Origin of the sequence: Pseudoalteromonas sp. SR45-1 (assembly GCF_014163655.1) — a bacterium.
In the GTDB taxonomy this organism is placed as follows: domain Bacteria; phylum Pseudomonadota; class Gammaproteobacteria; order Enterobacterales; family Alteromonadaceae; genus Pseudoalteromonas; species Pseudoalteromonas distincta.
Window position 1 is genome coordinate 57,672 of record NZ_JACJDR010000011.1, and the last position, 57,671, is coordinate 115,342.

The 57,671-nt window shown below is 38.6% G+C and carries 50 protein-coding genes (2 of these 50 cut by a window edge); 22 read left to right on the forward strand and 28 right to left on the reverse strand.

Annotated elements, in window-relative coordinates; all coding sequences use genetic code 11:
* From H5089_RS12510 to H5089_RS12520, 3 genes are all read right to left on the reverse strand, one after another.
* On the reverse strand, positions 1–467 hold the 5' portion of the coding sequence (locus H5089_RS12510; protein ID WP_182695170.1) for a nucleotidyltransferase family protein. The gene continues 127 nt to the left of window position 1, outside the view; only the first 467 of its 594 coding nucleotides appear in the window; its start codon is at positions 465–467; the stop codon falls past the left edge of the window.
* Positions 461–1,489: an XdhC family protein gene (locus H5089_RS12515; RefSeq protein WP_182712318.1), complete on the reverse strand. Its 1,029-nt coding sequence runs from the start codon at positions 1,487–1,489 to the stop codon at positions 461–463. Before H5089_RS12515 ends, H5089_RS12510 begins: the two co-directional genes overlap by 7 nt.
* 84 nt (positions 1,490–1,573) lie before the next feature.
* Positions 1,574–2,437, reverse strand: a complete 864-nt coding sequence (locus H5089_RS12520; RefSeq protein WP_182712319.1) for a DUF6279 family lipoprotein — start codon at positions 2,435–2,437, stop codon at positions 1,574–1,576.
* Positions 2,438–3,217: 780 nt separating this feature from the next.
* On the opposite strand from H5089_RS12520, the gene H5089_RS12525 reads away from it, so the two are divergent.
* A complete protein-coding gene (locus H5089_RS12525; RefSeq protein WP_182712320.1) occupies positions 3,218–3,943 on the forward strand; it encodes a tetratricopeptide repeat protein in 726 nt (241 codons plus the stop codon).
* A 136-nt stretch (positions 3,944–4,079) separates the two neighbouring features.
* On the opposite strand, the gene H5089_RS12530 is transcribed toward H5089_RS12525, so the two are convergent.
* The 12 genes from H5089_RS12530 to dnaK form a co-directional block, all read right to left on the reverse strand.
* Positions 4,080–5,474, reverse strand: a complete 1,395-nt coding sequence (locus tag H5089_RS12530; RefSeq protein ID WP_182712368.1) for a coniferyl aldehyde dehydrogenase — start codon at positions 5,472–5,474, stop codon at positions 4,080–4,082.
* A gap of 214 nt (positions 5,475–5,688) precedes the next feature.
* Positions 5,689–7,164: an SLC13 family permease gene (locus H5089_RS12535; protein WP_182695174.1), complete on the reverse strand. Its 1,476-nt coding sequence runs from the start codon at positions 7,162–7,164 to the stop codon at positions 5,689–5,691.
* A 9-nt stretch (positions 7,165–7,173) separates the two neighbouring features.
* Positions 7,174–8,130, reverse strand: coding sequence for a porin (locus H5089_RS12540; protein ID WP_182693761.1), 957 nt, complete (start codon positions 8,128–8,130; stop codon positions 7,174–7,176).
* 176 nt (positions 8,131–8,306) lie between these two features.
* On the reverse strand, positions 8,307–9,671 hold the full coding sequence (locus tag H5089_RS12545) for a sigma-54 dependent transcriptional regulator (RefSeq protein ID WP_182712321.1): 1,365 nt from the start codon (positions 9,669–9,671) through the stop codon (positions 8,307–8,309).
* Positions 9,664–11,394, reverse strand: a complete 1,731-nt coding sequence (locus H5089_RS12550; RefSeq protein ID WP_182712322.1) for an ATP-binding protein — start codon at positions 11,392–11,394, stop codon at positions 9,664–9,666. The genes H5089_RS12545 and H5089_RS12550 overlap by 8 nt, the downstream gene beginning before the upstream one ends.
* Positions 11,395–11,584: 190 nt before the next feature.
* The gene (locus tag H5089_RS12555; RefSeq protein ID WP_024595558.1) at positions 11,585–11,848 is read right to left on the reverse strand and encodes a hypothetical protein; all 264 of its coding nucleotides are present in this window, start codon (positions 11,846–11,848) and stop codon (positions 11,585–11,587) included.
* A 161-nt stretch (positions 11,849–12,009) separates the two neighbouring features.
* Positions 12,010–12,261, reverse strand: a complete 252-nt coding sequence (locus tag H5089_RS12560) for a hypothetical protein (protein WP_182712323.1) — start codon at positions 12,259–12,261, stop codon at positions 12,010–12,012.
* A 305-nt stretch (positions 12,262–12,566) separates the two neighbouring features.
* Complete coding sequence (locus tag H5089_RS12565; protein ID WP_182712324.1) at positions 12,567–12,935, reverse strand: response regulator; 369 nt, start codon at positions 12,933–12,935, stop codon at positions 12,567–12,569.
* Positions 12,936–13,027: 92 nt separating this feature from the next.
* The gene (locus H5089_RS12570) at positions 13,028–13,432 is read right to left on the reverse strand and encodes a DUF1761 domain-containing protein (protein WP_024595561.1); all 405 of its coding nucleotides are present in this window, start codon (positions 13,430–13,432) and stop codon (positions 13,028–13,030) included.
* Positions 13,433–13,582: 150 nt separating this feature from the next.
* A complete protein-coding gene (ybaK, locus tag H5089_RS12575) occupies positions 13,583–14,044 on the reverse strand; it encodes a Cys-tRNA(Pro) deacylase (RefSeq protein WP_182712325.1) in 462 nt (153 codons plus the stop codon).
* Positions 14,045–14,139: 95 nt separating this feature from the next.
* Entirely contained in the window at positions 14,140–15,279 is a 1,140-nt protein-coding gene (gene dnaJ, locus H5089_RS12580) for a molecular chaperone DnaJ (protein ID WP_002959065.1), read from the reverse strand.
* 202 nt (positions 15,280–15,481) lie between these two features.
* Entirely contained in the window at positions 15,482–17,398 is a 1,917-nt protein-coding gene (gene dnaK / locus H5089_RS12585; protein WP_182712326.1) for a molecular chaperone DnaK, read from the reverse strand.
* 241 nt (positions 17,399–17,639) lie between these two features.
* On the opposite strand from dnaK, the gene H5089_RS12590 reads away from it, so the two are divergent.
* Entirely contained in the window at positions 17,640–18,455 is an 816-nt protein-coding gene (locus H5089_RS12590) for a thioesterase family protein (protein WP_182712327.1), read from the forward strand.
* Here the strand turns inward: H5089_RS12590 and H5089_RS12595 are convergent.
* Positions 18,444–19,190, reverse strand: coding sequence for an ABC transporter substrate-binding protein (locus H5089_RS12595; protein WP_182712328.1), 747 nt, complete (start codon positions 19,188–19,190; stop codon positions 18,444–18,446). The genes H5089_RS12590 and H5089_RS12595 overlap by 12 nt on opposite strands.
* A 164-nt stretch (positions 19,191–19,354) precedes the next feature.
* On the opposite strand from H5089_RS12595, the gene H5089_RS12600 reads away from it, so the two are divergent.
* The 3 genes from H5089_RS12600 to H5089_RS12610 are packed head-to-tail and all read left to right on the forward strand — an operon-like array spanning position 19,355 to position 22,781.
* Complete coding sequence (locus tag H5089_RS12600) at positions 19,355–20,521, forward strand: paraquat-inducible protein A (RefSeq protein ID WP_024595565.1); 1,167 nt, start codon at positions 19,355–19,357, stop codon at positions 20,519–20,521.
* Positions 20,518–22,173 (forward strand): intermembrane transport protein PqiB, encoded by a 1,656-nt coding sequence (gene pqiB, locus H5089_RS12605; protein WP_182695179.1) that lies wholly within the window; start codon positions 20,518–20,520, stop codon positions 22,171–22,173. Before H5089_RS12600 ends, pqiB begins: the two co-directional genes overlap by 4 nt.
* Positions 22,173–22,781: a PqiC family protein gene (locus H5089_RS12610; RefSeq protein ID WP_182712329.1), complete on the forward strand. Its 609-nt coding sequence runs from the start codon at positions 22,173–22,175 to the stop codon at positions 22,779–22,781. Before pqiB ends, H5089_RS12610 begins: the two co-directional genes overlap by 1 nt.
* Here the strand turns inward: H5089_RS12610 and H5089_RS12615 are convergent.
* The gene (locus H5089_RS12615; RefSeq protein WP_310735809.1) at positions 22,778–23,119 is read right to left on the reverse strand and encodes a GNAT family N-acetyltransferase; all 342 of its coding nucleotides are present in this window, start codon (positions 23,117–23,119) and stop codon (positions 22,778–22,780) included. The two genes, H5089_RS12610 and H5089_RS12615, sit on opposite strands and share 4 nt — an antisense overlap.
* Positions 23,120–23,320: 201 nt before the next feature.
* Positions 23,321–23,548: a hypothetical protein gene (locus H5089_RS12620; protein WP_370626123.1), complete on the reverse strand. Its 228-nt coding sequence runs from the start codon at positions 23,546–23,548 to the stop codon at positions 23,321–23,323.
* Between the two features lie 323 nt (positions 23,549–23,871).
* Between H5089_RS12620 and H5089_RS12625 the strand changes: the two genes are divergently transcribed.
* Positions 23,872–25,254, forward strand: coding sequence for a Na+/H+ antiporter NhaC family protein (locus tag H5089_RS12625; RefSeq protein ID WP_024604188.1), 1,383 nt, complete (start codon positions 23,872–23,874; stop codon positions 25,252–25,254).
* Between the two features lie 69 nt (positions 25,255–25,323).
* On the opposite strand, the gene H5089_RS12630 is transcribed toward H5089_RS12625, so the two are convergent.
* Positions 25,324–28,206: an insulinase family protein gene (locus H5089_RS12630; protein WP_182712330.1), complete on the reverse strand. Its 2,883-nt coding sequence runs from the start codon at positions 28,204–28,206 to the stop codon at positions 25,324–25,326.
* 236 nt (positions 28,207–28,442) lie between these two features.
* Here H5089_RS12630 and H5089_RS12635 point away from each other — a divergent pair, with 236 nt between their 5' ends.
* A complete protein-coding gene (locus H5089_RS12635; RefSeq protein ID WP_149603619.1) occupies positions 28,443–28,859 on the forward strand; it encodes an MAPEG family protein in 417 nt (138 codons plus the stop codon).
* 67 nt (positions 28,860–28,926) lie between these two features.
* On the opposite strand, the gene H5089_RS12640 is transcribed toward H5089_RS12635, so the two are convergent.
* Positions 28,927–29,667 (reverse strand): peptidylprolyl isomerase, encoded by a 741-nt coding sequence (locus H5089_RS12640; RefSeq protein WP_182712331.1) that lies wholly within the window; start codon positions 29,665–29,667, stop codon positions 28,927–28,929.
* Between the two features lie 250 nt (positions 29,668–29,917).
* On the opposite strand from H5089_RS12640, the gene H5089_RS12645 reads away from it, so the two are divergent.
* Both H5089_RS12645 and ushA read left to right on the forward strand, forming a co-directional pair.
* On the forward strand, positions 29,918–30,103 hold the full coding sequence (locus H5089_RS12645; protein WP_024594581.1) for a hypothetical protein: 186 nt from the start codon (positions 29,918–29,920) through the stop codon (positions 30,101–30,103).
* 87 nt (positions 30,104–30,190) lie between these two features.
* A complete protein-coding gene (gene ushA, locus H5089_RS12650) occupies positions 30,191–31,822 on the forward strand; it encodes a bifunctional UDP-sugar hydrolase/5'-nucleotidase UshA (RefSeq protein WP_182712332.1) in 1,632 nt (543 codons plus the stop codon).
* Between the two features lie 29 nt (positions 31,823–31,851).
* Here ushA and H5089_RS12655 read toward each other — a convergent pair whose 3' ends face one another.
* Positions 31,852–32,796: a hypothetical protein gene (locus H5089_RS12655; protein ID WP_024594579.1), complete on the reverse strand. Its 945-nt coding sequence runs from the start codon at positions 32,794–32,796 to the stop codon at positions 31,852–31,854.
* Complete coding sequence (locus H5089_RS12660) at positions 32,789–33,655, reverse strand: hypothetical protein (RefSeq protein WP_182712369.1); 867 nt, start codon at positions 33,653–33,655, stop codon at positions 32,789–32,791. The genes H5089_RS12655 and H5089_RS12660 overlap by 8 nt, the downstream gene beginning before the upstream one ends.
* A gap of 251 nt (positions 33,656–33,906) precedes the next feature.
* Between H5089_RS12660 and H5089_RS12665 the strand changes: the two genes are divergently transcribed.
* The 3 genes from H5089_RS12665 (at position 33,907) to H5089_RS12675 (ending at position 41,491) form a co-directional block, all read left to right on the forward strand.
* Positions 33,907–34,761, forward strand: a complete 855-nt coding sequence (locus H5089_RS12665) for a S1/P1 nuclease (protein ID WP_024594577.1) — start codon at positions 33,907–33,909, stop codon at positions 34,759–34,761.
* Between the two features lie 43 nt (positions 34,762–34,804).
* Positions 34,805–38,011 (forward strand): TonB-dependent receptor, encoded by a 3,207-nt coding sequence (locus H5089_RS12670; protein ID WP_182712333.1) that lies wholly within the window; start codon positions 34,805–34,807, stop codon positions 38,009–38,011.
* Positions 38,012–38,347: 336 nt separating this feature from the next.
* Positions 38,348–41,491 (forward strand): TonB-dependent receptor, encoded by a 3,144-nt coding sequence (locus H5089_RS12675; RefSeq protein ID WP_182712334.1) that lies wholly within the window; start codon positions 38,348–38,350, stop codon positions 41,489–41,491.
* A 52-nt stretch (positions 41,492–41,543) separates the two neighbouring features.
* On the opposite strand, the gene H5089_RS12680 is transcribed toward H5089_RS12675, so the two are convergent.
* Complete coding sequence (locus tag H5089_RS12680; protein WP_024591817.1) at positions 41,544–41,975, reverse strand: MarR family winged helix-turn-helix transcriptional regulator; 432 nt, start codon at positions 41,973–41,975, stop codon at positions 41,544–41,546.
* A 151-nt stretch (positions 41,976–42,126) separates the two neighbouring features.
* Between H5089_RS12680 and hmgA the strand changes: the two genes are divergently transcribed.
* Positions 42,127–43,428: a homogentisate 1,2-dioxygenase gene (gene hmgA, locus H5089_RS12685; protein WP_182712335.1), complete on the forward strand. Its 1,302-nt coding sequence runs from the start codon at positions 42,127–42,129 to the stop codon at positions 43,426–43,428.
* 2 nt (positions 43,429–43,430) lie between these two features.
* Positions 43,431–44,060 carry a maleylacetoacetate isomerase gene (maiA, locus tag H5089_RS12690; protein ID WP_154902901.1) on the forward strand — a complete coding sequence of 210 codons (630 nt, stop codon included), beginning with the start codon at positions 43,431–43,433 and terminating at the stop codon, positions 44,058–44,060.
* An 11-nt stretch (positions 44,061–44,071) separates the two neighbouring features.
* Here maiA and H5089_RS12695 read toward each other — a convergent pair whose 3' ends face one another.
* On the reverse strand, positions 44,072–44,305 hold the full coding sequence (locus H5089_RS12695) for a TIGR02647 family protein (RefSeq protein ID WP_007375551.1): 234 nt from the start codon (positions 44,303–44,305) through the stop codon (positions 44,072–44,074).
* A 126-nt stretch (positions 44,306–44,431) separates the two neighbouring features.
* Here H5089_RS12695 and H5089_RS12700 point away from each other — a divergent pair, with 126 nt between their 5' ends.
* Together H5089_RS12700 and H5089_RS12705 are read left to right on the forward strand one after the other, a co-directional pair.
* The gene (locus tag H5089_RS12700; RefSeq protein ID WP_002959040.1) at positions 44,432–44,734 is read left to right on the forward strand and encodes a DUF1496 domain-containing protein; all 303 of its coding nucleotides are present in this window, start codon (positions 44,432–44,434) and stop codon (positions 44,732–44,734) included.
* Positions 44,735–44,788: 54 nt separating this feature from the next.
* On the forward strand, positions 44,789–45,097 hold the full coding sequence (locus H5089_RS12705) for a VF530 family DNA-binding protein (protein ID WP_024591820.1): 309 nt from the start codon (positions 44,789–44,791) through the stop codon (positions 45,095–45,097).
* Positions 45,098–45,148: 51 nt separating this feature from the next.
* On the opposite strand, the gene H5089_RS12710 is transcribed toward H5089_RS12705, so the two are convergent.
* Positions 45,149–46,768, reverse strand: a complete 1,620-nt coding sequence (locus tag H5089_RS12710; protein ID WP_024591821.1) for a diacylglycerol kinase family protein — start codon at positions 46,766–46,768, stop codon at positions 45,149–45,151.
* 349 nt (positions 46,769–47,117) lie between these two features.
* On the opposite strand from H5089_RS12710, the gene H5089_RS12715 reads away from it, so the two are divergent.
* From H5089_RS12715 to H5089_RS12740, 6 genes are all read left to right on the forward strand, one after another.
* On the forward strand, positions 47,118–47,642 hold the full coding sequence (locus H5089_RS12715) for a sigma-70 family RNA polymerase sigma factor (protein WP_154902902.1): 525 nt from the start codon (positions 47,118–47,120) through the stop codon (positions 47,640–47,642).
* Entirely contained in the window at positions 47,639–48,322 is a 684-nt protein-coding gene (locus tag H5089_RS12720) for an anti-sigma factor domain-containing protein (protein ID WP_154902903.1), read from the forward strand. Before H5089_RS12715 ends, H5089_RS12720 begins: the two co-directional genes overlap by 4 nt.
* Before the next feature lie 158 nt (positions 48,323–48,480).
* On the forward strand, positions 48,481–50,073 hold the full coding sequence (locus H5089_RS12725; protein WP_182712336.1) for a DUF4331 domain-containing protein: 1,593 nt from the start codon (positions 48,481–48,483) through the stop codon (positions 50,071–50,073).
* An 11-nt stretch (positions 50,074–50,084) separates the two neighbouring features.
* Positions 50,085–50,594 carry an Ig-like domain-containing protein gene (locus tag H5089_RS12730; RefSeq protein WP_024600513.1) on the forward strand — a complete coding sequence of 170 codons (510 nt, stop codon included), beginning with the start codon at positions 50,085–50,087 and terminating at the stop codon, positions 50,592–50,594.
* 54 nt (positions 50,595–50,648) lie between these two features.
* Complete coding sequence (locus H5089_RS12735) at positions 50,649–51,674, forward strand: hypothetical protein (RefSeq protein ID WP_182712337.1); 1,026 nt, start codon at positions 50,649–50,651, stop codon at positions 51,672–51,674.
* Positions 51,671–52,783, forward strand: coding sequence for a HupE/UreJ family protein (locus H5089_RS12740; RefSeq protein WP_154902906.1), 1,113 nt, complete (start codon positions 51,671–51,673; stop codon positions 52,781–52,783). The genes H5089_RS12735 and H5089_RS12740 overlap by 4 nt, the downstream gene beginning before the upstream one ends.
* Positions 52,784–52,849: 66 nt before the next feature.
* Here H5089_RS12740 and H5089_RS12745 read toward each other — a convergent pair whose 3' ends face one another.
* The 3 genes from H5089_RS12745 to H5089_RS12755 all read right to left on the reverse strand — a co-directional run.
* Entirely contained in the window at positions 52,850–53,476 is a 627-nt protein-coding gene (locus H5089_RS12745) for a TetR/AcrR family transcriptional regulator (RefSeq protein WP_182712338.1), read from the reverse strand.
* A 96-nt stretch (positions 53,477–53,572) separates the two neighbouring features.
* Positions 53,573–54,991 carry an efflux transporter outer membrane subunit gene (locus tag H5089_RS12750; RefSeq protein WP_182712339.1) on the reverse strand — a complete coding sequence of 473 codons (1,419 nt, stop codon included), beginning with the start codon at positions 54,989–54,991 and terminating at the stop codon, positions 53,573–53,575.
* Positions 54,988–57,671, reverse strand: the 3' portion of a protein-coding gene (locus tag H5089_RS12755; protein WP_182712340.1) for an efflux RND transporter permease subunit. 451 nt of this gene lie beyond the right edge of the window; 2,684 of the gene's 3,135 nt are visible here — the last part of the coding sequence; the start codon falls outside the window, past its right edge; it ends in the stop codon at positions 54,988–54,990. The genes H5089_RS12750 and H5089_RS12755 overlap by 4 nt, the downstream gene beginning before the upstream one ends.

The window sequence follows — 57,671 nt, forward strand, 5'->3', positions numbered from 1 at the left end:
GAAGTTAAGCTTGCAAGCTGAGATAAATCAACCGCTGGGAATATAGCGGGTACACCTAAACGCTCGCCATAGTTTGCGCACCAGCGCGATGGATTACGTTTAAAACCAGTAACTAGCTCACTTAAGTGCGCTACTTTTAGCTCAACCTGATCCGCAAGCATAAATAAAATCCCATCAAAGGACTTATTTTTAAACACAGTTTGAGAAGCTGTCGCGATTGAATTACCCAAACCTTGGCTCCATTGCTTGTTCTCAATCAGCTCTATGCTTTGATAACCTGCCAGTGCCTGCGCTACTTCTTTATGCCATGCCCCGGTAACTACATACACGGGCGTGTCATCAAGTGCTTGAAGTGTATTTACAGCATGCTCAATCATTGTTTTGCCAAAGCCAATATCAGCTGTTAATTTACAGCCGTTAAAGCGAGATGATTGACCTGCGGCTAAAACAACTTTTGCAATTAGCACGGCTCTTGCCCCCAATGACTTAGTGATTGGGCATCTTTATCACACAGCACTGCATGTATTTCGCTGATCAGCGATAGTGCAATACTCTCTGGCGAGTCGCCGCCTAAATTTAAACCGACAGGCCCAAAAACAGGAGACTTAATTTGTGAAACACGCGTATTTGCGTGCTCTAAAACTTGTTCACGTCTGTGCTTAGGACCCAATAATCCTATATATTTAAACGGAACATCTTTAAATTGAGCCAACGTACTGGCGTCAAGTTCAACGCTGTGAGCCATTAAAATAGTCGCATCGACTTTATGAGTTATGCAATATTCTTTTAACTCACTCGGTGTGATGCGCAAAATAGCATCTGCATTTTTAAAATATTGTCTTTTTGCATTAGCCGCGCGTGTATCCCATACAGTTACACTCCAACCAAGTTGTTTTGCAAATGTATAAACCGGAACTGCATCTGCGCCGCCACCTACTATTAATAGATGGGGCGGTGGATAAATAGAGGTTTGCAAGCACGTAGCGCCTTGTAATTCTACCAATTGCGCTTTGCGGTTCATTGATAAACCATGCAACTCATCATTTTGCGTCAATATACCACTACCGGCTGGCAAAATGGGGCTTACTTGTTGAAGATATCGCCCTGGTTTATTCTCATTAAGTGCTTTAGATACAAGCTCTAGCTGTAAATAGTCATTAGCCTTATGAATAGGCTGCAGTAAAATGTGTACTATGCCCCCACAACCAATGCCAAGTTGAAATGTTAAATCGTCTTCATCGGTAGCATCATAACTAATGGTTTTACTGCTTAAAGTACTCATTACTTGTTTAGCATGGCGCTGTATGTCAGCTTCTAAACAGCCACCCGAAAGCATCCCTAAGCGCTCGCCTAGGCTCGAAATAAGCATCATAGCACCTAGCTTTCTGTAGCTAGAGCCTTCAATTTTGTACAAAGTAGCTAAAACCCATTCTTGGTTGTCCCTGTTGGGATACCAAGTGTTTAAGATACTTTTCAAATCTGTAACCATATATTGCCCTTTAAAAAGCATTTTTGCGTTTAAAAACAAATCAGCCTAAACAGCTAATTTAAAACTTAATAATTCACGCACAATTTAGTTTTTTATTATATCGTTTAAGGTCTCAATTAACTCATCAAATTGATCATTAACGCTTTGGCGTTGTTTATCATTTAAGGTTGAGTTTAATTCGTAGAGTAAATTTATATATAAATCTAAGTTTGCTTCATTGGTTTTCAATAGTGCGTCGCTCATATATAGTTCGCGCTCTTTAATAACTGTACTCAACTGATTTATAAATTCTTTTTTTGTAATTTTAGCATTTGTAAATACCTGTTTGGCCGCATTCAAACGGGTTTGCTTGTACTCTAACCACAGCGCTCCTGAGTCTTGATGTTGCTCATTAGTTGATTTAATCAGCGCTTTTTGTTGTTTATTTAGCTTGCCTATCCACTGCTCGTAATATTCAAATTGCTCTTCCAAACGCTCACCTTTTCGCTCAAGCGGGGTTTGTTCGTTAAACTCTTCACGTTCGTCGTTAATTTTTATTTGAATATTGTTTAAAAGCTCTTCTCTTTGCTCACTTGATAAGGTTGCCCCAAGCTCAGCTAAAGGCATGTGCGCGTATTCAAGTAGGTTTTGCCAATGCTTTTTAGCAAAAACCACCTGCTCTTTTAACTGATCGGTGCTTAGCGTGCTGTTAAAAAGTGACTTAATGTTTTGAATATCTTGTTTGTAGGCTGGTAGCTGCGTACTTCTGTGCCAGGCTTGGGTCGTGTTAATAATCTGTTTGAGCTGCTTATTTTGTGTTTTATTTAAATCAATATAATCATCTACCCAAAATGACGAAAGCCAGCTCAAGTTGTTATAAGTGAATGAGGCTGAACAGCTACACAAAAATACCATGCTGATAGCAAAGCATGCATTTATCACTTTTTTAGCTTTAAGATTATTAAGCATCACTTTCCTTATTTAAAATTTTATACTCATGAAAATCTTATTTGATAATAATTATCATTAAGTATTGACTTGCGCGGTAATCTAACTAATAATCATTATCAGAAACAAAGTGTACCGACCTCAGTGCCTATGGAAGGATATTCAGCAAGGATGCTGACACATTAAAAGAAGAACGTGCCGCTTCGTGTTATTGCTTACTCGACCCAAGTTATAACATCAAATATCACATTTACTTGCTACATTGCTCATATTAGTGACGGTTAATATGACTCAAAAAAGCCCTAACGGGCTTTTTTTATATCTTTAAATTTTCTATAAAATCTGTATCTTACACTTCTTAAACTCATTTACTTACCTTGAAAATCCACCGCGCTGTTATTTACATTTTATACGCACGATCTTATAAGGTACCGCCTTGCGTTTACACTAAAGCTGGCGTAAAACATAACAGTAGACACCCTTTTTTGCATCTATTTATAGTAACCGATTTAGTCTTTACATAAATGTATTGGGTATTAAACGTTTATAATGTGCAAATAGTGCAAAAATTTAATAAATTAGCATTTAACTATGGCCTGTTGACCTTTTAGGATTAAATCTGTTCTATCTAGGCGCTATTTAATCGCCGCGCGAAGTTTGTAACTTAGTAAGCTCATTAAAAAACCGAGCAACAAAGAGCAAACCGCCTCAAGGGCGAGCCTAAATAGCAGTGGATGTTTAATCTAAAAAATGTACTGGCCCTAAAATCTATCGAAACTATTACTAATTGGAGACATTAATATGTCACAGTTTAATTTAAAAGCACTCATTCTTGCTGGCGTTTTACTTGCCAGCCCTTTCGCTCATGCAACATTAGAAGGTGGCATAAGAGCAGCTAACGAAGGTGAATTTGCAGTCGCCCTAAAAGAGTTCCAATACCTAGCAGATAAAGGCTTTGCGCCAGGAATTTACGAACTAGCCAAATTATACGAAGGTGGATACGGTGTAACACGCGATTACCGCAAAGCAGCTGCGCTTTATCAACAAGGCGTTAAAAAGAACCATGCTGATTCGATGTTTGCTCTAGCTGTTTTATACGATGAAGGTAAAGGCGTAAAACTTGATCATCAAATGGCAGTTACCTTATTTGAAAAAGCAGCTAAGAAGAATTTACCTGCAGCTCAATTTAATTTGGGCGTAATGTACGCTAATGGCGTGGGTGTTACACGAGACTATGAAGCGGCACGTAACTGGTACGAAAAAGCAGCTGCAAACAATTACTCTTTAGCGCAATTTAATTTAGCCCTCATGTATTTTGAAGGACTAGGTATGCCAAAAGATCTTGAAAAGTCATATATTTGGAATACTATCGCTGAGTACAACGGTAATATGCAAGCGAGTCATAGCCGTAAACTTGATGAGCGTAAAATGCTGCCTAAAGAAATTGAAGCAGCTAAAGAAAAAGCCGATGCCATTTATGCAAAAATACAAGTGGGTACCTATGCTGGCGAAGGTCGCTTATTTTAAAGTCTTATTTTAGAGTTTAAGACCGTAGCTTTAAACTAATCTAAAAAAGGCTGAATTACATAATGTAATTCAGCCTTTTTAATATATCTTGATTAGCAAGTTAACACCTATTCAACTTTACCAAATCAGCACCCTATTATTTTATGTAAAGCCACTTTAGAAGCTTAATAATAAGTTTGCTTTGTTTTAGTAGCATAACAATGCGAGGATTACACGAGCCCGATACTAACGTATTTTTAGCATGGCTAAACGTTAAAAAACCTTCTATACCATGATAATGCCCCATTCCTGAATGGCCTACACCACCAAAAGGAGCATCGTCAGCAGTTACTTGCACTAAGGTATCGTTTATTGCCACAGTGCCACTGATTGTTTGCTTCATAATGTATTCTTGAGCGTGCTTATCTTGGCCTAAAATATAAAGCGCTAATGGGTGGTGATGAGCTTTAATATAGTCAATTGCGCTGTCGAGCTTTTCATAACTCATTATTGGCAGTATTGGACCAAATAACTCATCTTGCATAAGCTGCATTTCGTCAGTTACTTGAGTCACTAAATGCAGCCCCATACGATGCTTTTCTTCGTCTTGCTGATTGTGTTCAAGTGGCTTAATAATGTTTGCACCCAGTTCTTGGGCTTGCTCTAAGTAGGTTGCCAAACGTTTATAATGCGCATCGCTAATGATAGAAGTTAAGTTTTTACCTTCAACACCGTCTTTAAAATGCTTTTTATACAGCTCACATAATTGCTGAATAAGCTGATGTTCAAGCTCTTTGGGTACTAATACGTAGTCAGGTGCAACGCATATTTGCCCTGCGTTGGCCATTTTGCCAAACAGTAAGGCTTGTGCCGCTTTTTTAATATCGGCATTTTGCATAATAATAACTGGCGATTTACCACCGAGTTCAAGCGTTACCGGCGTTAAATTACGACTCGCTGACGCCATTACTAATTTACCTACGTTCGTAGAACCCGTAAATAATAAATGAGCAAATGGCAGTGATGAAAACTGTGCTGCAACATCACTCCCCCCTAGTATTATTTTACAATGAGCTTGCAGATCATCTTTAAATATTTTTTCGATAACGGCGTTTGTATGAGGTGTGAATTCGCTTAATTTAAGCATCACTCTATTACCGGCAGCTATGGCGGTAAGCACAGGTACTAACGCTAACTGAATAGGGTAATTCCACGGTGCAATAATACCAACCACACCTTTGGGCTGATAATTAACACTTACTTTTGAAGGCCATAAGCTTAAACCCACAGAGCGATTACTTGGCTTTGCCCATTTTGGCAATTTTTTAATAATGTGCGCGAGTGTTTGCACTGTAGGTAATATATCGCCTAGTAATGTATCGAAAGCGGTTCTGTAACCAAAGTCTTTTGAAGCAGCATCTACTAGCTCTTGCTCAAGTTCAACAATACGTACACGGAGTTTTTTCAATAAAACGAGACGTTTATCAATTGGCAAGTAAGGCGTTTCGAGAAAGCTTTTTTGCAATTCATCAAACTGGGGAATTAAAGGCATTGCATGTGATGTCTCAGTGCTCAAAATAGGTTACTCAATTTTTAAAGTTATTAACGACTATAACCTTGTTCTGTTTTTCGAGCAATAACACTAATTATCTAAAAAAGAGCTTCTTAAGCAATATAAATAAGCATAAAGAGTAGCTTTGTTTAAAACTGTAAATATAAACAAAGCTACTCTGGCATAGGTTGGTTAGAACTAATTTAGTTCAGCTTTAAAAGCCAAATACTTGGGCTGCAATCGTCATTGTAACCAACGTAATTAATACAATAGCCACAATGTTTAGCACAAAGCCCGCTCTTATCATGTCGCGCATTTGAATTTGCCCTGAGCCAAACACAATAGCATTTGGTGGTGTCGCTACCGGCATCATAAACGCACAACTACACGCTATAGCTGCAGGAATAACCCAAACCAATGGTGAACCTGTTATAGACTCTGCAACGGGCCCTAACAAAGGAAGAAAGCCAGCTGCAGTTGCTGTATTGCTTGTGATCTCAGTTAAAAACGTAATTAATGCCACAACAACAAGTACACTCATAACAAGTGGAATAGTGCTGGCGCCTTCAATTAGGTGAGCAATAAATTCAGCAAGCCCTGATGACTTAATTTGAGATGCAAGTGTAAGCCCGCCACCAAATAATAATAAAACGCCCCACGGCACTTTAGCTGCGCTTTCCCAATCAAGGATACGCTCATCTTTGCCTTTATTCGCTGGCATTACAAACAACAGCAATGCCGCTGCAATTGCAATAGTAGTATCTGAAATATTAAGACCTGTTATATCACCTAATAAAGGTCTAAATATCCAACACAGTGCTGCTAAAACAAACACAAATAACACGCCTTTTTCGGCGCGCTGCATTATACCTAGGCTTTTTAACTGCGTTGAAAACACCGCTTTTGTATCAATTTTTTGATCGTTTTTAATATTAGCATCTACTTTATACGCAAATTTAGTAAGCCAAACCCAGCTAATAATTAGCATGCCTAAAGACAGTGGTACGCCTACAATCATCCATTGCGCAAAGCCAATTTCTATTTGATAACTATCAGACAAGTACGCAGCCATTAAAGCATTAGGCGGAGTACCGATTAAGGTAGCAATACCACCAATACTTGCACCATAAGCGATTGATAACAGTAAAGCCTTACCAAAACCTTCATTACTCGGGTCTGATTGCTTAACTAAATTAGTAATTGAAAGCGCAATAGGCAGCATCATTACAGCTGTTGCGGTATTTGACATCCACATCGACAAAAATGCGGTTACCAGCATCATTGCTAAAATTTGCAAGCTTGGCTTTTTACCCGCATATAACATGGTGCTTAGCGCAATACGTTTATGTAACCCCCAACGCTCCATAGCAATAGAAATTAAAAAACCACCTAAAAATAAAAATATTAGCGGGTGCGCATACGGGGCAGCCACGCTTTTAATTGCTGCTATATCAGCAAGTGGTGATATTACCAGAGGGAGCAAAGCAGTTGCTGGAATTGGTACTACTTCGCTCACCCACCACGACGCCATCCAAAATGCTAAACCTGCGGTTTTAAATGCCGCTACAGACATACCCGTTGGTGGATCGAGTAAACATGTTAATAGCATTACTACAGGGCCTAGTATCAAAAAAAGCCATTGGAAATGTCTTTTCTTATCTGGTTTTTGCGTGAGTATATTATCTGTCATGGCAGGCCTCTAAAATTTGTATTTAAGACCAAGCGCAACACTGCTGTCGTCTTGTTCTTCTAAATTAAGGTCGGTGTATAAAAGGTAAGCAGTTGTTTGCTTATCAAATACATAGTCAAGGCCCGTAGTCCATTGCGTTGCCTCAGAAGTTTGACGAAGTAAAGAGTCATCTTTAGCAAACTGTAATTTAGGTACCCATTTATCAAGCGTATAGCTTGCACTTAACACATAACCGTTACCTGATTTTATACCATCTGTTGATTCAGAATGCTGATACAGTGCACCAAGCTGTAATTGTTCAAATTTATAGGCTGCTGCTATTCGGCTCGCATTAATATTATTAAGAGAATCAACATGGCTTAATGATAAGTAATATGAGGTGTTTTTTAAGCTTCGATCACCATAAATAAAGGTTGCTGCAAATCCAGCTTCGTTATCTTTGTTGTCGTCTTTTGGAGCGTAAGTAAACGAAAACTGCGTATTATGCCAATACTTAGAAGTGTATGTTAGCGTATCACCAAGTCTATCTTGTCCTGCAATAACTTGAGCTATGTCACCTTGGGTTTCATTAAAGTTATCAACTTTGCCTTCAGAGTATTTAAAGCGAGTATCATTTCTTCCCACTACAAGCTCGCCAAATTGACCTTTTAAACCAAGGTATGTATTCCTTGCACTAAATGGCTCTTCGGTGTCATCTTGCTCAAAGCCTTTTACTTGCACTTCGTATTTAAAAACAACGTTTAAATATTCATTTAATTTGTGTTGCCCTTGAATACCTATACGCGAAAATGGCGCTTCAATCTGCGTGCCTTCTTCTGCGTAACGCATAATACCCGTATCTGTATTAGCAATTTGCACTTCGGCTTTACCATAAACATCATATTCAGTAGCGCAAGCCGTGTACGAGTAAAAAGCAAAGCTACTTATTGAGGTGAGTAAAATAGTAGAGTGTGTAAACTTTATCATTATGTGTCCTAATTATTAGAATCTACTTGTTGTCAGACCTAATAAGGCAACTTTACTGCCAATGGTAAAATACTTTTATATTTCAGATGGTTAATGGGTGTTGCGTATAAAAAAGAGAATAAATGTGCGGTTTCCCACACACCATAAAAACGAAGTTGTCACATAAACCACACAATTTAGTCAATAAACATATCACGGTTTAAATTGTATTTACTCATTTTATCGTAAAGGGTTTTACGAGCGATTTGCAGAGTATCCATCGTATTTTTAATACTGCCATGGTTACGCTCTAGGGCTTCTTCTATTAACGACTGCTCATAAAAAGCAACTTTTTCAGATAAGCTTAAATCGGGAGAAAGCTCACCTTTAGCCTGCGTTTTGCTAACACTAAAAGCAAGTTCTACTCCTAATAAAACCGCGCGCTCAGCTTGGTTTCTAAGCTCCCTTACATTACCAGGCCAGTCGTACGCTAAGAGTCGCTGTTGTATTTCGCTATTAAGAGGTGCTGGCGGCTTGTGATAGCGTGTTGCTGCAATAGAGCTAAAATGCTTAAACAGTAATACTATATCTGCTTTGCGAGCTCTAAGTGGTGGTATATCTACTTTTACCAAACTTAGTCGATAATATAAATCTGCTCTAAATTCACCTTTTTCAACTAATAAAAGCAAATCTACTTTAGTGGCTGCAACAATTCTTATATCTAATTCAATTGCTTTATTATCACCTACTGGAGTTACTTTTCGCTCCTCTAATACGCGTAATAATTTAACCTGCAACGACATTGGGGTACTTTCTATTTCATCTAAAAAAACAGTACCACCTTGTGCGAATTCAAACTTTCCCTTACGAGTGTGAGTTGCTCCGGTATAGGCACCGCTTGCAGCACCAAATAACTCACTTTCTATCAACTGCTCAGGCACCGCGCCGCAATTTATAGCCACAAAGTTACTTGCTGAGCGAATACTTTGATCGTGTAAGTAACGCGCTACAAGCTCTTTACCCGTGCCAGTTTCACCTTCAATCATTACATCAGCTGGGGTATCAATAACCGTATTGAGTAAATGCATCATATCTTGCATTTTAGGAGTATCACCCAGTATTCGTACACCCGGCGCTGAGGTTTTTTGTACAGCAAGTTTTAGTGCACGATTTTGAATCACTAAGCTACGCTTGTCGCATGCTCTTGCTATGCAATCAAGCAATGTTTCGTTTACTGGTTTTTCAAATAAGTCATACGCGCCTAATTGCATAGCTTTAACAGCAATAGTTACATCGGCGTACCCTGTTAAAAATATAACCGGCAGTTCACTATCAAATGCCGTGACTTGCTCAAGCAAAGTAAGCCCATCCATTGTCGGCATATTTATGTCACTCAGTACAACGCCCATAAAACGTCGATTAAGCTTTGTTAGAGCCGTACTTGCATCATTAAAACACTCAACTGTATAGCCTTCGAGAGTAAGTAATTGTTTTAATGAATCTCTGATCATCGCTTCATCATCAACTACAATGATGTGCTTACACGGTGAGTTTTCAATCATCTGTTTTATCCTGCGTGCTTGATAGACTGATTATAAACTCAGCCCCGCCTTGCAGTCGATTGTGCGCACTTAAAGAGCCATTAAACGAGTCAATGATTTGTTTTGAAATAGATAATCCAAGGCCTAAGCCGTTACTCTCTTTAGTACTATAAAAAGGTTCGAAAATATTACCAAAAGCATGTTGCTCTATTCCAGGCCCTGTATCTAAAATTGAGAGTTTTACTCGATTATCAAAGCACTCAACATTAAAACTTAATTTACGTATTATTGCGCCATTCATAGCTTGGCTCGCGTTAGTTATTAAGTTAACCAACACTTGCTCAAATTTAAGTGAATCAACCCACACTATTAACCCACTATCTAAATTAGGCTGCTCTACGTGTACGTTATCTTGTTTTAGTTGTGAGCTGGCAATCATCAAGGCGTTATTTAATAAACCAGCTAACGGATAAGGCCTTAATTGAGTTTGTGATGGTTTGCTAAAATGTTTTAGCTGCCCCACTATTTTGTGTACGCGACCTACAAGCCCCTCAATCACAGTTATGCTTTCGCCAAGTGCGGTGTAATTTTGCTTAGCGAGTAAACGTTTGGCGCTTGCTAGGTAAGTATTCATAGCGCTAAGGGGCTGGTTTATTTCGTGATTAATACCTGCGCTTAACTGCCCAATTGTTGCAAGTTTTGCTGATTGAACTAATGCAACTTGCGTTTTCTCAAGCTCTTGTGTGCGCTCAATCACTTTTTGCTCAAGACTATGCCTAGAGTAAACGAGCTTTTTATAACCCGCAAAACGAGCAAGTAAACTATAACCAACAATAATAACTAAAGCATAAATGCTAAATGCCCAAAACAAGCGTATTAATTGAGCTGAATTTACTTTTGTAATATCAACAAGTACGTTCATATGTGCACTAAAGTAACGCAATGGTTTTGTCGCACTCACATAAAGGTTTTTATTAATTTTGAAATGCGAAATACCCTGGCTCTTATATTGAAATTGCTTAATATATACAGGTTGATGATCTAAATAAGCACGGCGTAACTTTATATTACGTCGCTTTGTTATATCAAACTCACTGAAGCTATTTAAACGCCATGTTTGCATATCAGACATCGCAATTACATTATCACTAAGCTCTAAATAAAAATGGCTACCTTTAGATGTATTTAAAAGCTCTCTGTCGTTTTCAAATTTGCTTACATTCACTTTTAATACAACAACACCAACCGCTTTGTTGTCGTGATAAACAGCCTGCGAAAAATAAATACCACGCTCTTTTGAACGCATACCTAGTGCAAAGTAGGCCACTTTTTCACCTGCAAATGCACGTTTAAAGTAAGGTCTAAAGGCAAAGTTACTGCCTAAAAATGTGTAATCGGCTTGCCAGTTACTACTTGCCGTTACTGCGCCTTGGGCATTCAGTACAAATATATCTGATGCACCACTGGCTTGTTGTATATCAGCTAAGTAGTTATTTATAGCGTTGTAATGGGCTTGGTCGCCGTTTGCAAATTCAATCATTAACTGATTATAAGTAAGTAGCTGGGGAATAGCCGAAAAACGAGCGAGTTCAGTATCAATGTAATTATTTAATTGAGTAACCTGACGCTGCGCTTGAGCTGTTGCTTTTTCAATATCGTGAGCGCGGCCTACCCAAAATGTAACAACCAAAATTAATACTAATAATATACATACTGTAATTATTTTTTTAGAAAACGTAAACATGGCCTACCCGAGAAATAGCCTAAAAATTTAAGGTCGCTAGTGTAACGACTTATATGAGGCAGGGATATAAACTTTTTGTTAACAAATGAATTTAATTATACTTGTTAATTAAATTTAGTCCTAAAAACAAAAAACACCGCAAACAGTTGTGCTTGCAGTGTTTAAGGTTTAGAACAAAATTAATACGTTATTAATTTGTAGCTAAAGCTGATCTGTTTTTTAGGTATTTGTATAAACCAATTAATGAAGCAGCTATCCAAAATATTTCTATCACAAAGCTCGCTAAATTAAAGTTATAGCAAAGGCTAATTAACAACAAAATCGCCCCTGTTAAATTCATCATATTATACGTTAGGCTAGATGGAGACGTCTTTCCTAGCTGCAGTAAGAAAAATGAACCAACTACTAAAAAAGTACCTGTCATACCTATGATGTCAAATAAGAGTGCTATCACGAAACTATCCTTTATCCATTTTTAAATAACCCAATAAACTGGCCCGATCCATGGGGAGGGTATTTTTTCATTCATTGAAACAGCAAACCGAGCGATTCTATCAATATGGTAAATTCTAACAAGGCCATATGTCCGTATGAATAAATTTTACTGTATCTGAATTATTTAAACGTTACTTTGCCACCAATTATTTTATAGGCAGGTGCACCACGAATAATCGCTTCTCGGGCAAAAGGCCGAGTACAGTTAGGGCAAATACAGGGCTCTTGTGTAAAGTCTTGACTAATACGCTCTTTAAAACACTTAACTAATGCTCCTTTGCCTCCTTTTCGATATTTAAATAAGGAAGCTTTACAAGCAGAGCAAAAAATATCGACCGTTTTAGTGGGGCCTTTTTTATTAGGTTTTGCCATTAAGTCCTGCTGTACTGTATAAAAAATTATTCTTTATTATACCAGTTTATACCAATTCGTTTAATTAAGTGATCTATTTTGAGGGTAGAAAAACGTGTTGATAGCTAGGCGAAAATTCGCTATTTAACTGTTCTAAATGAGAATTTTTTAACACAGGGAGCGATACATTTAGCCTCGCAAAATGATTAAGTATCATTGCTCATTGGTATTAGGTGGGTAAAGGTGACCACTGGGTTTTAGAATTTTTACGCGGTATGGTTATTAAAGTGAGCTCATAATAATTTAATGATGATGAAAAATATAACCTAATCTTTGAAAAAGAAGCGGTTTAATTGAGATGATAATACATTCATATTAAAAGGTTTGATTATAAACCCCGATACTTTAGCCGCAATTACTTGCTTAACTTTATCTGTACTATCCTCACAGGTAACCATCAACACAGGAATATCAGCAAGGGCTCTGTCTTTTCGAATGTTTGTGAGTAAATCAACGCCATCCATTTTTGGCATATGAAGATCTGTAATAACCAAATCGAAATGTTGCTCACGTAATAAAGCCAAAGCTTGTAATCCATCTGTAGCTTCAACGATATTGCAATACTCCAACTTTCTTAGCATATTAATTAAAACATGACGCATGAGTGGCATATCATCAACTACTAATATTTTCATTAATACTGCTACCAAATCATGTAAATACGATTATATAAACCTACTCTACTCTCAGGTAAGAATCAAACCGGGCATTAATGGCAACTCAACCCTTACGGCCAAATACCTAAAATAAGCCCCATTAACGAAAACTGTAAAATACAGTAACTCCCATTAATTAAAAATAGTTTTAAAGGGCGTTGCTCAAATATATAACTTAACCCTAGTGAACTACTGATCCAAAAAAAGCCGATCACAAAGCCTGTTCCTACACACTCAACTAAACTTGCGTCTTTACCTAAAAATAGAGACAACATTAAAGCCGCTATAAATACTAAAAAGAAGCTGCCGCCAAATATCAACTTAGGATTGGCTGATTGTAAATCAAGGTCAGTTAAGCCAATACTTTCTAGCCAAGCGTTTTTAAAGAGTGCTTTTGAGTACCATATGCCGCCAAGCATAAAAGAAGACAGTGCAGCCACCAGTATTGCAAAATAATCTACATCTAAAAGGTTCATACAAACAGCCGTATACAAAATGTGTAATACCGTTTGGTATTAAATATTAACGGTATAAAGATACTCTCAATGTAGTTACAAATAAGGTATTGAGCAAATTGCTTAACTTGAGTTAATTGCCTTTATGGAGAGTAATTTTAAAAATAAAGGCTATAAATCGCCAAATTTAGCGCTAGTTAACGCCGCTAAATTAGTTGGGGAGAGTGCGATTTCTAAACCTCGCTTTCCGGCGCTCACATAAATAGTATCAAAAAGTGAAGCACTACTATGAATAAACGTAGCTAAGCGTTTTTTTTGTCCAAGTGGACTTACTCCCCCTAAAATATAACCAGTGCTAGCTTGAACTTTTTGCGGGGCAGCCATGGCTACTTTTTTGGCACCACATAATTTTGCCAACTGTTTTAAGTTAACTTGTTGCGACACAGGAGTAACAGCAACAATTAGCTGCCTTTCATGCGTTTCAAGAACGAGAGTTTTATATACTTGGGCGTTATCTAAATTTAACTTTTCAACAGCTTCAAGCCCATATTGACTATTACCTGCATCGTGTTCGTAACTGAGTACTTCAAAGGGGATTTTTTGTTTTTTAAGTAATTCGATTGCTGGGGTCATACTATTTAATCGTGTTTTTTTTAACAGTAACAAAAATAAAATTTAAAGCAAAAAAAAACGACGCTAAAAAGCGCCGTTTCATTATTAATAATAATTTACTTAGTTAAATCATCAAAAAACTTTTTAACACCGTCAAAAAAGCCTTGCTCTTTAGGACGATTTTTCGAGCTATCTGTACCCATACTTTCATCTAACTCTTGCAGTAGTTCACGTTGACGCTCGTTAAGATTAACTGGCGTTTCGATTACTACCTTACAAATTAGATCGCCTTGGGCACCACTTCGAACAGACTTAACGCCTTTGCCACGCATACGGAACATTTTGCCCGTTTGCGTTTCAGAAGGTATTTTAAGTTTTGCACGACCATCAAGTGTAGGCACCTGAATTTCGCCACCAAGACCTGCTGTTGTAAAGCTAATTGGTACTTCACAGTATAAATTATTTGCTTCACGTACAAATATTTCATGTTCGCGAACAGATACTTGCACGTACAAATCGCCAGATGGCGCGCCGTGCATTCCGGCTTCACCTTCACCAGTTAAGCGGATACGGTCTCCTGTATCAACGCCAGCTGGAATTTTAACTGAAAGCGTTTTAGTTTTTTCTACGCGGCCCTGGCCATGACATTTGTTACAAGGGTCTGAAATAATCTGACCTTGTCCCTGACACGTTGGACACGTTTGCTGAACAGCAAAGAAACCTTGGCGCATTTGTACTTGGCCAGCACCATGACACGTAGTACATGTTTTAGGCTTAGAACCTGCTTTAGCACCACTGCCATCACATGGCTCACAACCCACCCATGTTGGTACTTTAATTTCAACTTCTTTACCACGAACCGCTTCTTCTAAGCTCAAGTCCATGTTGTAACGTAAGTCAGAACCACGTTGTTGACGAGATTGACGTCGACCACCGCCGCCACCAAAAATATCGCCAAATACGTCACCAAATACATCACCAAAATCGCCATGACCGCCACCAAAGCCGCCATGACCACCGCCACCGCCTTGCTCAAATGCCGCGTGACCATGTTGGTCATACATTTGACGTTTTTGAGGATCGGTTAAAATCTCGTAAGCTTCTTTAACTTCTTTAAATTTAGTTTCAAGCTCTTTATCGCCTGCGGTACGATCTGGATGATATTTCATCGCTAAGCGTTTATACGCTTTTTTTATGTCTCGCTCACTCGCATCTTTGCTTACGCCGAGGGCTTCGTAATAATCGCGTTTTGACATATCTATCACACTACTCTTTTCTGTTTGCAGCGTGAGCTGCTGGATAAACCGATAAATCGCATCGATTTATCATTGAATTTTTAAACCTTAAATACATGCAAAAGGCGCGACAAGCTATTGCTCGCGCGCCTCAATTGTTCATCCTAACCTAAACACTCGATTGAGTTAAGTGTTTTTGGCTAGCGAGAAGCGTTAGCAACAATTACTTGTCGTCTTTCACTTCTTCGAACTCTGCATCAACAACGTCGTCGTCTTGCTTAGCTGATTGCTGTTGCTCGCCTGCATCTGCTGAACCTTGCTGTGCTTTCGCTTGTGCAATTTCCATTAGTTTTTGAGACTTTTCAGCAAGAGATTGAGTTTTAGCTTCAATCTCTTCTTTGTTGTCGCTCTTAATAGCAGCTTCTAAATCTACAACAGCCGCTTCAATCGCTTCTTTGTCTTCGCTTGGTAATGCATCGCCAGCTTCTTCAATTTGCTTACGAGTACCGTGTACTAGAGCATCAGCTTGGTTACGAGCAGCTACAAGTTCTTCAAACTTTTTATCGTCTTCAGCATGTGCTTCTGCATCACGAACCATTTTTTCAACTTCTTCATCGCTTAGGCCTGAAGATGCTTGAATTGTGATTTTTTGCTCTTTACCTGTATCTTTATCTTTTGCAGATACATGTAAGATACCATCGGCATCAACATCGAATGTTACTTCGATTTGCGGTGTACCACGTTGTGCTGGGCGAATACCTTCTAGGTTAAATTGACCTAGAGATTTATTGTCGCTTGAACGTTTACGCTCACCTTGTAACACGTGAATTGTTACAGCAGATTGGTTATCTTCAGCTGTTGAGAATGTTTGCGATTTCTTAGTAGGAATCGTCGTGTTTTTCTCAATTAATGCTGTCATTACTGAGCCCATTGTCTCAATACCTAGAGATAATGGAGAAACGTCTAGTAATAGTACATCTTTAACGTCACCAGCAAGTACACCACCTTGAATCGCTGCGCCTACTGCAACTGCTTCATCAGGGTTTACGTCTTTACGTGGTTCTTTACCGAAGAAATCAGCAACTGTTTTTTGTACTAAAGGCATACGTGTTTGGCCACCAACAAGAATAATATCGTTGATGTCGCTTACTGATAAATCAGCATCAGCAAGTGCACGTTTAAGTGGCTCTAGAGATTTAGTTACTAAATCTTCAACTAGTGATTCAAGCTTAGCACGTGTTAGTTTCACGTTCATGTGCTTAGGACCAGATGCATCAGCAGTTACATACGGAAGGTTTACTTCAGTTGATTGTGCAGATGACAGTTCAATTTTTGCTTTTTCAGCAGCTTCTTTAACACGTTGCATTGCAAGAGGATCAGTTTTTAAGTCTAAACCTTGATCTTTCTTGAATTCAGCTACTAAGTAGTTGATTACACGGTTATCGAAATCTTCACCACCTAAGTGTGTATCACCGTTTGTAGCAAGTACTTCAAAAGTGTGCTCGCCTTCAACTTCATCAATTTCAATGATTGATAAATCGAAAGTACCGCCACCTAAGTCATATACTGCAACGATGTTTTCGCCACGGTTTTTATCCATACCGTAAGCAAGTGCCGCAGCAGTTGGCTCATTGATAATACGTTTAACTTCAAGACCCGCAATACGGCCAGCATCTTTCGTTGCTTGACGTTGTGAATCGTTAAAGTATGCAGGTACTGTGATTACAGCTTCAGTTACTTCTTCACCTAAGAAGTCCTCTGCCGTTTTCTTCATTTTTTTCAGTACTTCAGCAGAAATTTGTGGTGCAGCGCGTTTTTCGCCACCCGCTTCTACCCATGCATCGCCGTTATCAGCTTTGATGATTTTAAACGGCATAATGCCGATATCGCGTTGTACTTCTTCGTCTTCAAAACGACGACCAATTAAACGCTTGATTGCAAATAATGTGTTTGTCGGGTTAGTAACCGCTTGACGCTTAGCAGATTGACCTACTAATGTTTCGCCGTCTTGCGTGTAAGCAATAATAGACGGGGTTGTGCGATCGCCTTCCGCGTTTTCAATAACACGTGCTTTGCCACCATCAAGTACTGCAACACAAGAGTTTGTAGTACCTAAATCGATTCCAATAATTTTACCCATGAAACTTCTCCAACTTCAATATTCGTTAATACGTTCGATGACATAGTAAATAGGGATGCGCCAAACTTATTTCAACTGTAAAAATGAAAAAAAATCCATTTTTTGTGATTTATTTACAAAATAACCCTAATAATTGTAAGGAATGGTGATTTTTGCACCGCCAGAGACGTTTTTAATTACTGGTCTGACTAGTTTGGTTGTGTTATAAATTTATTAAATCGCACTATAAAAGGACATCTTCATGCATTTTGAACAATTACTTCTCCAAGCTGCAAAAATTGGAAGTTCAGACAATACCGAACAATTAACTAGCACAATGCAATTTCCAGAAAACTGGTGCCAAGGCAGAACTGCTTTTGGTGGTCTCTCAGCCGCACTGTTGTATCAAGCTATCAGAGGAAAAGTATCTAATGATCGTCGCCTACTCTCACTCAGTACAAATTTTGTAGGGCCATTACTAGCTGATACTCCTTTTTCGTTATCGGTAGAAATATTACGACAAGGTAAAAGCAGCACACAGGTACTCGCCAAAGCCATTCAAAATGAACAAGTGTGTGTAATTGTACAAGCGTGTTTTGCTAAAAGTAGAGAGTCGGGTGTAAATGTGCCTGTTTCAAAGTCTTTAGGGTTAAAACCGGTAGACGAGCGCCAAACTCTACCTTTTATTAAAGACCAGATGCCTGAATTTTTTCAACATGTTGATTTATGCCCTCAACAAGGTGCCATGCCATTTAGCAGCGCAGAAACGTCTCACTTAGGGGGCTGGATGCGCTTTAAGCACACCCCAGAGCAAATAACTGAAGCGCATGTAATTGCATTAACAGATGCATGGCCACCTACGTTATTACAAATGTTTAAACAACCCGCTCCAGCTAGTAGCATGTCATGGTATTTAGAGTTTGTACAAGAGCCAAACTTATCACCTGGCGAATGGCTTGGCTTTGAAGCAATCACTCATCACTCAAAAGATGGTTACGGTTTAGAAGATGGCTGTATATGGTCACAATCCGGTGAGCTAATAGCGCTTACACGTCAAACAGTGGCGTTATTTGATTGATGAATGGGTTTGGCCTTCATCAACAATTCTTTTATAAGTACCGTATTGCTTGATGAGCGCCAAACCAATATCAAACTCAGTAGCTAAAGAGAAGTTATTAAAATAAGCAGGTCGCTCTGCTTTTGGAAATAAAGTGTAAATTTGCACAGCTTCGGGTGATTTATGTTGATTGTAGTAATAGTAAAAAATACGCTTGTCTAACACAATTACATCCACCCAATCTTTTAACAGCTTATCTACTTGCGCTTTTTGATTAATAACCTCTTGATATGAGCTAAAGTGTTTAACATTACTTTTAAATATAGAAGGCAGATATGCAGTTGCATTTTGAAAAGCAAGAACGTTTTTATTAAACATGCCTTCTATTTTATCAATATTATATTTATTTCGCTTGAGTGTGATGGCTACATTTTCATAATTAAGTACCGGTTTACTTGAGTAAATACCAGGACTACTTCTTCCTGCATAATTTAAAAGTATATCTACTCCTTTATTATGCAATTGATGCTCAGCGCGTTTATTCGACATACATTGCACATTAATATTAGCAAATCCATTAGCCTTTAACGCGGCTTTGATTAAACCTAGGTGTATACCCGAGTCTGTTTTTGCAAAAACATAGGGCGGAATTGATGCGCTCGCGGCGATAATTACTTCTCTCTCTTTATTAATAGCCACAGCATTTTGCGAGAAAATAAAGAGCCACATTAATATGCAGTACAAATAATATTTCACACGCTTCCTTTATATAACGAGCAGCTTGATGGCAGAACGCGTTGTATTAATGTATTAAATATAGCAAAATTGAAGAAATATTCTTCTTGCTTGGTATTAAATTGCAAACTGTCTGCCCTTGTTGTGATCTGATCATAGATATACCTCGCATAATCGCAAAACAAATGGCGATATGCCCGCATTGTCACCATAAACTTTGCGAAGCCGATGTTAATCACGACAGTCGCATAGTTGCACTAAGCTTTAGCGCACTATTAATGTTGCTCAGCAGTATGTTTTACCCTTTTATTTCATTTAGTAGTAGCGGTATAACTCAAACTATTACACTACCCGACGCGGCTCGAATTTTGTTTAATTATGATAGTGAGCTACTTGGCTTATTTATTGATTTGAGCATTATTGCCCTGCCCATGGGTTTGCTTGTTATTTTAATTCCTTTGCATCTTGGGCTTTTAAAAGCATTACCAGAGAGCATTGCAAGGCGACTACTAAAGTTCACTTTGGCGTTAGAGCCTTGGATTATGTCGGAAATATTTTTAATTGGCGTACTTGTTAGTATGGTTAAAATCATGTCGCTGGCTGATATTAGCTTCGGCACGAGTTTTTGGGCTTATGTGGGGTTTGTTATTTTATACATAGCTGCACTTGTTCACTTAAATCGCCCACGCTTATGGGCTCAAATAAAGCCTGTAAAAGTACTCGAAGGCGCAGAGCATGCTAAACGTGCAATAGATGAAAATATTAAAGCCTGCCATGTGTGCCATCAACTATGTACTGGTAATATTTGCCAGCGTTGCCATACAAAAACACACGTCAGAAATCCTTATAGCGTACAAAAAGCAGCAGCTTGGCTAATTACTTCTGTTGTTTGTTATATTCCAGCAAATGTTTTACCTATTATGCACACCACTAGCCTTGGGGATGAATCCCCTTCGACTTTAATTGGTGGTGTTATTACTCTTTGGAAAAGTGGCTCCTACCCTATTGCCGCTATTATATTTTTAGCCAGCGTTGTGGTGCCACTTGCTAAAGCTTTTGTATTGAGCTTTTTATGCTTTATGGTTACAAGGCCTGCCAATAAACATACAAAAAGTTACACCCGAATTTATCAACTGACTGAGTTTATTGGTAAATGGTCGATGATAGATGTATTCGTGGTTGCTATTTTAGTGGCCTTAGTTCAACTGGGTAATTTAATGTCAGTAACGCCAGGATTAGGCATTGTATTTTTTACAGTTATGGTAATATGCCAAATGATGGCTGCCCATGCCTTTGACCCACGCTTATTGTGGGATTCCCCTAAAAACAAAAAATCAGAGAACAAAGCATGACCGAAACCGCCGAAATAACAAAAGAACCGAAAATTTCCGCTATCTGGATCATTCCGGCAATTGCGCTTTTAGTGGGCATGTGGATGTTATACCAATACCAAGCTAATAAAGGCCCTACTATTTTTATCGAAATGCCACAAGCAGAAGGTATTATTGCAGGTAAGACTGAAATAAAAGTGCGCAGTGTAAAAATAGGTCAAATTGATCATGTTCGGCTATCCGACACGCAAGACAGCGTAATTGCTCGCGCGCAAATAGATAAAAATTACAACGAGCTACTGACTAACGATGCCAAAATTTGGGTCGTGAAACCACGCATTGATGAAACAGGTATTAGCGGGATGAGTACGTTATTGTCTGGTGTATATTTAGAGTTTTCACCCGGTGAAAGTAAAGAACTAAAAGAGCGTTTTAAGTTACAAGATGAACCCGCCCTCATTGGTAAAGATGTGAAAGGTGGTCGTTTTAAATTAATGAGTTACAACGCTGAAGTACTTGATGTAAGCACCGGTATATTCTTCAAAAATTATAAAATAGGGCAAATAGAAACCGCCACTTTTGATTGGGAAAACCAAGCAATGAAGTATGGCGTATTTATTAAAGCCCCTTATCAAAATCTGATCACCATGAACTCAATATTTTGGGTGAACGCAGGAATTGAAATTGACCTATCTGCCGATGGTATCAATATTAATACGGGCTCTTTGAGTAAACTATTAAAAGGCGGTATTTCGGTTGGTTTACCTGAACAACAGGCCCCGGGTGAAATAGCACAAGATGGGCATAGCTTTTCATTAAGCCAAAGCTATAAAGAGGCGTTAGAAGAGCGCTTTTATGATTTTGATTACTACCTAATTGAATTTGAACAGTCAGTTCGAGGACTACGCACAGGTGCACCTGTCGAATACAGAGGTATGCGTGTAGGTACTGTTGTTGAAACCCCTGCCAATGTAATTATTGACGGTAAACCTGCCCACTTTAGAAACCATAATACGGCGGTTCCAGTGCTTATAAAAGTAGAATACGGACGCTTGTATCATGACAGTGCTTCAGCAAAAGAGTATTGGCAAGGCAGTTTAAAGGGCTGGATTGAAAGTGGGATGCGCGCCTCGTTAAAGCCTGGTAATTTATTAACGGGTGCTGTGTATGTAGATTTTGATATATACCCCGACGCGCCAGAAGCGCACCTAGGTAAACTTGTGCAGTATGATGTTTTTCCGAGTATTTCAAGCGGTATAACTGTATTAGCAGATCAAGTTTCTGACGTACTTAATAAGGTAAATAACTTAAAAGTTGAAGATAGCTTGGCACAAATGCAAGCTACATTTACCGATTACCGAGCGCTTGCTAATGAAATGCGAGAGCTGCTAAGCCAAAAAGATACACAAAACTTACCTGGCGACTTTAACCGTAATTTCGAAAAGATGACAAAAAGCATGGAGCAGTTTGAAGTCACTATGCGCCAATTTGATAAAACCATGGCCAGTTACCAAGCCGGTTCTGAACTTCATCATCAAATACAGCAAACATTAAAAGAGTTTAAACGTTTAAGTGAGGGCCTACAGCCTCTAACTCGCGGATTAAACGAGCAACCTAATATGCTAATTTTTGATAAATCATTACCAGCAGATCCAAAACCAAGGAAGCAATAATGAAATCGTTATTTTTAATTGCAAGTTTATTATTACTATTGGCAGGTTGTAGTTCATCAATACAAACTGCGACACAGTATTACCAGTTTGAGCAGCCTATAGGTGCATCGTCTCGAAACGTTGCAGATACAGATGCGCAACTAAGAATACAAACTGTTGTACTTAGAGGCGCTTTAAATAATTTGGGCATTGCTATGAAAATAGATAGCAACCAAATTCATGCTGCAAATTATAACCTGTGGGGCGAATCGCCGGATGTAATGCTTACTGCAACAGCCCAGCAAACACTTTTTAATGCTATGCCCAACTGGATGGTAATAAAAGGCTTACCGGTCATTACTGAACTTGATCAACAAACGTTTTATGAGCTTGAATACGAAATTCACCACTTTAATGGCGATATGCAAGGTAACGCTGATATTTCTGGGCTTTGGCGTTTATATTACACACACCCTGAAACAGGCCGACGCCTTATAAGTATTAATAATTTTTCGCAATTGGTCCCTATTGATGATGATGGCTATGATGGCTTGGTTTCGACACTTGAAGCAACATGGCTAAATATAAACCTAAATGTTGCAAAACAAATAGAACAAGCAAGACTTTAATCGTTAAGTGACAATATAATCACGGCGGTTTTATCATCATTGATAACCGCCTTGCCCTTTATTTTAAAGCCCAATTTTAACAACACATTCTGCGATGCCCTATTATCTGGTGATGTTATTGCACACAGTTTTGTAATTCCAAATTCATGCTTATATTGCAAAAGTGCGCTGGCCGCTTCAAAAACATAACCCTTTTTTTCAAAAACGCTTACAAGTGCAAAACCTAAATCAGGTTGCAGTAACGCGGCGCGTTTATAAAACCCAACAACGCCAACCACTACAGCATTATGCAAAGTAATAATGTAAGGCCCAAAGCCTTGGCGTACATGAGAAGCAATAAATGACTAGGGCCTGTTGACCTTTCAGGATTAAAATTTGTTCAATCTAGGGGCGATTTAATCGCGGCGTGAGGTTTATAACCTAGTGGGCTAAGTAAAAACCGAGCAACAAAGAGTTAATTGCCCCTAGGTAGAACCCTTCGGGCAGCGCATGTTTGGCATTTATGCTGTGTTATCGCCTATTTATGGGGAATAACCACACTACATAGGCTCTGCCTTGCCTAAATACCAAACATACTGCTGCAAATTTAACCTCGAAAGATAAACAGGCCCTATAATGTACGACTTGGCATCATCAAGGGTATAGATTGCTTTATCACCAATATGCTCTATGAAACTCGCCTGATTAACTAGCTTAAGTAAAATAGCTGCATCAAGCTCATTTGCATGGCGCAACAACAATCGATTTGTTTTAAATACAGCGTTCAATGTAAGCTCCTCTAAAAAACTTTGTTTTGCATGTAACTTTTTGTTGACTGAAATTAAAAAGCAGATTATTTTTGCGCCGATGTTTTTACAGGCACAACAATAGCGGTTTGCACTCCTTGCACCGTCTGGCGCCAAAGCCAACGCGTTTCACTTAAGCCGCTATTTAACATAACTGTTTATGTGTCTCTCCCTCGCGTACAAAAGCAGTGACTTGGAAGATGATTTTACAACAAACTTATCATCTTCTTTGTTTTTGTATAAGCAGTTTAAAAATTAATACTATTGTAATTTTTATACATGCTTTTAATTTTGTGAATACTTAAATGCTTGAACCTTCTGCGTTAAGTTTACTGCCACCTTTGGTGGTAGTTGTATTGGCTGTTGTATTACGCCGCCCTATTTTATCTTTACTTATTGGTGCTTTAGTTGGTTTAGTTATCGCCGATCCTGCACAGGTACTTACTAACTTTGCGAGTACATCGCTAAAAGTGATGACAGACGAAACCATCGGCTGGCTAATACTTGTATGTGGTGGCTTCGGTGCTTTAATCGCGCTATTAGTGCGCACAGGTGGCGCATCGGCTTTTGGCAAGTTAGCCCTTAAATACACTAAAGGTAAACGCTCATCTTTGTTTATGACCTTTTGTTTGGGTGTAGTTATTTTTATTGATGACTACTTAAATGCGCTTACCGTGGGTGAAACCATGAAACGCATTACCGATAAATTTAAAGTGAGCCGTGAGATGCTTGCCTATGTTGTAGACTCTACTGCTGCACCAATTTGTGTACTTGTCCCTTTATCTACCTGGGCGGTTTTTTTTGGTGGCTTACTTGTAGATAACGGTATTGCAGAAGAAGGCAAAGGGATTGCAGTTTATATCCAAGCCATACCGTACATGTTTTATGCGTGGTTTGCAGTGCTTGTTGTTTTACTTGTTGTGCTGGGTATTATTCCTGCGATTGGTCCAATGAAAAAAGCAGAGCAAATGGCACAAATTGAGCAAGCTCAAGTCGACCCTGCTCAATACAATGACGTTCAAACAGCGGATGAATATGCGGTAAAAGCCGTAGAAGAGAACTTTGAAGATGCTGATCCTAAAGGTAAATTACGTAACTTTTTGGTGCCGATTATTTTACTGGTTGCATTTACTGTTTACTTTGAAATAGACGTATACAAAGGCTTATTAGCAACAATGGCGGTCACTCTCCCGTTTTATGCTCTACAAAAATTAATGAGTGTAAGTGAAATGATTGAACGCATGCTTGATGGCTTTAAAAGTATGATCCCCGCGATTGGTACTGTTATAGCTGCGTTTATATTTAAAGATGTATGCGACTTAATTGGTTTGCCTCAGTTTGTTATTGGCAGCTTAAGTCCTTATATGACCGCTGCATACTTACCAGCCGTGGTATTTATTTCAATGGCTATTTTAGCGTTTGCAACGGGGTCTAGCTGGGGTATTTTTGCTGTATCAATTCCCATTGTTATGCCACTGGCTAATGCGGTTGATGCAAACATACCACTGGTCATTGGGGCGCTATTATCGGCTTCTTCTTTTGGTAGCCAAGCGTGTTTTTACTCAGATTCAACCGTACTCGCAGCGCAAGGTTCTGGTTGTAATTTAATGAGCCATGCTGTTACACAATTGCCATACACGCTAATTGCTGCGGCATTAGCTGTTATAGGCTTTTTGATAATGGCATAAATTAGCTGAATAAATAAAAACCCCAATGTAGTGATACATTGGGGTTTATTTTAGCTACATAAATAAAGCTTATTTTTGTAGTTTAATACCATTGTAATAGGCATCAAGCGTTGTGATTTTAGTTTGATTTGGTAAATCGGCAAAGTCACTTTCTATAAACTTAGTCCCGCGTAATTGCACATTTAAACGTGCAGCATTAGGGTTAAGCATTGTTTGCTTGTAGTAGTCTTTTATATCTGCAAGCGTTACTTTTTCAACTTCATCAATCAGCTTTTGCTTAGAATCAAAGGTAAAGTTTTCACGGTACCAATCGTTTATAAGTGGGCTCATTTCGTCACTTAAGTTTTTAGGCTGCTCTTTAAGTGATACAAGGGTAGAGTTTTTCAGCTGCTCAAAAGTCTCTTCGCTCATGTTATCAAGTTCAACTGCGTATTCTTTTTTAAATTTATCAAAACGAGCTTGTATTTCTTTTGGTCCTTTAACCGGTGTTTGGATATACAAACCAATTGCTGAGTAATCTTCAATTGGGCGAGCTAACGCACCTACTGCGTATGCAAGTTGCTCCTCAGTACGCATTTTATCAAACGCAACTGTTCTAAAGTGGCTTTGTAATACAGCTGCTTCTGCTTTTTGTTTGTAACCCGCAACAGGATGAACGGTCATATCGACCACCGCTACATCGGCTACATCAATATCTTTTTGCAGTACCAGCGTTTCGCCCGGTTGTGGCAACCACGCTTTGCTTCGTGCAAATTCACTGCGCTTATGATTACTTGGTAATGTTGCACTTAACTCTTGTGCAATCGCGTCTATATCTTGCTGATCGTAGTTACCGTAACTAAATACACGTAAATCGTTTTGTGCAAACGTAGCTGTTTTTAATTGTGCTAAGTCGGCAACACTCAGTGAGTCAGCGGCTTTAATAAGCGCATCTGTATCAAAGCCACCTGTACGCGTTAGTTTTGAATACTCGCCAAATGCTTGTGCATACGGAAACTGCTTTTGTTGGTTTAGTAAATTACGCTTAAAGCGATCTACCGCTTGGCTAAATGCTTGTGCTGTTTCATCGGCTTTTAATCCGGTTAAAGCTTGTTTAAGCAATACATCTTGCTTATCTGTAAAACCACTCATAGATAAAACAAGACCATTACTCGGTGCTAAGCTTACGCTCATACCGGCGATTGCTGCTTCGGTACTTAACTGACTTTGTTGAATATTGTATAAATCAGCCCAAACAGAATAAAGTACTTCTGCTTTAATATCGTTCAAACCGGGTTGAGTATTTATATAAACTTCGACAAGCCCTTTTGGCTGCTCTGCAAATTTTTGACTTGCTTGGCGCCATACTTTTACACCACTTTTATCGTAAGCAAGTTCTGGGTGTTTTTGCTCTTTAAATGCTTGCGTTTTTATTGCAAAATTTTCAGGCAATAAATTGTTTACTGTTGGTAGTGCTAACTTAAATTCGCTTGGTTTTTTCCAGCTGGCAATTTCATCATCGCTAATATCACTGATGCGGTATTTACCGTCGTAAAAGTGTAGTTGTGAGTCTGTCTCTTCTTGCTGCGATACATACCAAATACGAAGGGTGTCGGCATTTAACTGCTCAAGTACATTGTTTACAGCGTCAGCGTCAAACTTTGCATAATAATAAGGTGCATTAATAGCGTGATTTAACGGATAATCTTGCATGCTTTGCGTAAGCGAACTTACATAATTAAATTCATCACCTTTTTCTAAAAACTTAAATTGGTTATTAAGGGAAGTACGAATTTCGTTGAAGTACTTGCTATCAACACCTTCTTTTTTAATTAGGTCGATGTACTGCATGATAGTTGCAACTATTTCATCACGATTTTTCATGCCTTCATCGGTAAGCTCTACATTTACATTTAACGAACCGTAGTTGCCATATTGATTTGGTGCAGCTGAAGCAGAAAGCTGAGACACCCACCCTTTATCACGAAGAAGTTGCGCTGGGCTGCCCGGCATTTCATTACTTAGTAAATACGCTACAAATCTATTTGGTTTAAGTGCAAATTCGCTATTATTATTAGCAATGGTGAAATCAAGTTGCAGCTGTTTTACATCTTCATTTGGTGCATAAAACACGCGTTTTCCGCCAGCGTTATCAAAATCAATTTTTGCAGTCACTGTTGGTTTTTCGATATTTTTATTTTTTATGTCAGCAAAGTATTTTTGCGCTTTTTGCTCCATTTCAGCAATAGGTAAATTAGAAATAAGCGCAACTTTCATAATATTTGAAGAGTAGTATTTATTATAAAAATCAACCGTTTCTTTATGAAGTGAACTGTTTTCTTTATCGCCAAGGGTTTCTAGGTTACCAATTAAAAAGCGATTAGCCGGGTGATCGCCCATCATTTTACGCGCGAGTTTAAATTGTCCAAAAAAGTCCATTTCGCGGCGCATTGACCACTCTGCGTTTACTGCATTTTTTTCTTTATCTGTGTATTCTGGGTATAACTTAGGCGCTTTGAAAAAGTCAGCAAAACGGTCTAGCCCTTCATCAAACGCGTCGTTATTAATTTTAAACATGTAATTAGTAATATCGAGCCACGTGTAAGCATTGTGCGCGCCACCATTTTTGGTCATAAAATCAGAATACCCTTTTGTGTCTGGGTAGCGATCTGTGCCTAAAAACAGCATGTGCTCTAAATAATGCGCCATACCTTGCTGCGACATCGGGTCGTGCAGTAAACCAACACCAACGCTTAGTGCCGCTGCTGATTTTTCAGCACCTGGATCTGACACTAAAATTACTTCAATGTCGTTTGCCAGCTTAAGTGTTTTATATTCGCGGTTATCGTTAGGACTTACGACTAACGTATCTGATAGTAAAGAGGCCTGAGGCGCCACTGAAACCGAAGCCGTATTTGAACAACCACTTAAAACTGCAAGTGCGATGGCACTAAAACCAATAATCTTTTTCATTTTTGTTTTCCATTAAAAAGTATTGCGCAAAATAGCGTGCGCCAATTCAAAGCAATATAGTTAAGCTAAACTAACATTTTCAATTAATAACTTTCTACAAAATAACGCTATTTTGTGTAACACATTGTGAAAAATGTCTTCATAATTGGATATTAGTTGGGAGTCTGCCAACCTTGCGAGACTAAAAATCATTCAATATCAAAAAATACGCAAATTCTAAATAATAAGGAAAAACAATGGAAAAAATCATCATACTTGCCATGTTTGCACAAGTTACGCTTTCACTGGTTGTCATGCTCATTATGGGTAAAAGGCGCTTTGCCGCAGCTAAAAATAAACAACTAGATTTAAGTGATTTTAAAACAATGCAGTTAGATAAGGCTGGCGACACTATTAGGGTGGCAGATAGAAATTTTTCAAATCAGTTTGAAATACCAGTGCTTTTTTACGCGGGGTGTTTACTTGCACTGCAACTAAATAGCGCCAGTACACTTGTGGCAATACTGGCCTGTTTATTTGTAGCAACACGTATTGTGCATAGCGTTATTCATTTAGGTGAAAACAACGTACGCGCACGTTTTAACGTATTTTTACTGGGTTGTGTTTGTGTGTTTTCAATTTGGCTAGCAATGGTTTGGCGAGTACTATTTTAAATAGCAAAGTTTAATAATAGTAATGTGGACGGCTGGTTTAGGCCATCCACATTAACGTTAATTTTAATTATTTAGCACGTTTTAAACGAGGTACCGCAAGTAAAAAAGCACCTAAAAGCCAAATTAACCCGCCGCCAGAACTGCTGCTAGGATCTGTTGATGTGTCAGAATCAATTAACGTATTTTCAGTAACAGTAAGGCCTGCTGCTGAATTAGGATCATCATCCATTACCGCCACATTTTGAATAGTCACTAAGTTAGCACTACTAATTGTTACATCAGTACTTGCACATTGCTCAGCAGTAATATCAACCACGGGTGTTTCACCACAGTGTACTAACGCTGCAATTTTATCTAACGTTGATTGGCTTGCTGCAGTAATTTGTCCAAACACAGTAAAGCCACCATTTTGCGTATCAAGTGCTGCACTATTGTCTGTAATATTAAAAAACCACTGACTTGTTGCGCTATTAGCATCACCCGATAATTTAGCCATCGCAATGGTGCCCTTAACATTAGAAAAAACGGGCTCATTTTCTACAGCAGGCTTTGTAGTAATCGCATCTAGCGAATCAGAAAATGTAAATCCACCACCTTGAATAACAAAGTTACTAACAGAGCGGTGAATTACTGTTTCGTTATATGAATCGTCTTGAACGTAACTTAAAAAATTTGCGACTGTTTTGGGGGTTTGTTGATCAAACAAGTTAATCTCTATGACACCTTGGCTCGTGTTCATTTCAACTATAGTAGCGGTGCTTGTAAAACTTGCTGCAGCAAATGCTGAGCCAAGTAAAAGTTTTTTCATGTTTTATTCCTGTTGTTATATTTTTTAAATAATTAGTTAATGCGTTAACACATTAATGCCATCGGCGACTAAAATCGATTCTAAAGTGTGAGTTGATACAATTAAGACCGTGTTGATAACAAATTAATTACATATGCCATTATTTATATTCTTTTTTGCTATATAAATCTAACTATTTAAAATTAAATCATCTTAAAAGTGTGGTCACTTATTTGTTACCTTAAAAAAACACAAACAACAGGACCTAACAATGCCACACACTAAACAAACAATTTGCGACTTTGGTTTACACAAAGGTGAACCATACACAAAACTACCGGCGAGCTTTTTAACGTGGATGGTAGGTATAAACCATACTAAGCGGGAATATGCGGATGCAGAGTTAAAGCGTCGCGAAAGTGCCGCCACAAATCGATTAACTGTACCTTCTAAATAAAATGTCAATAAGTACGTTTTTTTAGCATAAAACTAGTTTAAACTACCCGCTTGATAAATTAAGTAGACCTTAATCCATAGGTATTTTATGCGTATAATTATTTTATTTTCGATTATTTTTAGTGTACTTGGATGTACATCTCCTGCTCCTGAATCAACCTCTAACAGTACTCCTACTGAATATTTAACTGTTCTTCATACTAATGATAATCACGGCCGTTTTTGGCAAAACGAAAAAGGCGAATACGGTATGGCCGCTCGCAAAACGTTAATTGACTCTTTACGTAATGACGCCCAAAAGCAAGGTCATGCCGTTTTACTTCTCTCTGGTGGTGACATTAATACCGGTATTCCTGAGTCAGATTTACAAAATGCAGAACCTGACTTTAAAGGTATGTCGCTGATTGGTTATGATGCAATGGCATTAGGCAACCACGAATTCGATAATCCTATTGATGTTTTGAAGCAACAGCAAAAATGGGTGAACTTTCCTTTTCTATCAGCCAATATATTTGAAAAAGAATCAGGCGAACATGCGTTTGATAGCTATAAAATATTCAAAAAAAATGGCTTAACTATTGCTGTTATTGGATTAACAACAACAGACACAGCTAAAATTGGTAATCCTCAGTATATTGGCCACTTAGAGTTTAAAGACCCTGTTGACGTTACCGCAAAACTAGCTAAAGAAATAAAAGCTAAGTACAACCCTGACATTACCATTGCGCTGACTCATATGGGTCATTATGTTGATGCTAGCTTTGGCATTAATGCACCAGGTGACGTAACACTTGCTCGCTCACTTCCTGCAAACACACTTGATATGATCATTGGCGGTCACTCACAAGAACCTGTGTGTATGAGTGATACAAATGTAAATGACGATAACTTTAAACCTGGCCTTGCCTGTAAGCCAGACCAGCAAAACGGTACTTACATTATGCAAGCCCATGAATGGGGTAAGTATGTTGGTAAAGCTGAGTTTAAGCTTGAAAACGGAAAATTAACGTTACTAGACTACAAACTCATGCCTGTTAATTTGTATGTAGATAAAGTTCAAGCTGATGGCTCTACTAAAGCAGTATTAGCAAACGAGTACATTAAACCAGACCCTAAACTTGAATCTTATTTAGCGGTATACCAAGCTAAAGGCGCTAAACAAATTGAAGGTACCATTGGTGAAGTAGATGCTCGCTTAGAAGGTGACAGAAACAAAGTTCGTTACCAACAAACAAACCTTGCACGTGTAATTATTCAAGCTCAAATGGACGTAGTAAATGCAGACTTTGGATTAATAAGTGGCGGTGGTATTCGCAGCTCAATAGAGGCTGGTAAAGTAAGCTATAAAGATATTTTAAAAGTACATCCTTTTAAAAACCGCATTACTTATATGGATTGGCAAGGCAGTGATTTATGGGATTACTTAAATACAGTAACGAGCTTCCCACCGGATGCTGGTGCTTATTTGCAATACCATAAAATATCGTTTGAGCGTAAAAATAATCAGTTGGTTAATGTTTTGATCAATGGCGAACCGCTTAATAAAAATAAAACATACAGAATGAGTCTAAATAGCTATAACGCATCAGGCGGTGATGGTTATCCTGCACTTACAAATAAAAAAGGCTTTGTAAGTACAGACGAAACAGATGCTAAAGCACTTCAAGACTTTATTTCAAAAAATAGCCCTCTCAAAGCGGCTGAATTTACCCCTAAATAACCTCTAAGAATAAGAGGAAAGTAATCTAGTTACTTTCCTCTTATTTCAATATTACCCTTTTTAATATTTGCCAGCCCATAACTATGCAAACGAGAACGAGAGCCTTCTCCATAGGCTTTAGGTGGGTAATATAACTCTTTTTCTTCAGGACACTCGCTAAGTACTTCATCTAATGCCGCACGTATCTCACTCAAGGTTTTTTCTAGGCTATTATTAAAATTAGGCCTTTTTCTAACCGTATGACCAAGCTCTACCAACCTATAAAAATACTTGTTAGCGAGCTCTAGAAGCTCCTCAGGTACATCTTTATTATGACTAAGCGCTACATCATCGTTATTTGTACAATACTCTACAAGTGCTAAATAAAAGCATAATGGCTTATTGGCTAAACCCACTTTTTGCTCTGCACTACAACTACTTGATAGTGTTTTATCGTTAAGGTCAACTATAAGCATCAGCGGCGTAGGCTCTGTAATTGACTGATGCTGTGCATTATTAAACTGCTTATTACTTTGTTTAATAAACGCAAATTTTACCCAAAAACTAATCAACACACTTAATACTAAAAATATAAAATAGTAAATAAAATGGCTTAATGTAAAGTGGGTTTGCTGAACGTTAAATACAACTAATACAGGTCCGTTATTAGTGCTCAAACTACGTGTTATTTGGTGTAAGTTTACAGGTGCTAGCATTTCGCCTTTTGGTGCAATAGCAACAACTTTAAGATCGTTCGAATTAATGTAGCTATTTAAGGTTTTAATGTAGCTATTAACCGCATCTTTATTCCCCGAATGCTTTAGCAGCTCATTTGATAAATCAAGTAATGGTAAGTCGAGTGCTATTTGCCTTTCTATCTGCGTTATTTTTTGTTTAGTTACTTGCTGGCTTTTTTGAATTACAGAAATATAAAACACAGAAGATAAAGTTAAAAATAAGCATAGTAAAACAAGTAGTTGTTTATATTTACTCATCACTAACTTCCTCTTTTAAGTTTACTGAGCTAGTACCGCAACTCCAAAACGATTGTGCATTTTGATAATAATGCAAACTTTGATCTTTAGACATATCAAGCAAATTTGCCTGTACTGCACATAATAAATCAGTATTGTTTTGCTGCATTTTTAAATACCATCTTGTTCCAGTAATATTATTACTCAAAGGCGTAATATAGTTTTTTGAAAAACGTTTTTCGTCACTCTCTTTCCAAAACGAAGCAATAATATCTACTTTTCCGTCGGCGAGTAAATCGCGTAATTCGTTATGAGAACTAGCATAAGTGATTTTCAAATTAGCTAAATTTATATCCAGTTCTTTAAACATTTGCTTTGGTAAAATATGCCCTGATCGGCTGGTAGGATAATCAAGCAAACCTATGCGTTTATCTAAAAAATATTGTTTAGTAATTCGAGGTTTTTCTTTAGAAGATATAAAAAAAGCCGTGTAGTCAGAAAAACCAACTACGGGTTGGTAGTTATAGGTCGACTCCGCTTTAAATGCAGCCATAATATTACTTTTAGCCAAAATTAGGTCAGCAATTCCTTTACCAACAAACTCAAAGCTATCTGCCGTTCTATATCCCCAATACCCTTTTACCGAGCCATATTGCTTAGCTACTACGTTATCAGAGCATAACTTTTGTGTTAATAATTTGGCTATTTTTTTTGATTGTGTAAAAACAATTAATTGGCCTTTATTACTTGTAGCAGTTGTTTGACACTCTGTTGAGGTTTCGATCATAACCGGAAAATGTAAATCATCATTGTATACACTAACTTGACCGCAAACCCACGTAACGACCAACAATAGAAACAAAAATGTAACAATTAACATTTTGTGCAACACAATATTTTTATAATTCAAAGCAATGCCACCCAAAAATAGACGATATAGTGTATTTGAACAATTTCGCTTACCTATTACAACAAGTAATTTTACCTATTAAATATAAGAGACTGATTTTAAACGTAATTGAATAAGAAATTATGAATTTTAATAAGTCCTTCCTATCAACATTAAAAATGAGGACAATTGACCGCATTAGCTTATAGCAACCCCATGAAATATTCATTTAGGAAGTTTTAATGCATAACAATATAAAGTACTCGATATCTTCTGCGCTTTTGATTAGTGCGATATTCACAAGCACTAACTCACACGCTTGGGGTCAAAATGGCCACCGTATTGTAGGGCAGATTGCACAATCTCATATAAGCGAAACAACTAAAGCAGCAATTAAACCTTATTTAGATGGTGAGTCACTTGCGCAAATATCAACGTGGCCTGATGAAATGCGCTCTGCTCCTGGCGACTTTTGGCAAAAGAAATCATCTCGTTGGCATTACATTAATGCAGCCCCAGGAAAATCTTTCAGCTTCAATCACGATCATACTAAAAACAAAGAATCTGTAAGTAATATCCTCGAGGGTATTCACTATTCAATGCAAACGCTCACCGATAAAAATAGCACCTTAGATGCTAAACAGTTCAGTTTACGTTTTTTAGTGCATTTAGTAGGCGACAGTCATCAACCTTTTCATGCCGGTCGAGGTGAAGACAGAGGTGGTAACCGTATTAAGGTTTCTTTTTTTAACGAAGAAACAAACCTTCACAGCCTTTGGGATACAAAGTTAGTTGAGAACGAGAACTTGTCGTTTACTGAATACGCTCAATTTATTGATACAAATAACAGCGAATTAATTGCTGAGTATTTACAAAGCTCACCTAAAACTTGGGTTGAAGAATCACACAATTTAGCAACAAAAATTTATAAGTACACCAACGACGAAGTTGGGTACAGCTACATTTATAACAACACTCCAATTGTAAAAACACGCCTACAACAAGCGGGTATTCGACTAGCTGGACTATTAAACGCCTTATTTGACCCTTCTGCAAAAGAGTTAGATACGGCACTAAAAATGACGACTGATAAATAAACAGTATTAAATTTATATAACCTACACACGGGAAATCAACATTATGACTAAGCTTCGCCTTTCGAAATTAACTGGAGCGGTAATTTTAGCTCTAGGTGTTTCTACAAGCGCAATGGCTGCTGATACTTCATCTGCAATGCGTGGTAAAATTACGACGCCTTCAGGTGGCAGTGCTGCAAACGTTAAAATCAAAGTAGTTCACCAACCAACGGGAACTATTAGCGAACTAACTACAAACGAAAGTGGTACGTTTATCGCTAATGGCTTACGTGTAGGTGGTCCTTACATGGTTATCATCGATTCTGATACATTTAACGATACGACTGTTGAAAATATCTATCTAAATCTGGGTGAAACTTACCGTTTAAGCTCGCAGCTTGCTCCGCTAAACATCGAAAAGATTGAAGTGTCTGGTTATAAGATTGTTCAGCAATCAGGTGGCTCTAGCAGTACATTTGGCTCTGACACTATTGAGAATATGCCAAGCTTTAACCGTGATATTAAAGATATTGCGCGTTTAAATCCACTCGCCAGCATTAATGGTAGTGGTGAGCTAACGTTTGCAGGTAGTAACCCGCGTACCAACGGCTTAACTGTTGACGGTATTGGCCAAAATGATGACTTTGGTTTAAGTTACGGTGGCTACCCTACTTCGCAACCACCTGTAGCACTTGATGCAATTGAGCAAATTTCTGTTGATGTATCTCCGTTCTCAGCCTCTAAAGGTAACTTTGGGGGAGGTACCATTAATGCAGTAACAAAATCAGGTACTAATGAGTTTAAATTTTCTGGCTTTTATGAAATATCTACTCCTGATATTGCAGGTGATGTAGACAGTATTTCTCAAGTATATGCAGATGGTAACCCTGTTTTAGATGAAGATGGACACCGTACATACGTTATTGATCAGGTAGAACCAATTCAAACTGAGAAACGTTATGGCTTTAATGTTGGCGGCCCATTAATCGACGATACTTTGTTTTACTTTGTTAACTACAACAAATGGACAAGTGAACTTGATTTAGATTACGGTTTTGAAGGCTCTGGTGCAACGAATGAATATGATGTAACAGAAGAAAGCTACAACCAATTTATTAATATTTTAAATAATGAATACGGCTTAACCGATTCTCTAGGTGGTGACCCTAAAGATACAAACGAATCATTGCTTGTTAAATTAAGTTGGAATATTAATGATGATCATCGTTTAGATTTCACTTACCAATGGCAAGACGATAAAGACGAAACAAATGTCGGCACTGGCGGTAGTACAGTAAGCTTAGCGTCAAGCCGTTATACTTACGCTACTAAATTCAATAATTTTGCGACAAAATTATATTCAGACTGGAATGAAAACTTCTCAACTGAAATTGGTATCGCTTACAAAGATGTATCATCAAGAAGCTTAACTAACTCTGATATTGGCTTTGTGAAAGTTGAAGAGTACTTCCGTGGTCCAGCTTATGAGTTTGGTACAGATGAATTCCGCCATGCAAATAGCTCATCGACTGAAAACTTAACGCTTACTTTCGATGCCACTTACTTAATGGATGAGCACGAAATTAACTTTGGTATGCAGTATGAATCGCTAAATTTATATAACTTATTTGCATCTAACTCATTAGGTTCTTGGGAATTTGATGACTTCGAAGGTTTTGCAAACCGTGAAGTGGGTAACTTTAGAGGTACATACGACTTTTCTTACAGTAACGCGTACACAAATAACCCAAATGACACTGCATACGATGCGACACGTAACCAATTAGCACTTTATATCGAAGATACTTTTTATGTTGGTGATGATTTAGAAGTAACAGCTGGCGTTCGTTATGAGCGTTTATCATCAGACGATAAACCAACTTTAAACGAAAACTTTTTAAATACTTACGGCTTTAGCAATCAAGAGAATCTTGATGGTTTAGATATAATTTTACCGCGTATTGGCTTTAAATATTATGCAACTGAAGCATTAACCATTAATGGTGGTATAGGTCGATTCCAAGGTGGTATTCCAAACGTTTGGTACAATAACTCTTTCCAAAATGACGGTATTACATTTGTTGAAGCACCACAAAGCGCTATTAATGATTATTACGCCAATAACCAAGCCGATATTACGCAAGTACCTGACGCTATTAAAGACACGTTAGTCCAAGGTGCCGGTAGCACAAACTATGTTGACCCTGATTTTGAGCTTCCATCGAGCATAAGAGCTCAAGTTGGTTTTGAATACGAGTTTGACTCAGAACTACTTGGAGAAGGCTTCAAATGGCAAGCAGAAATTGCTTACCATAAAAAAGAAAACGAAGCTGTATGGCATAACACTGCTTTAAACCCAATTGGTGTTGCTGCTGATGGTGAGCGTGTAATTAACGAAAGTATTTATACTGGCGACCTTGCAGATAACTTTGATATTGCAATGACTAATTCATCTGACGATGGACGTTCAATCATTATTTCTACCGGCATTGCAAAAGAATTTGAAAATGGCCTGTATGTTTCTGCAAGTTATGCACACCAAGACGTAACTGAGGCCTCATCGGGTTCATCTTCTCGTGCTCAAAGTAACTACCAATACAACATTACACGTAACCGTAATGAAGACTTTGCAGATCGTGGTTCATACGAAGTAGAGCACAGCTTTAAAATAAACCTAGCGTATAACACTGAATTTTTCAGTGGTTATGCAACTAAGTTTAACGTGTATTTTGAACGCCGCTCTGGCCGTCCATTTAGCTACACTATGGGCATGTATCAAGATAGTGACTTAGGTGATACACGCGACTTTTACTCAAGCTCAGCTTACCTAGCTTACATTCCAACTGGCGCTGATGATCCAAATGTAAATTGGGATGAGTCTGGTTTATCTTGGAATGAATTAGAAACGCTTCTAAATCGTGCTGGTATCTCAGAACGTGGTGAAATTTTAGGCCGTAACTCAGGTACTCAACCTTGGGTTACTACGATGGATGTAAGTATCAAACAAGAAATCCCAGGTTTTGCTGAAGGTCACAGCGGTGAGGTTTACTTCATGGTTGATAACTTCGCAAACTTACTAAACAGTGATTGGGGTGTTGAAAAACGCTTAGGTTTCTCTGATCAAGCTGTTTATGATTTTGGTGGGTTAGATGATGAAGGTCGTTATATAATTGATGGCAAATTTAATGGTGCTGACGTTCGTAACTACAGTCAATACCAAACTAGCTCATCAGCTTGGCAGGCTAAAGTTGGTATTAGCTACAAGTTTTAAGTCTTAATAGGTAAGTAATAACACATTAAGTTATTTGTTAACAAAACCCATTGCAAAATTGTGATGGGTTTTTTGTTTTTCGCACCCCAATTTCACATGTTTGTCATAAAGCCCACGTAATATATACCCCGATATAGAGTTATTGCTCAAAAAAACACTCAAATAGACAAAAATAGTACTATTTATTAAAAATATATTGCAGTTGTATTTTATTTGTAACGAATAAATAAGGTACACTAGTAACGGATTTTGAATAAATGAACTTTAACTGTTTATTTTGAAAAATTTTAAAATAAAAATATAAAAATTTAATTAATAACTACACGGGAAAATTAAATGAAAACTCAATTACGCAAAACAGCTCTTTCACTTGCTATTGCAGCATGTGTTGGTGTAAGTGGCGCTGCAATGGCTAACGAAACGACCTCTGCAATTAAAGGTCAAGTAATGGGGCCTAACGGCAACCCAGCAGCCGGCACTAAAATAACAATTTTACACGTACCTTCTGGATCAGTAAAAACAACTGAAGTAAATGACGCAGGTTATTTCACAGCTAAAGGCCTGCGAGTTGGCGGTCCTTATAAAGTAATTGTTGATTCAGATGTATATGCAGACCAAGAATTCAATAACATTATTCTTAATATTGGTAACGATTATCCAGTAAACGTTTCTCTTGAGTCACAATCAAGCATGGAACAAATTGTAGTTTCTGGCGCGCCAATTAGTGCTATGTCTGGTGGTACTGGTCCGGCGTCTACATTTACGCTAACTGATCTTGAAAATACACCAGCTATTAACCGTGATTTAAAAGACATTATCCGTATCGACCCACGTATCACAATTGATGATAGCCGTGGTTCAATTAACTGTGGTGGTGGTAACCCTCGCTACAATAGCTTAACGCTAGACGGCGTTCGTATGAACGATAACTTCGGCTTAAGCTCAAATGGTTACCCGACAATAAATGCTCCTTTTTCTTTCGATTCAATTGAACAAGTTTCAGCTGAACTTGCCCCATTTGACGTTCAATACGGTGGTTTTACATCGTGTAACATCAACGCTGTAACTAAATCTGGTGGTAATGAATTACATGGCGGCGTATTCTTCGATTACACAAATGACTCTATGCAGGGTGATTCAATTGAAGGTGAAGATTACGATGCAGGTAATTACACAGAAAAGCGCTACGGCTTTAATGTTGGCTTACCATTAATCGAAGACAAACTATTTTTATTCACCTCATATGAAAAACTTGAGGGTGTACAACAGTTTAACTACGGTGGCCTGACTAGTGGTAGTGTTACTGCTGATGACCTTTCTAGAGTTCAAGCTGCTTCACAATCTCTCTATAACTATGATGCCGGCGGTATGCCTTCGAGTATGCCTATTGAAGATGAAAAAATCTTAGTTAAACTAGATTGGAACATCAATGAAAATCATCGCGCAAACTTGATTTATAACTACAACGATGCATTCACTATATCTCAGTCAGATGCTGATAACGATGAGCTTTCATTATCAAATCACTTTTATGAACAGGGTGCTGAATTTACATCAATTATAGGTTCAATATACTCAGACTGGTCTGATGATTTTTCTACTGAAGTACGCATAGGTAAATCTGAGCTTGATGCTAGAGTGGAGTCTTTAGACGCAGCAAGCAGTTTTGGTGAAATGCAAATCAGTACTGCGAACGGCGGTACAATTTATATTGGTCCAGATGACTCTCGCCAATCTAACGATTTAAACTACGATACAACGACCGCTAAATTTGCGGGTACATACTATCTAGATCAACATACAATAACAGCTGGTTATGAGTATGAAAATCTTGAAGTGTTTAATTTATTCGTACAGCATACAGAAGGTGAATGGCGCTTTGACTCTGTAGAAGACTTCGAAAACGGACAGGCGGCACGTATTTATTACAATAATGCTGCTGCTACAAACGATCCAAATGATGTTGCAGCAAGCTTTGAATATGCACAGCATACATTATACGTTCAAGATGAATACAGCTTTACCGATATCGACGCAAGTCTAACATTTGGCCTTCGCTATGATAAGTACACTAGCGATGATAAACCAAACCTTAATAAAAATTATACAGCTCGCTACGGTTTCAGTAACCAAAGTACATTTGATGGTATTGACTTAATTCAACCACGTGTAGGCTTCCAATGGTACGCTACAGATGAACTTGAAGTGCGTGCAGGCGCTGGTTTATTCTCAGGTGGTAACCCAAATGTTTGGTTGTCTAACTCTTACTCGAATGACGGTATTACACAAATTGCCTCTCAAATTCGTGGAGTAGATTTGTTCAACACACCGAATGTAAACGGCGGAGCACCTGGTTACGAAGTACCACAGTCTCAATTTGATACTATAGCTGGAACAGAAATTGGTTCTGGTGACTCTAATGTAAATGCCGTAGACCCTGATTTTGAATTGCCATCAGAGTGGAAATATTCTTTAGGCGCTACTTATACTACCGAAAATGAGTATGTAATCTCACTTGATTACTTATACTCTAAAAAGAAAGATGCTGCTACGCTAATTGACCTTGGTTTAGTTAACTCAGGTCAAACGACATTTGATGGCCGTCCTTTGTATACTGGTAAAGATGATACTCTAAATCCGGGTGATACTCGCTCACGTGACTACTTACTTACAAATGTGAGCGGTGATAGCGGTGATTCATCAGTTATCTCATTAGGCATTAGTAAACAGTACGATAATGGTGTTAACTTTAGCTTTGGTTACGCGTACACAGATTCTGATGATGTGAACCCAATGACGAGTTCGGTTGCTGATTCTAATTACAGTAATTTAGCATTAACAGATCCAGGTAACCCTGGTGTTGCATCATCTGATTACGAAATACCACATCGCTTTACTATGACTCTTGGTTATAGCCATGAGTTTGTTGATGGATTTGCTACTCGCTTTAACCTATTCGGTGAAGCATATAAAGGTTTACCTTACAGCTATGTGTTTAACAATAGCGATAATACGTTTGGTGATACTAATAACTACGGTTCTGGCTCTCGTCAACTATTATACGTTCCACTTGAAAACGATCCTAACGTTGTTTACGACATGAGTGCTGCTGAAATCAATGAATTCAATGATTTCATCGCTTCAGAAGGTCTAGAGCGTGGTGAAATTGCTGGACGTAACTCACAAAATGCAGATTGGTTTGTTAAATTTAACTTTAAGTTAACGCAAGAGCTTCCAGGGCTTATGGAAGGTCACAAAGGTGAAGCATTCTTCGTAATTGATAACCTTACAAATCTGTTAAACGATGATTGGGGCGTACTTAAGAAAGGTTCTTTTGTAGGCAACCGTGTGATTTCAACATCTATTGATGATGATGGTCGCTACGTTTACTCTGGGTTTAACTCTAATAACGTAGGTACAACTACGGAAAATAGTGCATCTGTATGGCAAATGCGTGTAGGTGTTCGTTACACTTTCTAATTTAGAACTGTAACCTAAAACATCATTTAAAAGCCCACTTTGGTGGGCTTTTTTATGCCTTTAATTTGTTATTTAACTTTTCAAAAATACCCACTAACACTTCGTATTCTTCGTTGGTTAAAGTATTCAGTAATTGTTTTTCCCAATTCAGTGCATCGGGTGCTATTTGCTCATATAAGTTTTGCCCTGCTTTGCTCAGTACAAGTAAGGCCGCGCGTTTATCTTGTGCATTTAACTCACTTTTCACTAAACCTTTATCTATTAAAACTTTTACCGCACGCGACACTGTCGACTTGTCCATATTTGCTTGCGTGCATAAATCCTTTGCGTTGCTCTGACCATACTGCGCTAAATTAGCAAGTATTCGCCACTGCGGAATATTTAAACCGTATTTAGTTTGATAAACCTCGGCAAAGTCATTACTTACACGTGTTGCTACATTCGTTAATTGATAAGGTAAAAACGTTGCTAAATCAATTTTCATTTTTAGTTATCCCAGCTTTATAAGGCTTACTTTAGTGTTCATTAATATTTACACGGATGCGTAGTTGCACATTTGATATTAGTCTCACTTGAGAGTATCTTAACTGAAATAAAAATAATATTAAACCAACCCCCTCTCACAGGAGTCAGTAATGGCGACACAATTAAGTTATATGACCGGTTTTGGTAATGAATTTGAAACACAAGCGCTACCCGGTGCACTGCCAATAGGACAATTTAGCCCACAAAAAGTTAAATACGATTTATACACAGAGCAATTTAGTTCGACTGCATTTACGGCTCCTCGCGCTTCAAATCGTCGCACTTGGTTTTACCGCCTTCGTCCGTCTGTAGTGCAAGGTGATTACCAAGCAATTGATAACGGCCTAATAAGAACAGCCCCAATCACTGAAGCCATAACACCACCAACAATGCTACGTTGGAATCCTATTGATATGCCTTCACAGCCTACTGATTTTATTGATGGGTTAGTAACGATGGCTGCTAATGGCAGTGCTAATGGGCAATCTGGTATTGGCATTCATGTATATGTCGCTAATCAGTCAATGCAAGGGCGTTACTTTTGTAATGCTGATGGCGAAATGTTGTTTGTCCCTCAGCATGGTGAATTATTAATTCACACCGAGTGCGGTAAGTTAAGCATTAAACCAGGTGAAATTGCTGTAATTCCCAGAGGAATTAAGTTCTCAGTTGACTTAATTGATAATACAGCCAGTGGTTATATTTGTGAAAATTATGGCCATGCGTTAGAGCTTGCAGAGCGAGGACCTGTTGGTGCAAACGGTTATGCCAACGACAGAGACTTTCAATACCCTGTAGCGGCCTTTGAAGATAAAGAGGGTGACTTTGAGCTTGTTTCTAAATTTAACGGTAATTTATTTAGCTGTGAAATTAAGCACTCTCCTTTTGATGTGGTTGCATGGACGGGTAATAGTGCGCCCTATAAATACGACTTATCGCGTTTCAATGTAATGAATACAGTGAGCTTTGATCACCCCGATCCTTCTATATTCACTGTACTGACCTCTCCTTCTGCTACTGAGGGTATGGCAAATGTCGATTTTGTGATATTTCCACCGCGTTGGATGGTAGCCGAAAATACATTTCGCCCACCGTATTATCACCGCAATATTATGAGTGAATTTATGGGCTTAATTGAAGGTGTGTATGATGCAAAAGAGCATGGTTTTGTACCTGGTGGCGCAAGTTTACACAATTGTATGTCGCCACATGGACCTGAAGCCGACGTATTTGAAAAAGCCTCAAACGCTGAGCTTACACCACAAAAATATGAAAACACATTGGCCTTTATGTTTGAGTCGCGCTATATAATTTCACCAACAAAATATGCATTAGAAGGTAAAGAGCGCCAACCAAATTACACCGATTGCTGGCGTACTATTAAAAAACAATTTACAGGTTCACAGGATTAATAATGAAATTATACAGCTACTTTCGCTCATCAGCGGCTTATAGAGTGCGTATAGCGCTTAACTTAAAAGCAATCGATCATGAACTTGCTATTGTTAACCTTTTAAAATCGGAGCAGCTTGGGAAGGAATACTTAGCGACTAATCCGCAAGGCTTACTACCTGCACTTGAAACCGATGATGGTGTTTTAGCACAATCACTTGCAATACTTGAGTGGCTTGATGAAACTTATCCGCAATCGCCATTAATTACAGGGACTGCGTGGCAAAAGTCGCAAATAAGAAGCTTAAGCTTTGCCATTGCTTGCGATATTCATCCTGTTAATAATTTACGCGTGCTGAAGTATTTATCAAACGAATTAGGTGTTGATAACGAGGCTAAAAATAAATGGTATCGACATTGGATAGAAGTGGGTTTTGAAAAAATAGAACTGATGCTAAACGAAAATAATGACTACTGCTTTGGTAACCAACCAACACTTGCTGACATTTGTTTAGTGCCGCAAGTATTTAATGCAATTCGTTTTAACGTAGATATGAGCGCTTATCCAAAAATTGCAGCCATTTACGAGCATTGTAATAAATTAGCTGCATTTAATGACGCTGCACCGCAAAATCAACCCGATGCAAATTAAGCTAATTTAGATTAACTTTGTAGCGCGCTATGAATAACCGTAACGTGCTCAATTAAATCTAAGCCCAGATCGGTTAAATATCCGCCATCTGGGCTATCTATAATCCCTTTTTCAAATAAACGTTGCGCTGCGCTAAGTAAGCTTGGCTCTGCGTCTGAATGTAATTTAATACCCTGCATTTTACTGTCGCGAGGAAACTTTGCTAATAGTGTGAATTCTTCGATCATTGTTTGATTAAATTGCATTGTGTGCACCTTTTTATTGTTCTGTGAATAACTAAGTTTATACTTAAAATCACTTTGTGTACTTTACACTAGCACGTTTTTTAGCTTAATGTATTATTTTTAACCCTCCCTATTTAAAGGCCTCTAATGCGTAACTTTTTAATTCTATGCTTTTGTTTTAGCAGCTTATCGTATTCAATACTTAGTGAAGCAACAACGCTAAAAACCCATTCAATTATTGATGCAAACCAGTTTGTAAATGAAGAAGCTAACTGTTGGTACGACAACAAACGCTATAGCGAAGGGGCATTAATACAAGTTCACTCTTTTACACTTTTGTGTGGTGCTAAAACACCCCAACACAGTAACAGCCAACTCATTTGGCTTAAAATAGATAAGCAAGGTAATGCTATTTACCCAACAGCTCCTAAAACAATCACTGTGAATTAGCGCTAAAAGCTGATTTAAGCTACAATGCATGCAGTTTAAATAAGTAGTATGGCTATGAATAATCAACCTAAAAACCCTTTACATGGGGTAACATTAGAACAAATACTTGTTGAGTTAGAACAACGACTTGGCTGGAGAACACTTGGCGAGCAAGTAAAAATTAAATGTTTTACTGATCAACCCAGCATTAAATCGAGTTTAAAGTTTTTGCGTAAAACGCCTTGGGCTCGCGATAAAGTGGAAGCACTTTATATTCACACTATAAATAATAAGCCTATTCGTAGACCAAAAAGTGCACCAAGAGAAACATCTTCTCAAGCGCCTGATACAACAGGGTTTGTTTGGCCATCAATTAAAAAGTGATGTAAAAAAAGGAGCTAATTTAGCTCCTTTTTTGATTATAACTAACGCGATTTATTGCTCTTTGCAAATCACATTTAATGAAGCCGGCTCAATAGTAATAACTAGTTTTTGAGCGGTTTTAACTTCACCATCTAGTACGTACTTAAGCTCTCCTTCGCCTGTAACCTCTACTCTTTTGGCATTTGTATGATGAGAGTTTATAGCTAAATGTGTTTGCGTTAAGCTACTAAACATCAGCTCTGCAATACTTAGTACTGTGGTTGAATCTTCATTATTTGGTGTTAACCAATTTATATCGAGTAGCCCGTCACTATGATCAGGTTGCCCGCCACCTTGAGCCAATAACGTTGTAAAAGGCGCAGCATTGGCCACAATAAAACTATTAGTACATATTTCTTTTGGCTCATTATCATCGAGTTTTACTTTAAGTAACTGCGATTTTTGCTCGCCAAACGCTTCAAAAAAACCATTTAAATAGGCAAGTTGCCCCGACTTATTTTTCGACTCTCTATCTGCTTTTTCTATCATTGATTGCTCAAAACCAATACCCGCGAGCAGTAGTACTAATTCATTATTACAATAAGCAGTATCTATTATGCTTGTTTGACCATCTATAATTAAGTCACAAGCCTGTTCAACAGGAATAAATTTAGAAGTAATACCCATCAATACATGCGCAAGGGCGTTTGCAGTCCCCATAGGGATGATGCCTAGTTTACATTGTGTATTTACAAGTACGCTTGCAACTTCGGCCACCGTACCATCTCCCCCGCATGCGATAATAATATCCGGATTTTGCGCAATTTCCTGTTTAGCCAGCTCAATACCGTTAACTTCTTTTGTAGTAGTGAGTACTTTCAGATCGTAATAATCCGATAGCCGCGCAACAATTAAGTGCTCTTTTTCTTCCCATAATCGTGTACCAGATACAGGGTTTGCAATTAAAACGGCTTTGTTTTTAATCAGTAATTCGCCTTTTTTATGTCGCTTAGCTAAATGGCGAAGTTGATGCTTATTTAAATTTGCGGTTTCGCGGGTTTCTTTTATTTGTGCAAGTACTTCATGCACATCTGCATTTTTGTTTTGGCTCAGTAAATAAGCCGCCATGACAAAAACAGAGCGCCCACGCCCTAAAGCACAATGAACGACTACGCGATGGTCTTCTTTAATATGGTGATGAATCCAATTAATAGCCTGATTTAACTGAGAATGGGTAGGAATACTATGATCGAGCACCGGAATGTTTAAATAATTAATATTCTCTTGTGTTGAACTCCACTCGAGTCCGTCGAATTCACACGTAACATCTAAAATCGCCGTAATCCCGTTATCTTTTAATGTGTCTATATCTGAGGGAAATAATCGGCAAGCTAAAAATAGGTTTTCGTTTATTTGTTGAATGGGCGGCACTTTATCGCGCTTACGTGACCAGGCATTATAAATTTGCACACCGAATAAAAATGGCACAAACGCCCACCGTATATAAAATGGGATCACCCCATTTTCACGCTTTCTAAATATTTTTGCTGTATTAAAAATATACGCGGTACTCACTAATAAAAGTGACAGCGCAGTCCAATAAAAAACAATAGCAAAATAGACAGAGTTCACTTCCCAACCAATAAAAATAAGCAGTAGTGCTAATAGTAAATAACTAATTGCAGCCCACATAGTCTCTCCTTTGTGAAAATAATGCCGATTTATAATCTTAATTTAAACGGCTTTAAGTAGTCTTTTGCAAATATCACGCCATATAAATGCCATTTAAAATTCAAACGCGAACAATAGGCCATTGATATATATAGTAATTAATAAACTAAAATCTACTACAGACCGCTCTTTGTGCATTTTTTACAAACATGTGAATAAATTATACTTACACGTCTAAATTTCAAACACTGATCGATTATTGCTTGTACTTACGTATAAAGCAGCTAATCTAAAAGGCAATTAAATTTTTTTGCATCCAAATCACACCCTCAACCGTTTACTCAATGATAATAAGAAAAACAGGACCCCTATGGATAATGATGATTTACTCCCTCTTTTGTGCGCAACAGCACAAGGAGACAAAAATGCTTTCTCAAGTTTATATCAACAAACTAGCGGCAAACTTTTTGCTATTAGTTTAAACATGCTCACAAATAGAGCCCATGCTGAGGAAGCACTACAAGATGCTTTTATAAAAATTTGGCATAACGCATCTGAGTATAATGCTTCAAAAGGCACTGTTATAAGCTGGATGATAAGTATAGTAAGGTATAGAAGCCTCGACTCGCTGCGCTATCACAAAGTACGAAAAGAGCAGTCGTTAGGCGATGACGAATATGAGAATGAAAGCATCGACGTTACTTACGATGAAGAAACAAAACTGGTTAATTGTATCGAACAACTTGAGCCGCAACAAAAACAAGCTATTCACTTAGCTTATTACAAAGGGCTGAGCCATAGCGAGTTAGTGGATCATATCGAAACGCCATTAGGTACGGTTAAAAGCTGGATCAGGCGTGGGCTCATGCAGCTACAAAGGTGTTTAACATTATGAATTATAATAAACCCGAACTATTAGACGCACTTGCTGGGCAGTATGTGCTTGGCACGCTTAGAGGGCTTGCCCGTAAGCGTTTTCAACGTCTGTTGCTCAGTTCAAACCAAGCACGTGAAGCAACAAGTATGTGGGAGCAAAACCTAAATAACTTGGCCAGTGCTATTACACCGCAAACGCCACATGACGATGTATGGATAAATATTCTACAGCGCATTGAAAACAGGCCACAAACAAGTAAAACGGTGATACATACTAAGCCTTCTATTTGGCGTACATGGTCTTTTGTTGCAACAGCTGCATGTATTGTTTTAGCCTTTTTGATTATTCAACCTTCTACTAATGTTGTTCAAACACAACAAATTGCCTTGGTTCAAAATCAAGACAAGCAATCATTGTGGTTTATTGATGTAAGTGAGCAAGGGCTTTCAATTAAAGCCAGTAGCCAATTGGTTGCCCAAACCAATAAAGATTACGAGCTGTGGATGATTTTAAAAGGGCAAGATGCACCTATTTCATTGGGTTTACTGCCCAAGCAAGGTAGCAAGATATTATTAAAAGATAACCGTTTTAACGCAAGTGATATTGCATTACTAGCAGTGAGTTTAGAACCTATTGGTGGTTCACCAAATGGATCACCAACCGAGGTGTTATACACTACAGAACTTATACTCCTGTAGCTCTACTTTTATAGCCTTTTATTAGCTGCTTACATTAAGCAGCTAACCTTTCCTTAAAGTTTTTAACAAAAAATAAAAACATTTTAACTTTTTTGCATCCATACTGAACTCTCACCCGTTATTAACTACGACTTCAATCAAAACTAAAGGACAAAGTCATGAAAGCTTTAACTCCATCAATACTCGCAGTAGTAGTATGCAGTACGTTTATAAGTGCACCAAGTGAAGCGTCTAGCCACAGAGAAGCGCCAAATATAAGCCGTTTCCCGACTTTAGATTCTACCGATTTTTATGTATTTAATAGTTACGAGCAAGGTCGTGATGATTACGTCACATTAATTGCTAATTACATCCCGCTGCAAGATGCATACGGCGGTCCTAATTACTTTGCAATGGACCCAGATGCTACTTACAGCATTCATATAGATAACGACGGCGATGCTGTTGAAGATATTACATTTGCGTTTAACTTTAAAAGCATGCTTCCTAATGATAACCAAGGTGTGCAATTAACTGTTGGACCTGAAGGTAATCAACGCACCGTGTCTGTACCGCTTAAAAATGTAGGCGGTGTATCTGCCGGAGATAACAGCGCTGCAAATTTTAGCGAATCATACACAGTAAGCATGATAAGCGGCGCGCAGCGTACTGGCGAAACAACGCTATTAAATAACACTGCATCAAACTCCAGCACATTTTCTAAACCGCTTGATTATGTGGGTAATAAAACATTTGGTTCAATGAGCGATTATCAAACTTATGCTGACCAATTTGTGTATCAGGTTTCAATTCCTAACTGTGAGAGCATGGCACAAGTTTTTGTAGGACAGCGTAAAGACCCGTTTGTAGTTAACCTAGGTAAAACATTTGATTTAGTAAACTATGTACCTGTCGAAGGTGATAGCGCCCCTGGTGCTGGTGACGGCGGTGGTTTTCCAGGTGGTATAACGCAATCAGCTGATAATGACGACCTTGCAGATAAAAACGTAACATCAATCGCTATCGAAATACCTAAAAGCTGTATTGTCGGTGAAGGTAACGGCGTAATAGGTTCGTGGACAACAGCAAGCTTACCTCAAGCACGTGTATTAAACCCCAATGCTAAATTTGCTAATAATGCGGTAAACGGTGGTGCATTAACTCAGGTTTCACGCCTAGGTAGCCCGCTTGTAAATGAGCTTGTAATTGGCATTAAAGACAAAGACACATTTTCTACTGCGCACCCTAAAGACGATGCACAATTTTTAGATTATGTATCTCACCCAGCACTACCTGAGTTATTAAACATTTTGTTTAAAGATGCTGTTAATACGACCCTTGACGCAAACTTAGAAACTCTGGCACCCACTAACTTCCCGCGTACTGATTTAATCACTGCATTTTTAACGGGTTTTGCAGGCGTTAATCAGCAAGCAACTGTAACACCTTCGGAAATGCTGCGTTTAAATACAGGCATTGCAGCAACAGCGCAAGCTGATCAATCTGCATTTGGTGTAGCGGGTAATGATTTAGCCGGCTTCCCAAATGGTCGTCGCCCGGGTGATGATGTGGTTGATATTGCACTTCGTGTTGTGATGGGTCGTTTATGTCATCCGATTCCTGTAAATGGTGAAGACACTGATTTAGGACTTTGTGCACCAGAGGATGCTAATACAGGCACAGTGCCATTTACAGACGGCGCACCTATTGATGCAACAATGATGGACTCAACATTCCCATACCTTGCAACACCACTTGCTGGCTCTAAATAAGGAGTAAAATAATGCGTAATTTAAAAACTACCCATATTTGTGTTCTCCTCAGTGCATTAACATTGGGAGCATGTAGTAGCGATGATGATAAAAAACAACCTACACCGGTTGTAAACACCGCACCTACAGCAAGCGATGCAATGCTAACAACACAAACTGAAGTAAGCATTACCGATATGCTTAACGCAAGCGATAATGATGGCGACTCACTTACTTACTCGTTAACAAGTGAGCCAATGCTCGGTACTGTTAATGTTGACAGTGATGGTAACTTTACTTATACACCTAATAAAGAAGCAACAGGTTCAGATAGCTTTATGTTTGGTGTAAGTGATGGCGTTAATTCGCAAGTTACTGCAACAGTAAGTATTACGATTGAGGCGCTGCAAGTTGACTTTGCTCAATTTGCAACCGATGCATTTAACCAAGCGCCAAATGCAGAGCCGTTAACTGTTAATGGTCGGGTGTTTACAAACACTGATACCGATGTTGATGGATTAATTTCTACAAGCGGTAACTAACCAAGTCATTAAGCTGACAGGCCATGGATGGCTTTTTTTCAAAGGATATTTATAATGCATTTATCAGTACTTAAACCCCTCACTATTATTGCTATTTGCTTAACCTCTTTCGCGGTGAGTGCGGCTCCTTATACTCCAAAAGATGACGCAGTTATTGCTAACAGTAATTCAACGCTTAGTGCTTCTCTGTCTGTTGAGGAAATAAATACATTAGTCACTAACAGCCAATATGTAGGCCAAACAGAGCGTTTACAGGGGCTACTTAAGACCCGTTTAGCCCAGCTATATAAACAAACACCCTCATCTCAAATTGGTTACTTATATGCTCGTGTTTTACAAAAAGAGCACCTTTTTGACGAAGCAATTAACGTTGCCAACAACGTTTTGATTACCGAGCCAAAGCACAGTAATAGCCATTTGTTACTGGCCAATATATTGATGACCCAAGGTGAATTTACAAAGGCAAAACAACACTGTGTTGCCTTGATTGGTCAAGTAAGTACCATTACTGCTAGCACTTGTGTACTAGACGTACAAAGCCAGCATGAAAGCGTTTTAGACAGCTACCAAACATTAGTTAAAATTATAAACAATAATCAAACTAGTTTAGCTACAAACCATGTTTTAAGTGAAATGAGCTATCGTTTAAATAACTACAAACAAGCATTGTCTCACTTACAAAGTGTAGATTTAGTTCAAGCCCCTGTGAGCCTAATTGTTTTATGGGCCGATATTCAAATTGCGCTAAATCAACCTCAACAAGTATTAAATACATTAAGCGTACTGCTTCCAGATAAAAGTAATTTAGAAGATGCTATTTTACTAAGGCTTTCAATCGCAGAAAAAAAACTAAATAAACGCGATAAAAAATGGCAAAATACAATGGCGCAAAGAGTTACGCTACGAGAGCTTCGTAAAGATTCTTTTCATGCAAGTGACTTAGCTAAATATTACCTTGATGTACAACCAAATCGCGAAAAAGCACTTTACTGGGCTCATATTAATTGGCAGCAGGCTAAAATGAGCACCGATGAGCAATTACTTATTCAAGCAAAAGCGATGCAACGAGATACACTATGAAAACGCCTTATCTATTTATACTCACTTTAATGCTGTGCATTTTTTCAACTTACAGCTTTGCCCATCAACTAAGTACAAGTTATATAACCTTAAATAGCGAAAACAATAACGACACCAGCAAAAATCTATACACGGGTACTTGGCAAATAAATATTGCCGACTTAGAGCACGCAGTGCCTCTGGATTTAGATAAAAACGGCCAAATTTCGTGGACAGAAATAAAAGCAAAACGCAGCTCAATTAATAACTTCATTAAAGAAAATTTAAATATCACGCAAAGCGCGCAAATATGCCCTTTAAAAAGTGAAGGTATCTATCAGCTAGATAACCATTTTAACCAACCTTATTTGGTTATTCCGCTGCAGTTTAGCTGTGATGACAATGAAGCAATCACCCTTTCCTATTCCGCTTTTTTCAAAACTGATGCTAACCATAAATCCATCGTAAATATTAACGGTGTATCTCGTGTATTTAATATCAATGAGGCACAACAAACGTTCAGCTTTGAACAAACAAGTTATTTAAGTACCTTTAATCAATACGTTTACCAAGGTGTTTTACATATTTGGATTGGTATTGATCATATTTTATTTTTAATCGCTTTGTTACTTACCTGTGTTTTAAAACGCAGCAATAAAGCATGGCAAGGTATTAGCTCTAAAAAACACATTATTAAACACACAGCATGGATAGTAACCGCGTTTACGCTTGCGCACTCTATTACGCTTACCGCCACCGCTATGAACCTTGTATCACCAAATAGTCGCTGGGTAGAGCTTGGAATTGCTATATCGGTTTTATTTGCAGCATTAAATAATGTGTGGCCGTTGGTACTTCGTTTAGGTTGGCTTACTTTTGCTTTTGGTTTACTACATGGGATGGGATTTGCGAGCGTACTTGGCGAACTTGGCCTGTCGAGCGACTATCAACTGCTCAGTATATTGGCGTTTAATTTAGGCGTCGAAATCGGTCAACTTAGTATATTACTGATAGCCTTACCAATACTCATTTATGTACGACACTACACTTGGTATAAAAAATGGTTAATGCCAATGGGCTCCGTTGCTATCGCAATTGTTGCACTTCAGTGGTCAATCGAGCGTTTTTAAATAGTATAAATAAAAAAGCTAGCCAAAATATTGGCTAGCTTACTTTTTAGTTATTTACTTTGAGCGTTACTGCGCTTTATCAAATGGCATCAGTAATGTTTTCATCGCAGGGCGAAGCGCTATGAGTACCGTTTCTTCGGTTAGCTCAGGGTAAAGTAACTTTCTAAGTAATAACCCTGCCATCATCGAAAAAATAACATTAATTCGGCTTTCAAGTTCACGCTCATCAATGTCTTTGAGCGCACTTCGCTCGCTTGTTAAAAGCTGCCTCATGCGCCCTCTTGCTTGAATATCGGTTTCACGCAAAAGAGTAGCAACTTTAATATTACGACCCGCTTCTGCCATCATATCTAAATCAATAACACACGAGCCTGTATCCATGTGTCTTTGCACGCCAATATTTAAGCCATCTAAAAGAGCCGCCAAAACATCACCAGGGTGATCTTCAAACTTTTGAAAGATAGAGAACATTTCTTCCATGTCTTTTTCAATAATGCTTTCTATAATCGCTTCTTTGCTTTCAAAGTAATTATAAATATGCCCTGCACTCATCCCTGCCGTTCTAGATATTTCTGCCATACCTGCACCGTGGTAACCTTTACGGCGAAAACACTCTGCAGCAGCTGTTAAAATTTGCTCACGCCTAGCAAGTGCTATCGCGGGATCTGTTTGCCTTTTTGCTTTAGGCTTCATGTTCAACTCCACTACCAAGTCATAAACTCAGTAAAGCAAGAGCTATAAATAGTCTCGCCATATAAATATGTAATGCGGCTTTAAAAGCCGCAAATATTATTTCTCTTCCTGAGTTGTTTCACTGGCTACATTCCATCCGCCACCAAGCGCTTTGTACAAGTTAATTTGACTCGCAAGATACGCTTGCTGACCCGCAATTAACTGCTGCTGCGCGCCGTACCACGTACGCTGAGCATCAAGTACTTGCAAGTAGCTATCTGCGCCTTTTTCGTAACGCATTTTTGATAAATCAAACGTGATTTGTCGACTACTTATAAGCATATCAAGGGCACTTAATTGCTCTTGGTAACCTTCTCTATCAGCAAGTGCATCGGCAACTTCGCGAAACGCATTTTGAATTTTTTGCTGATACGTTGCCACTGCAATTTCTTGATCTGCTTTTGCTACATCAAGATTTGCTTGGTTACGTCCCATATTAAAAATAGGTAAGCTAATTGTCGGCACAAAACTCCATGTCCCAGAGCCTGAATCAAACAAGCCACTTAAGTCACTTGAAGCAGACCCCGCGTTGGCTGTTAAGCTTATGCTTGGATAAAACGCCGCTCGAGCTATACCAATATTGGCATTAGCAGCAAGCATTAAATGCTCAGCGGCTTTAATATCAGGGCGCTGTGATAGCAGATCAGACGGTAAACCAACGGGTACTTCTGGCATACTGATCAAGTTAGTCAGGTCTTTATTAGGCAGTAAATCAGCTGAAACAGATTTACCTACTAATAAATCTAAGGCACTTTTATCACGCTTTAACAAACGTTTGTACGTTGCTATGTCTACTTTTGCCGTAGCAACTGTGCTTTTAAGCTGCTCAAGGGTAATTGAAGACGTCGCACCTAAATCAAAGCTTTTTTGCGTAAGCGATAATGACTCTTGCTGAGAGGTAAGCGTTTCTTTTGCAAGCTCTAGCAGTTGCAAATCAGTTGCATAATTTAGCCACGCATTTGCCAACTCTGAAATTAAAGACACCTGCGTGCTGTATTGGCTAAGCTCTGTAGAGTATAAGTTTTGCAGTGCTTGCGCTGATTGATTGCGTACTTTGCCCCAAATATCTAACTCGTAAGAGGTAATACCCACTGTTGCACTGTACTGCGAGCTAATAGCTGCATCGCCAGTACCTGATAAGTCAGCCGGTAAACGCTGGCGCGTACCAGATGCATTTAAATCAAGGGATGGATACAAAGCAGAGTCTTCAATTTGATATAAACCACGCACACGCTGCACATTAAGCACTGCAATTTGCATGTCTTTGTTATGCTCAAGGCTTTGACTAATTAACGTTTGTAGTTTTTCGTCATTAAAAAACTGCTGCCAATTTAATTGCTGCGCAGCGGTTTTCCCAGTATCTGATGCATAAGCATCAGATACTGGTAGAGCAAGGTCTTTTTGCTCAGGCGCTAATTGGCAACCACTTAGCACCAATAAAGCAATTGCACTTAGGCTGAATGTTTTAATGCTCATTCTGCGCTCTCCTTCGTTGTCTCGTTAGCTTTGCCAGGAAATACACGGCGCACTAACACAAAGAATAACGGTACAAAAACAACAACTAATATTGATGATGCAAGTGTGCCGCCAATAATCGAAATACCTAACGCATTTTGCGCACCAGAACCCGCGCTTGAGGCAATAGCAAGCGGTATAACACCACAAATAAAGGCCATCGAAGTCATAAGTATTGGACGCAAACGTAGGCGAACAGCTGCAATAGCCGCATCAACTAAGCCAAGCCCTTCTTCCATTTTATGAATCGCAAACTCTACAATCAGTATCGCATTTTTAGATGCCAAACCAATGGTTGTCAACAAGCCTACCTGCAAGTAAATATCGTTAGATAAGCCACCGCCAAGCGCTGCCATAATCGCACCAAATATACCCAGTGGCACAATCATCATTACCGCAAACGGTACCGACCAACTTTCATAAAGCGCGGCTAAACATAAAAATACAAACAACAGCGATAAGCCATATAGTAGAGGTGCTTGACCGCTACTAGAGCGCTCTTGGAATGAAATACCGGTCCACTCAGACGAAATACCATTTGGTAATTGTTTAACTAAGCGCTCCATTTCATCCATTGCTTGGCCTGTACTGTAACCTGGCGCTGCACTACCTTGAATTTCCATTGCTGAAAAACCATTGTAACGCTCTAAGCGTGGTGAACCGTATGTCCAAAACGAGCTAGCAAAAGCTGAAAACGGCACCATGTCGCCATTATCATTGCGCACATACCACTTGTTTAGATCCTCAGGCACCATACGCGATTGCGCATCACCTTGTAGGTATACTTTCTTCACGCGACCACGGTCTATAAAGTCATTTACATAACTACTCCCCCAAGCAGTGGCAAGCGTGCTGTTTATATCGCCTTGTGAAACACCAAGTGCTTCAGCTTTTGCTAAATCTACATCAAGTTGAAGTTCTGGCATGTCTTCTTGTCCATTTGGACGTACGCCCGCTAAAATTGGGCTTTGGCTCGCCATACCTAATAATTGGTTTCTTGCCGCTAATAAATCATCATGTCCAAGGCCAACACGGTCTTGTAAAAAGAGAGTAAAGCCATTGGCCGTACCCAGCTCAACAATTGCAGGTGGCGGAAAGGCAAAAACAAAGGCTTCTTTTATTGTTGAAAAGTAGCCCATTGCTTTACCTGCAACCGCTTTAACAGATAAATCATCTCGCTGACGCTCATCCCAATGCTTAAAGTTAACAAACGCAATCGCTGAGTTTTGGCCAGAACCTGCAAAACTAAAACCAGTCACGGTAAAAATACCGTTTACTGCTTCGGATTGATCATTTAAGAAATGGTTCTCTACTTTTTTAACAACCTCAAGTGTTTGTTGTGTTGTGGAGCCTGCCGGTAATGACACTTGGTTAAACAAAATACCTTGGTCTTCGTCAGGCAAAAATGCCGTTGGTAAGCTTGAGAATACATAAACCATGCCGCCCACAATCACGCCATAAATAAGCAGATAGCGCTTAGAGTGCGTAAGCATACGGCCCACAAAACTTTGTGCACCTGAGTTTGTTTTATCAAAACCACGGTTAAAGCCTGTAAAAAATCGGCCAAATAGCGTGTTATTGTTATGTACATGGCTTGGTTTTAAAAGCGTTGCACATAATGCTGGCGTTAAAATAAGAGCCACTAAAACAGATAACCCCATCGCCGATACGAGTGTTATAGAAAACTGACGATAAATTATACCGGTAGAGCCACTAAAGAATGCCATTGGTATAAATACCGCAGAAAGTACCATGGCAATACCGACCAACGCGCCTTTAATTTCATCCATAGATTTACGCGTAGCTTCAAGTGCCGAGAGTTTTTCCTCGGTCATTAAGCGCTCAACGTTTTCGACTACAACAATCGCATCATCCACAAGTAAGCCTATGGCAAGTACCATCGCGAACATGGTTAACGTATTGATTGAATAACCAAATGCGTACAAAATACCAAACGTACCAAGCAATACCACAGGCACGGCAATGGTCGGAATAAGCGTTGCTCGGAAGTTTTGTAAAAACAAATACATGACGACAAACACTAAAATAACCGCTTCAATAAGCGTATGAACTACTTTTTCAATTGATAAAGATACAAATGGTGTGGTGTCATAGGGTACAACTACATCTAACCCTTCAGGAAAATAAGGTTTTAACTCTTCAATTGCGGCTTTAACGCCTGCCGCTGCATCAAGTGCATTCGCGCCACTGGCCAATTTAATACCTAAACCCGAAGCAGGTTGTCCATCGTAGCGTGCTACAACACGGTAGCTTTCGCCACCCAACTCTACACGTGCAACATCCTCAAGGCGGACAAAAGAGCCATCAGGATTTGTTTTTACTAAAATATTCTCAAACTGCTCGACCGTTTGTAAACGACTTTGCGCTGTCACCGTTGCATTAAGTTGCTGACCATCAACGGCAGGCATACCGCCAAGTTGACCGGCAGATACTTGTGCATTTTGCGCACTAATTGATGCACTAATATCAGCAGGTGTAAGCTTATAATTTTGTAACTTTGCAGGGTCTAACCAAATTCGCATAGCGTATTGTGAGCCAAATAATTGCACTTCACCTATGCCTTCAACACGTGAAACAATATCTTGCACGTTTGATGATACATAATCACCAATATCGATGT

Bases quoted from the DNA above. Each gene is read 5' to 3' on its own strand.
- hmgA (WP_182712335.1), top strand. From the start codon at position 42,127: ATGGCGACACAATTAAGTTATATGACCGGTTTTGGTAATGAATTTGAA.
- H5089_RS12730 (WP_024600513.1), top strand. From the start codon at position 50,085: ATGCGTAATTTAAAAACTACCCATATTTGTGTTCTCCTCAGTGCATTA.
- H5089_RS12535 (WP_182695174.1), bottom strand. From the start codon at position 7,164: ATGACAGATAATATACTCACGCAAAAACCAGATAAGAAAAGACATTTC.
- dnaK (WP_182712326.1), bottom strand. From the start codon at position 17,398: ATGGGTAAAATTATTGGAATCGATTTAGGTACTACAAACTCTTGTGTT.
- H5089_RS12660 (WP_182712369.1), bottom strand. From the start codon at position 33,655: ATGTTAATTGTTACATTTTTGTTTCTATTGTTGGTCGTTACGTGGGTT.
- ushA (WP_182712332.1), top strand. From the start codon at position 30,191: ATGCGTATAATTATTTTATTTTCGATTATTTTTAGTGTACTTGGATGT.
- H5089_RS12700 (WP_002959040.1), top strand. From the start codon at position 44,432: ATGCGTAACTTTTTAATTCTATGCTTTTGTTTTAGCAGCTTATCGTAT.
- H5089_RS12520 (WP_182712319.1), bottom strand. From the start codon at position 2,437: ATGCTTAATAATCTTAAAGCTAAAAAAGTGATAAATGCATGCTTTGCT.
- H5089_RS12540 (WP_182693761.1), bottom strand. From the start codon at position 8,130: ATGATAAAGTTTACACACTCTACTATTTTACTCACCTCAATAAGTAGC.
- H5089_RS12655 (WP_024594579.1), bottom strand. From the start codon at position 32,796: ATGAGTAAATATAAACAACTACTTGTTTTACTATGCTTATTTTTAACT.
- H5089_RS12640 (WP_182712331.1), bottom strand. From the start codon at position 29,667: ATGAAAAAACTTTTACTTGGCTCAGCATTTGCTGCAGCAAGTTTTACA.
- H5089_RS12545 (WP_182712321.1), bottom strand. From the start codon at position 9,671: ATGATTGAAAACTCACCGTGTAAGCACATCATTGTAGTTGATGATGAA.
- H5089_RS12720 (WP_154902903.1), top strand. From the start codon at position 47,639: ATGAATTATAATAAACCCGAACTATTAGACGCACTTGCTGGGCAGTAT.
- H5089_RS12750 (WP_182712339.1), bottom strand. From the start codon at position 54,991: ATGAGCATTAAAACATTCAGCCTAAGTGCAATTGCTTTATTGGTGCTA.
- H5089_RS12625 (WP_024604188.1), top strand. From the start codon at position 23,872: ATGCTTGAACCTTCTGCGTTAAGTTTACTGCCACCTTTGGTGGTAGTT.
- H5089_RS12725 (WP_182712336.1), top strand. From the start codon at position 48,481: ATGAAAGCTTTAACTCCATCAATACTCGCAGTAGTAGTATGCAGTACG.
- H5089_RS12530 (WP_182712368.1), bottom strand. From the start codon at position 5,474: ATGCCTTTAATTCCCCAGTTTGATGAATTGCAAAAAAGCTTTCTCGAA.
- H5089_RS12570 (WP_024595561.1), bottom strand. From the start codon at position 13,432: ATGAACCTTTTAGATGTAGATTATTTTGCAATACTGGTGGCTGCACTG.
- pqiB (WP_182695179.1), top strand. From the start codon at position 20,518: ATGACCGAAACCGCCGAAATAACAAAAGAACCGAAAATTTCCGCTATC.
- H5089_RS12550 (WP_182712322.1), bottom strand. From the start codon at position 11,394: ATGTTTACGTTTTCTAAAAAAATAATTACAGTATGTATATTATTAGTA.
- H5089_RS12515 (WP_182712318.1), bottom strand. From the start codon at position 1,489: ATGGTTACAGATTTGAAAAGTATCTTAAACACTTGGTATCCCAACAGG.
- H5089_RS12670 (WP_182712333.1), top strand. From the start codon at position 34,805: ATGACTAAGCTTCGCCTTTCGAAATTAACTGGAGCGGTAATTTTAGCT.
- H5089_RS12735 (WP_182712337.1), top strand. From the start codon at position 50,649: ATGCATTTATCAGTACTTAAACCCCTCACTATTATTGCTATTTGCTTA.
- H5089_RS12565 (WP_182712324.1), bottom strand. From the start codon at position 12,935: ATGAAAATATTAGTAGTTGATGATATGCCACTCATGCGTCATGTTTTA.
- H5089_RS12740 (WP_154902906.1), top strand. From the start codon at position 51,671: ATGAAAACGCCTTATCTATTTATACTCACTTTAATGCTGTGCATTTTT.
- ybaK (WP_182712325.1), bottom strand. From the start codon at position 14,044: ATGACCCCAGCAATCGAATTACTTAAAAAACAAAAAATCCCCTTTGAA.
- H5089_RS12630 (WP_182712330.1), bottom strand. From the start codon at position 28,206: ATGAAAAAGATTATTGGTTTTAGTGCCATCGCACTTGCAGTTTTAAGT.
- H5089_RS12560 (WP_182712323.1), bottom strand. From the start codon at position 12,261: ATGGCAAAACCTAATAAAAAAGGCCCCACTAAAACGGTCGATATTTTT.
- H5089_RS12590 (WP_182712327.1), top strand. From the start codon at position 17,640: ATGCATTTTGAACAATTACTTCTCCAAGCTGCAAAAATTGGAAGTTCA.
- H5089_RS12600 (WP_024595565.1), top strand. From the start codon at position 19,355: ATGGCGATATGCCCGCATTGTCACCATAAACTTTGCGAAGCCGATGTT.
- H5089_RS12675 (WP_182712334.1), top strand. From the start codon at position 38,348: ATGAAAACTCAATTACGCAAAACAGCTCTTTCACTTGCTATTGCAGCA.
- maiA (WP_154902901.1), top strand. From the start codon at position 43,431: ATGAAATTATACAGCTACTTTCGCTCATCAGCGGCTTATAGAGTGCGT.
- H5089_RS12680 (WP_024591817.1), bottom strand. From the start codon at position 41,975: ATGAAAATTGATTTAGCAACGTTTTTACCTTATCAATTAACGAATGTA.
- H5089_RS12705 (WP_024591820.1), top strand. From the start codon at position 44,789: ATGAATAATCAACCTAAAAACCCTTTACATGGGGTAACATTAGAACAA.
- H5089_RS12635 (WP_149603619.1), top strand. From the start codon at position 28,443: ATGGAAAAAATCATCATACTTGCCATGTTTGCACAAGTTACGCTTTCA.
- H5089_RS12715 (WP_154902902.1), top strand. From the start codon at position 47,118: ATGGATAATGATGATTTACTCCCTCTTTTGTGCGCAACAGCACAAGGA.
- H5089_RS12525 (WP_182712320.1), top strand. From the start codon at position 3,218: ATGTCACAGTTTAATTTAAAAGCACTCATTCTTGCTGGCGTTTTACTT.
- H5089_RS12665 (WP_024594577.1), top strand. From the start codon at position 33,907: ATGCATAACAATATAAAGTACTCGATATCTTCTGCGCTTTTGATTAGT.
- H5089_RS12710 (WP_024591821.1), bottom strand. From the start codon at position 46,768: ATGTGGGCTGCAATTAGTTATTTACTATTAGCACTACTGCTTATTTTT.
- H5089_RS12745 (WP_182712338.1), bottom strand. From the start codon at position 53,476: ATGAAGCCTAAAGCAAAAAGGCAAACAGATCCCGCGATAGCACTTGCT.
- dnaJ (WP_002959065.1), bottom strand. From the start codon at position 15,279: ATGTCAAAACGCGATTATTACGAAGCCCTCGGCGTAAGCAAAGATGCG.
- H5089_RS12610 (WP_182712329.1), top strand. From the start codon at position 22,173: ATGAAATCGTTATTTTTAATTGCAAGTTTATTATTACTATTGGCAGGT.
- H5089_RS12695 (WP_007375551.1), bottom strand. From the start codon at position 44,305: ATGCAATTTAATCAAACAATGATCGAAGAATTCACACTATTAGCAAAG.
- H5089_RS12645 (WP_024594581.1), top strand. From the start codon at position 29,918: ATGCCACACACTAAACAAACAATTTGCGACTTTGGTTTACACAAAGGT.